The sequence below is a fragment of the Pseudomonas sp. JZ114 genome, assembly GCF_051027705.1.
GTDB classification, from domain to species: domain Bacteria; phylum Pseudomonadota; class Gammaproteobacteria; order Pseudomonadales; family Pseudomonadaceae; genus Chryseomonas; species Chryseomonas luteola.
Genome location: NZ_CP069256.1, coordinates 919,590 through 977,260 on the forward strand (window position 1 = coordinate 919,590; position 57,671 = coordinate 977,260).

The following is a 57,671-nucleotide window of genomic DNA, read 5'->3' on the forward strand; positions in this document are numbered from 1 at the left end:
AAGTAATTAATTACACCGCTATCAGCAACACCATTGCCTGTACTAGTAGCATCGGCAGGGTTAGGGTTTTTTACTAAAATGCCAGTGGTGACATTCCATTCTGCATATGGGTTCGTTGATCCGTCAGTATCTTTCGGACCTATACCTTTTTGGTTGGCTCGTAAAACGCCTCCATCGCGTCCCTCGCTGGAGTCGTTAAGGTAGCCAAATACGCTGTAGCGCAGCGTATCCGCATATTGCTGAAGTAGGCCTTCTGGTTTGTAGTTAGTTGACGAGTAGCGCTTACAGTTACTTTCCAGACCGCCAGCCGCAGGGCTTGGGTCGCATACTTTTACCTGAATTCTTAAACGATAAACGCTTTTAACTTGTGATCCTCTGTTCTCGTTGACGCGATACGAAGGTATGAGCCTGCCACTGTTAAACTGGGCGCTATTGTTTGGGTCATAGTCGACCCATTCACTCCTTGATGTTGAATCATCGCCAAGCTTGTCCGACCAATTTGAAAATACCATGTCGGTATCTAGACCACTTAGACGGATATACATGCTATTCCAGCCAGAGGATACTGGTGTGGCGCCCGAGAACTCGGCTGCTGGAATCATTCCTTGACCTGAGTTAGTCCTATCGCCTGTACTATTTTGGCCACTGTGACGCGCCTTTTGCAAAATAGTAAGGTTTTCTTGGTCAACAGCTCTTAATCCCCCCGTTAGCGCGCTGCGGAAGGGATCAATAGTCGGCGTTGCAGCCCAGTTTAAGAAGTTTCCGCTCCACTTACCATTACATTTATGGTTAGTGGCTAAGCCATTTGGATAGAACCAGCCATCATTGCTGGTCTTGTTATATAGATAGCACTTGTCAGAATCGAAGTAACCAGAGTACTCATTGGCTGAACTATAACTGCCTAGGTTTGCAACGGACAAAACAGTAGGCCATTCCACGGAAGGCACCAATGCTAAGCTTCCAGGAACGTTTCCACTGCCTAGTAACAGCGGTGTCTGGGAAACTTCTGCATGAACGCCTGTTGCTGTAAAGGAAGCAAAAGTTGCTAAAGCAAGACTTTTAAAGATTGAGTAATTATTTTTTAAGGGAGTCATTGTGGCGATAATTTCCTTATGCGTTAGCATCTTTAGCGCCTGATAAAAGTTGATTGGAGTAATACATTTGAGCTTGCCGTAGAGTCGTTAGTATCGACTGCGGCGCCGTAACCTTCTGCTTCTACTCTTACTAGAGCAACTTCAATTGCCTTGCCAGCTTCAAGGCTATCGCCAGGCTTTATAATAGTTACACCAGGGATGGGTGTGATTCGGAACCGTGGCTTGCTTACGCCAGTAAGGTTATCGACGTTTTGCCAGCTTCTTTCTGTAGAGGTATTCTGCCAAAAGCTGACTTCTTTACTTAAAGCAAATGCTTCGGCTTGGCGCATAGCCGTTTCTGCGCCTTGGAAAGCTAGATTTTGATCGCGCATGTTTCCCGCCATTCGCTCTTGTAATGACGTGACGCGCATGCTGCTTATACCAATAATGGTCATTAGCAGGAGTACGATAAGAGCGACGAGAAGAACAGCGCCTTTCTCTCTAGTAGGAAAAATTTCTGTTCTCATGGCAGACGATTCCGTATTCCTACGGTGGTAGAAAAAACCTGAGCTAAACGGCCATTGTTAATAGTGATGTCTTGCCCGTTAAATCTTATTACTTGATTTGGTGAAACAACATTACTGTCATTGCTAGTGGCTAGTAGGGTTATTTTTACAGAAACCACACTTGACCAATCGGTAATATTATTGGCGTCTAGATAATCTCCAGTAATATTTCCTTCGCTGTCACCTTGGGCATATTTTATTTGCATGTTTTGTATGCCCTCTACAATCTCTTCGGTAACTATGTCTGAAGGGTTGTCATAACGAACTCGCCATAAAGATGGAGTGTTGCTACTGCCGTTATCAATGTAGTAGATTGAGCTTTGATATTTAAGTAGATCTGCTTTTTGACTATAAGCGTATCGAAATTCGTTTGAAGAGCTTATAGATAGTGATGTTGCAGTTTTCTGGTTTTGAAAGATGTCACATCCAACTGGCTCAGCTATAACTAGAAGTGTGCCAAAAGCTAGTTTTGTAGCTGTGGTTGTCGTAATCGTATCATTAGTTGGCGCGGATGCTAATGTGACGCCTGCAGAGTTAGCGGCATGTTTAAGCAAAACCATATCTGTTCCAGGTAACCTTTTTGAGGCTGGAAACCAGCTAGGTAGTGCAGAGTCGGCTTCACTATTATCCCAGCCTTTAATGCCAGATATTAAAATATATCTTTCATCATTATTAAGTGGTGAGGGTAGATTATTTAAACTTCCAACGCACTCGCCTCGGTAAGACGCATTGCGAGTGTCAAAAGTCAAAAAATCCATTGCAAATCGGCCGGACTCTTGTACTTTAGAAAGGGCAAGGTTTGTAATATAGGTGTTTTTACTTGACAAGAATATTTGTAGAACGCCGCCAATTAGGAGAAGGCCTAATACCATTGCCACCATTAGTTCGACTAATGACAGACCACTTTGCTTGGTCTGAAAAAAAACTCTCATAGCTGGGTCCGGTAGGTGAATATAAAGTCTTGATTTGTGTCTTGGGCTGAAGAGCTTCTAATCCTGGCACGGTTGTCGTTCCATTTTATGGAGATGACAAAGATTTTGTTGCTGTATTCTATTTTTCCTGTCCCGTCAGGAAGCAGGCTTGCAAGTGAGTTCAGCCACTCTGCCTTATCTTTCTCAGCGCGTACTGCGTTGGCAGTATTGTTTGTTGTGGAGGAAGAGGGAAAAGAACTTATATTGTAACTTCCTGCTAAGGCCGCTGTGCGGTTAGCTCGCATGCGATCTGCCATATCCCCAGCTAAGAGTGTCGCTTGTGATCTGTAATAAGCGCCTTGGTTGCTCTTAATGCTAGTTGATTGCAAACCTGCAAGGCCTAAAAGCCCTACTGCAAGAATAAAAACAGTAACTAGGACTTCAATAAGTGTAGCGCCTCTTTGGCAAGTGTTTTTCATTGGGATTTACACGCTATGCCTGTGCTGCCTGTAGAGGTAACAGACACCGTTGGTTTTTCGTCATTTTTTTTGCAATTTGTCGGGCTAATAACTAGTTTGCCTCCGGCAGTAGCTGCTCCATTAGGCAAAAAAGTAAATCCAGCGGCAGGATCAGCCTCGACAGTTAATGATTGAGCATCCCAAACGCGAATCACATCGCCGCCTACTTGGCGAATCAACCAGCCATTAGACCAGTCTGTCCCGTTATCACAGGCAGTACCTGCTTCATTACGACGGCAGACAATCACATTCTTGCGCCGTTTTAGTGCTTCAGAACGAGCAATCTGAAGCGTGCCGTTGAGTTCATTAACGAGGGCGTTCGTGCGGGAGCTTTGAATTAAGTTGCTGAATGATGGCACTGCAATAGTAAGTACAATCGCAAGGACTGCTACAGTCACCATGAGCTCGATTAGCGTAAAGCCGCGTACGGAACGCATCCTTGATTCCTTGCAGAGAAATAATCGGCATGATGCCTTTGCAGATCAGGTTGCTCAAAAACACAGGTGACGTCTGGTCAATTGTTTTATCTGTGTGGTCGCCAAGCCATTTCCACTAGCATCGGCTACCAGTCGGAGCAGACTGTATCCGTACTCTACCTGCTTTATTAATCACCACCTGTTTTAGGGCTTCGCTGTTTCGACAGAGAGTAAAGGTGCCATTCTGATAATCAGTAGCGCCGTTAGGCTTGAAGGTCAGGAAGGGGCGTGCGCGAAAACCGGACCAGTGCCAACTGTAGCCAGTCGGTATATTTTCGCTTGATAGGATATTAAGTATTTCATCAGTCTGCTCGTGTTGGTTTGCAGTCTGGTAAACCAGCATCGCTCCTTGCCAGATGAAAGAGCTACTGCAACTACCCTGGCTTTCGTGACAGACAGTTGTGCTTCTATTTTGCGTTATAGCCTGAAAGCGGGCGCGGTAAAGCGTCTGAGCTAATCGGTTAGTAGCTTCGTACTGTGTTATTCGGTCTGTAAGCGTGCTAAAGGAAGGTATGGCGATGCCAATGGTAACGCTAAGAACAACGATAGTTGTAAGTAGTTCGATAAGGCTGAAGCCTTGTTGATAGACTTTCATTAACGGCGTCCATGTACGTGAAGTCAGTTTAGCCATCCTGGCATGATGGCTTTTTGCTCCTGTATGCATTACTTGTCAATTGAGCGGTTATTGAGGTGTGATGTGGTTTTTGACGTGGCGATCATTGGTGGGGGCGTTATTGGCCTGCTTTCGACTTTGCAGCTCGCCTTGGCAGGGCAGAAAGTCTTGCTTCTGGAAAGAGCAGAGCTTGGTCAGGAGGCCTCCTGGGCCGGCGGAGGTATCGTTTCTCCGCTTTATCCCTGGCGCTACAGCGCACCCGTCACCGCATTGGCGCACTGGTCTCAAGATTTCTACCCGGAACTTGGCGCTCAGCTTTTCGAAAGGACAGGTGTAGATCCTGAAGTCCATGTAACAGGGTTGTATTGGCTGGATCTTGATGATGAAGCTGAGGCGCTTGCCTGGGCCAAAGACAAACAACGGCCTCTGGCCTCGGTACCTATTCAAGAGGCCTATTCCCACGTTCCGGTATTAGGGGAGGGCTTCAAGAAGGCTATTTATATGGCGGATGTGGCTAATGTCAGAAACCCGCGGCTGGTTAAGTCCCTTCAAGCCGCTCTGGCGGCTATGCCCAACGTAACCATAAAGACTGGAAGCGAAGTGCAGGCATTTCTTCAGGAAGGGGACGCTGTCACCGGTGTTTATGTAGATGGCATTGCCGTCCAGTCTAGGCATGTTGTGGTTTCAGCGGGAGCATGGAGCGGCTCGTTATTGAAGAGCGTTGGCATCAGCTTGCCTGTCGAGCCGGTTAAGGGCCAGATGATGCTATTCAAATGCGCAGATGATTTTCTGCCCAGTATGGTGCTGGCTAAAGGGCGCTATGCCATCCCGCGGCGAGATGGGCATATTCTGCTAGGCAGTACATTGGAGCATGCAGGCTTTGACAAGAAGCCTACCCAGGCAGCGCACGAAAGTCTTTTGCGTTCAGCCATCGAGCTGTTGCCTGCACTGAAAGGTAGCCCAATGGTCGCTCATTGGGCTGGGCTACGACCAGGATCGCCTGAAGGCATTCCCTATATTGGCCCAGTATCCGCGCGGCCTGGCTTGTGGCTCAACTGCGGTCATTATCGTAACGGTTTGGTTTTGGCGCCTGCCTCCTGCCAGCTGTTGACTAATCTGATCACAGGGGAGGCGCCTATCATCGATCCGGCACCTTATCTGCCGGATTCACGGCTGGAGATCAGCTACGTGTAATCAATCGATGCCCAGCTTTTTCAGGCGATACCGCATCGAGCGGAAGGAAAGCCCGAGCCGTTCAGCGGCAGCTGTACGGTTCCAGCGCGTCTCCTCAAGCGCTTGCATGATCAGCTTTCGCTCAATCTCCTCCAGATAATCCTCAAGATTACTGATATTGGCCAGACTGGTTTCGCCAGTGCTGGACGACTGGGAGGTATCTGCAAGGCGCAGATCGCTTGGTTTGATCAGGTTGTCTTCACAAAGGGTATAGGCTCGCTCAAGCATGTTCTCCAGCTCGCGAACATTACCCGGAAAGCGATAGCTCTTGAGTTTGGCGAGAGCATCATCTGTCAGCTGGGCCAGATCCTGTTGTGATTCCTTGGCGAGACGCTTCAGGATAGTCGAGCACAGTTCCGCAATGTCTTCGCGTCGTTCACGTAGCGGAGGGACACGAAGTTCGATGACGTTGAGGCGATAAAACAAGTCTTGCCGGAAGCGATCAGCGGCTACTTCAGCGGCCAGATCTTTATGTGTGGCACTTAGTATCCGTACATCCAGTGCTACTTCCTGTTGCCCACCGACGGGGCGTACAGCCTTTTCCTGAATGGCACGAAGCAGTTTTACCTGCATGGCTAGCGGCAGATCGGCGACTTCATCCAGAAATAAAGTACCGCCCTGGGCGGCCTGGAATAGGCCCTGTTTGTCTTCAATGGCGCCCGTAAAGCTGCCTTTTTTGTGACCAAAAAACTCGCTTTCCATCAGCTCTGATGGAATAGCGCCACAGTTGACTGGAATAAAAGGGCGATCCGCACGAGGGCCTTGCTCGTGAATCAGTCGGGCGACCAGCTCTTTACCGCTGCCGGATTCACCGCTGATATAGACGGGCGCCTGGCTGCGAGCGAGTTTGCCGATCTGAGCACGTAGCGTACGCATGGGCGGTGAGTCACCCAGCAGCCTGTGATCTGCCACCTTGATGGGGGCAGGCGCTGAGCTGCTCAGGCGTAAGGCGGTGCTTACAAGCTCCCGGAGCCGAGGAAGATCAACAGGTTTGGTCAGGTAATCGAAGGCGCCGGCTTTCAATGCCTGGATGGCCGTATCCAGACTTCCAAAAGCGGTAATCATGGCTACAGGAACATTTGGATATTTCTGCTGGATGTATTGCACAAGGTCAAGACCGGAGCCATCTGGAAGACGCATGTCGGTCAGACACAAGTCAAAGGATTCTCGAGCCAGCAGATCCTTTGCGTCTTTCACGTTCTTTGCGCTAAAGGTGTCGAGCTTCATGCGACCCAATGTAATTTCTAATAGCTCTCGGATATCGGGTTCGTCATCAACGATCAGGACTTTCTGTCGATTCATGTTCAGCTCAACTTGCGCGGATGGGCAAAGGTAATGCGGAAGCAGCCGCCTTGTTCCTGCTGGCGGTAGTCGAGGCGGGCCTGGTTACTCTCGCATAATTCGCGGGAAATATAGAGGCCGAGCCCGGTTCCTTTGCTTTCGGTGGTAAAGAAGGGTTCGAAAAGGTTGGTGATCTGGTCTTCAGGTACACCTGGCCCATCATCAATGACATCCAATATGGGAAGGTCTGAGTCGGGGTCACGGAAGAGATCCAGCCACACTTGTCCCTTGCCGTGCAGCTTGCTGCTATGGCGTAGGCCATTTTGAACAAGGTTGGTTAGCACCTGAGTCAGCTGGCTAGGGTCCATGCGGGTCTGTATCGTACCTGATGTCGTTTGCACATAGACAAACTGTTGCTCACGTAGAGTGGTTCTGAATTCACCTGCAAAGCGGTGTACCCAGTATTTAAGGTCCAGCAGCTGGGGCTCTGCCTGGCGGCGTCTGGAAAGTTGCAGGACATTCTCGATGATGATGTTCATGCGCCGGGAGTGATCCTGAATGATCTGGGCCAGGCGAAGATCATGCTGATCGAGTGCTTCTGATTCCTGAAGAAGCTGTGCCGCGTGGCTTATGGCCCCCAGCGGGTTGCGAATTTCATGGGCAATGCCCGCCGTGAGGCGTCCCAATGATGCAAGCTTTAGCTGCTGGGCCTGCTGAGCAATACGGGAAATGTTTTCCAGAAAAATCAGAATATGCTGATTGCCGCTCCGTTGGATGGGGACGAAGCTGGGCTGGATCAGTGGGCCTTCGCTGAACGCTTGCATGGGTGCAGGACGAAGCGTCCGGTTCCGTTCCCATTGTTGTAGGCGGTCCATCAATTCGGGGCACTGATCATTCAAGTCCCCGGTATCGAGTTCTGGATGACCGAGCAGCTCTCGAGCGGCAGGGTTGGCCAGAATAGGTGCCATTCTTGAGTCCAGAACCAGAATGCCGGTGCGCATACGGTCCAGGATCAGCGCATTCAGATTTTCCAGATCGGCAACAACGTGCGCCCGCTCTTCTGCCAGAGTCTGGCTTTTGGACAGTCGGCTGACGAGACTTTGCACCAGAAATGCGGCGGCAAAGCACAGTGCGCCCAGGCCTCCCGCCTGAACATACTGATTGGCCTCTGAAGGAAGGCTAAGCGTTCTATAGGCGGTGGCATAAATGAGGGCAAGGGTAGCCAAGGCCGCCAGCAGAATTCCAATACGCCCAACGAGAAGAATGTTGGCGATCGATACGGTAATGATGATGAGGTTGCCAATACCACTCGGTGTACCGCCAGCGCTGTACATGAGATAGGTCAGCAGCCCGATATCCACTAGAGCCAGGGCAAAGATCTGTTTTTGCTTGCGCAGTGGTGGCAGAAAAATCGCCAGGATATTACCCGCTAGGTAAATCCAGCTGCCGACCACAAAGTTTTTACCCTCGGTTACCTTCAGAAGGTTGTCGTCCAGATTGGTGGAAACCAGAAGGATAAAAACCAGCCCGACAATGACCCGGTAGTAGTGATACAACCTCAGGATACGACTGTCCTGCAGGTTGTAATGAAAAAAATCAGCGCTCACTGCTCAGGCTTTTTTGTAAGTGATCTTGGCAGCAGAACCAGAACTCCCCGTGGGGTAGGGCTTTATCGCGAGGAATGTGTACCCCGCAGTGACCGCAGCGAACCATTGGCTGTGGTTTGGCCAGGCGTGTTTTCTGTGACTTCTGTGGTTTCGCCTGTAGCAGGCGGCGGCACAGCCATACAACAGCGATAATCAGAGCTAGCCAGAAAAGCAGGCGAAACAAACCCATAGTGTTCTCTAAATAGTGGTACGGCCGTTACAAAATTCGTTTCGGGTGTTACGGCACATTAGAAGACTGCAAAAGTAAACTCCATCACAGCGTGTGATGGCCGTTGAAGCGTTATACCTCATCATGGTCTTCATATGAATGAGGTGTCTTATTTTGCGGACCTTCAGGAGTAAATAAAAAGGAGGCTTAAAGCCTCCTTTTTTGTTCAGGTTCGCATCAGTCGAAAAGACCAAACGTCAGACGGCTGAACCATGAGCGACGCGGAGCATCAGGATTTTCGGCCTCTCCAGGCGCAGGTTGATTCTCTGGAAGCAGCTCCTGAGGAATTTCACGCTTCGCATCTTCGTATTGGCGCTGTACATCCTGAGCAGCTCGTGTCTCGCCTGGCGGAAGCGGCTCGCTGGGGCGATCAACCAAACCGAGGGTTGCGCGTGCCAGCCATGAGCGATCATCTTCGCTACGCTGCTTGGGTTTGAACTCACCGTTATCCAGGCTTGGGTTGTCCGGATAGTTCATTTTCAGCGTTTCCAGGCTGGTAGCTGCCAGGTCGTTGAGGCCCAGATGCTGATAGGCCTCAGTCATGACTGCCAAGCCATCCCCTACCGATGGGGTGCCCTGAAAGTTTTCGACAACATAACGACCACGGTTGGCCGCAGCGACATAAGCCTTGCGGCGCAGGTAGTAATCGGCCACATGGACTTCATACGCTGCCAGCAGGTTGCGCAGATAGGTCATGCGCGCCTTGGCGTCAGGTGCGTACCGGCTGTTTGGAAAACGGCTGGTGAACTGAGCAAAGTCATTGAATGAGTCACGGGCAGCACCCGGGTCACGCTTGGTCATATCCAATGGCAGGAAGCGCGCCAGAAGACTGCGGTCCTGTTCAAAGGATGCTACACCTTTCATGTAGTAGGCGTAGTCGACATTTGGATGCTGGGGGTGCAGACGAATGAAGCGGTCTGCCGATGTACGGGCAGCTTCAGGCTCTCCGTTCTTGTAGTTGGCATAGATAAGCTCAAGCTGAGACTGATCTGCATAACGGCCAAACGGATAGCGGGACTCAAGAGCCTTGAGTTTGCTGACAGCCTGGTTGTAGTTGTTGTTGTTCAAATCTTCCTGAGCTTGCTTATAGAGCTCGGTTTCGCTCAGGTTTTCTGCCACTTCAGGTGCTTTGGAGGAACAGGCAGCGGTGAGGGCGAGGCTGGCGATCAGCAGCAGGTGCTTCAATTGCATGGCGGCTTTGCGTTCCCTGAAACGGTCGGCTGACGGAGCCGGAACCGTCCTGTTATGATGAACAACCCGGCATGAACATCATGCCAGGGCAAAAAGTTTTCGTATTTAACCACAGCGTGTGGCTGAAACCAAAAGCTACACGCCTTTGTTGGCTGCTATGTCCGATATTATCCAACTCAACGCCGAAGTGCCTACAGAACTCGGCGGTCAGCGTCTCGACCAGGTAGCGGCTCAGCTGTTCTCTGAATATTCCCGTTCTCGCCTGTCGTCCTGGATCAAGGAAGGCAGCCTAACTGTTGATGGCGCGGTTCTGCGTCCACGTGATCTGGTGCATGGCGGCGCCGTACTGTCCTTGCGCGCGGAGCGAGAAGCGCAGGGTGATTGGGTGGCGCAGGATATCGAGCTCAATATCGTCTATGAGGACGACCATTTGCTCGTGCTGGACAAGCCTGCCGGGCTAGTCGTCCATCCTGCGGCAGGCCATGCCGATGGTACGCTCCTCAATGCGTTGCTCCATCATGCACCGTCGCTGGCAAACGTGCCCCGTGCCGGTATTGTCCATCGTCTGGACAAGGATACGACCGGCCTGATGGTTGTCGCCAAGACCCTGGAAGCACAAACCAATCTGGTGGCCCAGCTTCAGGCACGCTCCGTCAGTCGTATTTATGAGGCGGTTGTAGCGGGCGTGGTGGTTTCCGGCGGTACGGTAGATGCGCCTATAGGTCGTCACTCCCAACGGCGCCAGCAAATGGCTGTGGTTACCGGTGGAAAGCCGGCGGTCAGCCATTATCGTGTCCTGGATCGATTCCGGGCCTATACGCATGTGCGCGTCAAGCTGGAGACTGGCAGAACCCACCAGATACGGGTCCATATGACCCACATTGGCTTTCCGCTGGTAGGGGACCCGGTATACAGCGGGCGTTTCCGAATTCCGCCTGCTACCAACCCAACACTGGTCAAGACGCTTCGAGAGTTTCCTAGGCAAGCGCTGCACGCCCGCTTCCTGGAACTCGATCACCCGGTGACGGGGGAGCGTATGAGCTGGGAGTCTCCTCTGCCTGAGGATATCGTCTGGCTGCTTAGCCTTTTGCGTCAGGATCGTGAGGCGTTTACCGGATGAATGACTGGCTGATTCCCGACTGGCCTGCGCCTGCCAATGTGAGAGGCTGCGTTACGACTCGGTCAGGGGGCGTCAGTCATGGCCCTTATCAGAGCCTTAATCTGGGCGATCATGTGCAGGATGATCCGGCCGCCGTGGCGGAAAACCGGCAACGGTTGGTCGACTCGCTAGGGTGTCGACCCGCCTGGCTAAAGCAGGTGCATGGGATTTCTGTCGTTGAGGCTGATCCGGCCCAAGTGCTTGAGGCTGATGCCTCCTGGACGTCGACGCCTGGCATTGCTGCAACGATCATGACGGCAGACTGCCTGCCTGTCTTTTTTTGTAATCGGCAAGGGACGCGTGTCGCGGCTGCTCATGCTGGATGGCGAGGGCTGGTAAGTGGTGTGCTCGAAGCAACGGCTGCGTCGCTTGAGTCGAGCACACGAGATATCCTGGTGTGGTTTGGGCCTGCAATCGGTCCTGACGCCTTTGAAGTTGGGGCTGAAGTACGCGAGGCGTTTGTGTCAGAGCATTCCCGGGCAAAAACAGCCTTCAAACCCAGCGTCAATGACGGACGCTTCATGGCGGATATTTACCAGCTGGCGCGGTTGCGGCTGGCATCCATCGGCATTGATGCCATCTACGGTGGCGGATGGTGCACGTATACCGACACTGCGCGATTTTATTCCTTTAGGCGCTCCTCGCAGACAGGGCGCCTGGCCAGCCTGATCTGGCTGACCCAACCTCTGGATGAGGCGTAATCCGACTGATCCAGGTCAAATGGCCAGCGCTTGAATCGAGCAGAATTGTCCTTATGTAAGAGGCATCTCGGCGGGTAATCGTTGTGACGCTTTTTATGGTGCGTCCCTGACCCGCGCTCATATAAAGGACATAGTCATGCGAATTGACCGTTTAACCAGTAAATTGCAACTTGCGTTGGCCGACGCCCAATCCCTCGCGGTAGGGCATGACCATCCGGCCATCGAGCCCGTGCATCTTTTTTCTGCCTTGCTGGATCAGCAGGGCGGCTCGATTCTACCGCTGCTTCGTCAGGTCGGCTTTGATATTCAGATGCTCCGCCAGGCCCTGACCAAGGAGCTGGACAGTCTGCCAAAGATTCAGAACCCTACCGGGGATGTCAGCCTGTCTCAGGATCTGGCTCGTCTGTTGAATCAGGCCGATCGGCTGGCTCAGCAGAAGGGAGATCAATTCATTTCAAGCGAGCTGGTGCTGCTGTCTGCTATGGACGAGAACACCAAGCTTGGCAAGATACTGCTGGCGCAGGGGGTTTCCCGTAAGGCTCTGGAAAATGCCGTCAACAACCTGCGCGGCGGTGATGCTGTCAACGATCCTAATGCTGAGGAGTCCCGTCAGGCGTTGGATAAGTTTACGGTTGATCTTACCAAACGCGCGGAGGAGGGCAAGCTTGACCCTGTGATCGGTCGTGACGATGAGATTCGCCGCACTATCCAGGTTCTGCAGCGCCGTACCAAGAATAATCCGGTGCTGATCGGTGAGCCGGGGGTAGGTAAAACAGCCATTGTTGAGGGGTTGGCTCAGCGGATCGTCAACGGTGAAGTGCCCGATGGCCTGAAGGATAAGCGTCTGTTGGCCCTGGACATGGGATCTCTGATTGCCGGTGCCAAATTCCGGGGAGAGTTCGAGGAGCGCCTCAAGGGGGTGTTGAATGAGCTTTCCAAGCAGGAAGGGCGTGTCATCCTTTTTATCGATGAGCTCCATACCATGGTGGGTGCCGGTAAGGCGGAAGGCGCCATGGACGCAGGTAACATGCTCAAGCCTGCATTGGCTCGTGGCGAGCTGCATTGTGTAGGCGCTACCACGCTTGACGAGTATCGCCAGTACATTGAAAAGGACGCCGCCTTGGAGCGTCGCTTCCAAAAGGTCCTGGTCGATGAGCCGAGCGAGGAGGATACCATTGCGATCCTGCGCGGCTTGAAAGAGCGGTATGAAGTGCACCACAAGGTCGCGATTACTGATGGGGCCATCATTGCGGCCGCCAAGCTGTCGCATCGCTACATTACGGATCGGCAACTGCCCGACAAGGCAATTGACCTGATCGACGAGGCCGCAAGCCGTATTCGGATGGAAATCGACTCCAAGCCCGAAGCGCTTGATCGTCTGGAGCGTCGTTTGATCCAGCTGAAGGTTGAGCAGGAAGCGCTCAAGAAAGAAAGTGACGAAGGTGCCCTGAAGCGCCTTGGCAAGCTGCGTGAAGACATCGCCCGGCTCGAGCAGGAATATGCCGATCTGGAAGAAGTCTGGAAGGCTGAGAAAGCGGAGGTTCAAGGTTCTGCACAACTGCAGCAGAAGATTGAACAAGCCAAGCAGGAGCTTGAGTTGGCGCGCCGCAAGGGGGACCTCAACCGTATGGCAGAATTGCAATACGGCATCATTCCTGACCTCGAGCGTAGCCTGCAGATGGTGGACCAGCATGAAAAGCCGGCCAACCAGCTGCTGCGCAACAAGGTGACCGAGGACGAAATTGCTGAAGTGGTCTCCAAGTGGACGGGCATTCCGGTCAGCAAAATGCTCGAAGGCGAGCGTGACAAGCTGCTGCGCATGGAAGATGCGCTTCATCAGCGTGTCATTGGGCAGAATGAGGCGGTGACGGCGGTAGCGAACGCCGTTAGACGCTCGCGTGCAGGATTGGCTGATCCGAACCGGCCGAGCGGGTCGTTCCTGTTCCTGGGCCCAACCGGGGTAGGTAAGACCGAGCTTTGCAAAGCGTTGGCTGAGTTCTTATTCGATACAGAAGACGCCATGATTCGTATCGACATGTCTGAGTTCATGGAGAAACATTCCGTTGCCCGTCTGATTGGTGCGCCTCCGGGATATGTCGGCTATGAGGAAGGTGGCTATCTCACCGAGGCGGTGCGGCGTAAGCCATACTCCGTGGTTCTGCTGGACGAAGTGGAAAAGGCGCATCCGGATGTCTTCAATATCCTGCTGCAAGTGCTGGACGATGGCCGCCTGACTGATAGCCAAGGGCGTACTGTCGACTTCCGTAATGCGGTTGTCGTCATGACTTCGAACCTGGGGTCAGCGCAAATACAGGAGTTGGTTGGCGACCAAGAGGCTCAGCGTGCTGCTGTCATGGATGCGGTGTCGGCCCACTTCCGGCCGGAGTTCATCAACCGTATCGACGAGGTGGTTGTGTTCGAACCGCTCGGACGTGATCAGATCGCTGGTATCGCTGATATTCAACTGAGCCGCCTGCGTCAGCGTCTGGCTGAGCGTGAGCTGGATCTGGCGCTTTCGGCAGAGGCAATGAACAAGCTGGTTGCAGTAGGTTACGACCCTGTCTATGGGGCGCGTCCCTTGAAGCGTGCCATACAGCGCTGGATCGAGAACCCTCTTGCCCAACAGATTCTGTCTGGGCAATTTGTTCCAGGCAGCAAGATAGAGGCGAGGGTAGAGGGCGAAGACATCGTATTTGCTTAGTCTGCTAAAGGGCGCCTTAAGGCGCCCTTTGCGTTTCCAGACGAGGCGTATCTTAAGTGCATGAATTTTTTGCAATAAAATTTGCTAAAGGGTGTTGACACAGGAATCAATACCCGTAAAATGGCGCACCTCAGCTGATGCAGCGCAGCTTAACGCTGAAGAGCAAAGGTTGAGATTGGAAGCTTAGAAGTTCCGCGATAGCTCAGTCGGTAGAGCAAATGACTGTTAATCATTGGGTCCCTGGTTCGAGTCCAGGTCGCGGAGCCAACTTCCTTGTCGGGGTATAGCGCAGCCCGGTAGCGCGCCTGCTTTGGGAGCAGGATGTCGGGAGTTCGAATCCCCCTACCCCGACCATTAAGTGGGTCGTTAGCTCAGTCGGTAGAGCAGTTGGCTTTTAACCAATTGGTCGTAGGTTCGAATCCTACACGACCCACCACTTTCTTATCTAAGCGTTAACCTCCTAAGCATTTCTGCTAAGCAGCGAGTTCTTCGCTGTGTCTCGTTTTAAAGTCTTCTTCTTTTCAGTACATGTTTGTTTGGCGCAGCGCTATTTGCTTTGTGCAAATTCGTCATGTCCAGGGTTTTGTGCCCTGTCTGCACCTTGCAAACAGGGCATCTACCATTTAATGCAGCTTTAGCCTTGGCTTGAGTGTATGGCCCAGGTGATCGCTAATGATCAGCAGCAAGGTTCTGAAGTTTCCATAGAGCGCCCGCTGGTGCAGCCGATAGAGTGACACATAAAACATGCGCGCCAGCCAGCCTTCCAGCATGACGTTCCCGGTCAGATTACCCATCAGGTTGCCCACGGCTGAATAACGCGAAAGCGAGATCAGTGAGCCATAATCCTTGTAATGGTATTCAGGCAGCGCTTCGCCTTTCAGGCGAGCCGTTATGGATTTCACCAGTAGAGAGGCCTGTTGGTGCGCGGCCTGCGCCCGGGGCGGGACATTACGATTGTCCTCTCCAGACATCGGACACGCCGCGCAATCGCCAAAGGCAAAGATGTCATCATCCTGCGTGGTTTGAAGCGTAGGGCGTACCACCAGCTGATTGATTCGATTGCTTTCCAGCCCGTCCATATTAGCCAGAAACTCCGGTGCACGAATGCCAGCTGCCCATACCTTAAGCTTGGCAGGGATGAATTCGCCGCTCTTGGTGGTTAGACCATCTTCGGTGATAGAGCTTACGGCTGCGCCTGTCATAAGGCGGACACCTAGTTTCTGCAGCTGCTGAGCGACCGGCTCTCCGATGCGTTCGGGCAGTGCTGGTAGTACACGTGGGCCTGCCTCGATGATCGTGATACGGAGGTCTTCCGGGCGAATACGATTCAAGCCGTAGGAGACCAACTGCTGAGCGGTATTGCGAAGTTCTGCCGCCAGCTCCACGCCCGTGGCGCCAGCGCCAACAATTGCGATATCAATGGGCGCTGCCGTTTCACTGCTTGCCTGAGCATGCAGATATTGATTGAGCAGCTGCTGATGAAAGCGCTCGGCCTGGGCGCGGGTATCCAGAAACAGGCAGTGCTCTGCAGCGCCAGGCGTGCCGAAGTCGTTTGTTTTACTGCCGATGGAAATAACGAGCGTGTCATAGGGCATGGTTCGCTCAGCAAGAACTTCCTTGCCTTGCTCGTCGGTGATAGGTGCAAGACGAATGCGCTTATTTGCTCGGTCCAGGCCAGTCAGGCGACCTAGCTGAAACTCAAAGTGATTCCATTTGGCCTGAGCGACATAGTTGAGTTCGTCGGCTGAAGAGTTTAAGGAGCCTGCGGCGATTTCATGCATGAGCGGCTTCCAGATATGGGTCAGGTTGGCATCGACCAACGTGACATGTGCCTGGTTGCGCTTACCGAACTTTCTGCCCAGGCGGGTAGCCAGCTCCAAGCCCCCAGCGCCGCCGCCGACGATTACGATTCGATGTGTCATGGTGTTTCATACTCATAGTGTTGGAATTCTTTGGCGCGGGCAGCCAAGGCGCCTGCGGTGATACGAGCCGCTGATGAGTCGGCTCGTATGAAGTAATTCGTTGGGTTAGTCATCGATGGCGCTTACGGTATCGCCGACTCTGATGATTCCGCCGCTCAAGATGCGGGCAGTGATTCCACCGTGGCCACGCATCGCTTGAAACGTGCCCGGTCCTAGGCGCTCTTCCAGGCGAGCGCATGGCTGGCACCAGCCGGTTGTTTCGAAAATGGCCTGACCGATCTGAAAGCGGCAATTTTTAAGGCTGAAAAGGTTAATACCTGTGACTGCTATATTGCGGCGCAGGTCCTGAGGTTCAAGCGATCGTCCGATGAGCGCGCTGACAACTGCCAGATGCTCCCATTGGATAAGCGTGACCTGACGTGCATTGCGTGGGCTGGGGCGGGTATGGTCGCCCGTCAAGCCAGCCTCGCGGCGAGCCTCAACAGCATTAACAATGATCATCTCTGCTCGAGCGGCGGGGCGGACACCCATCCACTGTACGGTTCCCGTTTGAGGCACAGCTGTCAAAAGCTCTTTTAGCGGTATCATCAGGTGGGCCTATTACGATAGTAGGGTAGCGGCGTACAACGCCCTTGCTCTAGAGGAGGCTTGCGGATCTGCGGCAGATGTTCTGCTTACATTGAAAAATGACAGGCGTGAATATTTTTACAGTGATGACAGCGAAATGCCAGTCACCCTGGCGCTGCTCGCTGATACAGTTTTCACTCTTTGAACCAGTAACTGGAGGCTCCATGCGCGTCTTGCGCTCTGTGCTATTGCTGATTGCTTTACTGCCCGGATTGACCTGGGCACTGGCGCCAGGAGAGCGCCTTGCACCCTGGACGCTGTTGGATCAGAACGACCAGCCTTATACGCTGGACGATAATCTGCAGGTTCTGCTGGTTGCACGCAGCATGACGGGTGCAAATCTCGTGAAGGCGGCTTTGAAGGATCAGCCCAAGGGCTATCTAGAGGCTAACAAGGTAGCCTTCCTGGCTGATATCAGTCAGATGCCCAAGGTGATATCGACGTTGTTCGCCATTCCTGCCATGCGTGACTATAACTACCGCGTGCTATTGGATCATGAAGGGCGGGTGGCGCCCCGTTACCCTGGTGACAAGGAAAAGGTTCTTTGGCTCATGCTGGATCATGGCCGTTTCGTAGGGCAGCGGGAGTTTGATTCTGCCGAAGGGTTGAAAGATGCGTTAAAGGCCAAGGCCAAATAAGGGAGGCGCTAGCCGAAACGTTATTGAGCGCTTCGGCTTAAGGCCGGATGTGGCGAAAATGGTCAGTATGGGACGCCATGGAGCAGTGGTTCAATGGTCCCGGCGTGGCATGTCTTCTGAAAACAAATCGTCTTCCAGATCGTTGCCGGGAATGGCGTGCTCCTCTGCTGCCCAGGCGCCCAGGTCTATTAGTTTGCAGCGGTCTGAACAGAAGGGGCGGTTGGGGCTGGCTTCGCTCCACTCTACGGGGGCGCCGCACGTAGGGCAATCTACAGTCAAAGGTGGCTTAGGCATGCTTGCCTCCTTGTAGGGTGAGATAAAAGTGATGCAGGCGTTCGACATGCTCATGTAGCTGCGCAAGCGTCCCGTCATTAATGAGGACATCATCCGCGTGTTTCAAGCGCTCGTCTCGCTTCATTTGCGCCTGAAGGATGGCCTTGATCTGTGTCTCGTCAGCCTGATCGCGCCGCATGGCGCGTTCGAGCTGCAAAGCTTCCGGCACATCTACGACGAGTACCCGTTGGGTCAGCTGCGTCTGGCCGGATTCGATAAGCAAAGGGGAAACCAGAACGGCATAGGGCGATGTGGCTTCGTTTAATGCTCGAATGATTTCCTGGCGGATCAAAGGGTGTAACAACGACTCAAGCCAGTGCCTTTCTTCGGGGATGGCGAATATACGAGCACGCAGCCCTGGGCGATTCAGGCGGCCATCATCGAGCAGGATATCGCTGCCAAAATGCAGAGCAATCTGTTCAAGAGCGGGCTGACCAGGCTCTACCACCCAGCGGGCCGCGTGATCAGCATCTACTGTGTGAATGCCCAGCGAGCCGAAATGTTCGGCAGCGGCGCTTTTACCGCTGCCAATCCCGCCCGTAAGGCCGAGAATCCAAGGGTTGCTCATCAAAAACCGGCAAAGTGAAGGTACATGCCTGTTATTTGATCACCCCAAAGCAAAGCAATCCACCCCGCAATGGCCAGATAAGGCCCAAACGGTATCGGGGTGCTGTTTTCGGCATTCTTGAGGCGAAGCAGAATGATGCCGAGGATTGCGCCCACTAAAGAAGACAGCAATATCGTAAGCGGTAGGATTTGCCAGCCACCCCAGGCGCCCAGCATGGCCAACAGCTTGAAGTCGCCAAAGCCCATGCCTTCCTTGCCTGTGATCAGCCTGAAAAGCTGGAAGACCACCCACAAGCTCATATAGCCCGCTGCTGCGCCCCAGACTGCATCGGAAAGGCTAGAGAAGAGCTCAAATTGATTAACCAGCAGGCCAACCCATAGCAACGGAAGAACGATGACGTCAGGAAGAATCTGATGATCGGCATCAATCAGGCTGGCGGCGAGCAGGCTCCAGGTTAGTAACAGGGCGCTGGCTGCCTGCCAGGTAAAGCCAAAATGCCAGACAACAAACAGGGAAAGCAGGCCGCATGTTAATTCAACCAGCGGATAGCGAGCGCTGATAGGGGCCTTGCAGCTAGAGCACTTACCACGCAGCATGACATAGCTGATAACAGGGATGTTTTCCCATGGCCGAATGCGATGTTGACAGTGAGGACAATGGGAGTGGGGCTTGGCAAGGTTATAGGTTTCCGCCTCGCCTTCGCTGGGTAACTCCAGCATTTGGCGGGACTGGGCTATCCAGTCCCGCTCAAGCATTTTGGGAAGCCGGTGTACGACCACATTGAGAAAGCTGCCAACCAATAAGCCTAGTACCAGCGTACAACCCAAGTATGCGGCGGGGTAGGTTGCCAAAAGCTCGATAGCCTCCATTAAACAACCGAGCCCAGCTGGAAGATAGGAAGGTACATGGCGATGATCAAACCGCCCACCAGTACGCCCAGAACCGCCATGATCATAGGCTCCATCAGAGCGGTAAGGCTGTCGACCATGTTGTCCACTTCTTCTTCATAGAAAGCGGCCACTTTATCCAGCATTTCGTCCAGTGCACCCGACTCCTCACCGATGGCCGTCATTTGCACTGCCATAGAAGTAAACACGGCAGTGGTTCGCATGGAGAAGTTCAGCTGCATACCGGTCGAGACGTCTTGCTTGATCTTGTCGACGGCATTGCGGAAGACAACGTTACCCGTAGCCCCTGAAACTGAGTCCAGTGCATCTACCAGCGGTACGCCCGCAGCAAAGGTAGTGGACAGCGTACGCGCATAGCGTGCAATCGCAGACTTATAAAGAATGGCGCCCACGACAGGTATTTTGAGTACAAAACGGTCAACGGCATCGCGGAATTTTTCAGACCGTTTGTGCGCCATTTGAAAGCCGAAACCTAAAGCGAAAAGGGCCAGCAGAACGATGAACCACCATTCCTGCAAGGTTTCTGAAAGGCCAATTACCATTAATGTAAATGCGGGCAGCTCTGCGCCAAAGCCCTCGAAGACGGATTGGAACTGAGGTACAACCTTAATCAGTAGAATGGCTGAAACCACAATCGCTACCACTACAACCGCGGCAGGGTAGGTCATAGCCTTTTTGATTTTTTTCTTGAGCTGCTCGGTTTTTTCTTTGTAAGTCGCTACGCGATCCAGCAGCGTTTCCAGCGCACCAGACTGCTCACCCGCATCAACCAGGTTGCAGTAGAGGTCATCGAAGTATTGGGGCTTTTTACGCAACGAGCTAGACAGGCTGTTACCCGCCGCCACGTCCTGCTTGATGTCGTCGACCAGCTTGCGCATGTTCGGATTATCAAAGCCTTCGCTGATAATGTCGAACGATTGCAGCAAAGGAACACCTGCCCCCAGCATGGTAGCCAGCTGGCGAGTGAATAGGGCGATGTCCATCGGCTTGATCTTTTTGCCGCGGCTGAAGATCGAGACTGATTTTTTGCGTACGCGCGTGGGGTTGATCCCCTGTTTGCGTAGTTGGGCCTTGACCAGGGCAGGGTTCAGCCCGGTCATCTCGCCCTTGATCTTGACGCCTTTACGGTCCGTTCCCTCCCAGGTAAAAGCGCTCATTTTTAATGCTTTGTCGGCCATGCAATCCGCTCTTCAGGTGCTGGAGTGCGTCTTGTCAATGTGCAGCCATGCTGTTTGACGACGTCCACTCTTGTTCATGTGACTGACCAGCCCTTCATGGGCATCGAGTGGACACGCAAAGTTCGCGCCAATCAGTCCTTGGTGACGCGGTTTACTTCTTCCAGGCTGGTTACACCTTGCATGGCCTTGAGCAAACCAGATGTTCGTAAGTCATTAAAGCCCTCTTCACGCGACTTACGGGCAATCTCGATCGAGTTGCCTTCTTCCATGATCAGGTTCTGCATGGCAGATGTGATCTTTACCACTTCATAAATACCTACGCGGCCACGGTAGCCGTTATTGCACTCCTCGCAACCAACAGGTGAGTACAGCGTAAACTTGCCGATCTGGCTTTCAGGGAAGCCTTCACTTAACAGGGTTTCTTTTGGCACATCATGCGGCTTTTTGCATTTAGGGCACAGCTTGCGTGCCAGCCGTTGAGCAATGATTAGGTTAACCGATGTGGCAATGTTAAAGGCAGGTACGCCCATGTTCCGAAGGCGCGTCAGTGTTTCTGCCGCGCTGTTGGTATGCAGCGTCGACATAACCATGTGGCCCGTTTGTGCAGCCTTGATTGCAATCTCTGCCGTTTCAAGGTCGCGGATCTCGCCCACCATGATCACGTCAGGATCTTGACGGAGAAACGCTCTGAGTGCCTGAGCAAAGTCCATTCCTTGACGCGGGTTGACGTTAACCTGGTTGATACCCTCCAGGTTGATCTCTACCGGGTCTTCTGCCGTCGAGATATTGATATCGACTGTATTGAGGATATTCAAGCCTGTGTACAGCGATACCGTTTTGCCGGAGCCCGTAGGGCCAGTCACCAGAATCATGCCCTGTGGTTGGCTAAGCGCCTCCATATACAGCTCTTTCTGGCGCTCTTCATAACCCAACGCATCAATACCCATCTGCGCGCTGGAGGGATCGAGAATTCGCATCACGATCTTCTCACCCCAAAGGGTAGGCAGGGTATTCACACGGAAATCGATGGACTTGCTTTTGGAAACCTTGAGCTTCACGCGCCCATCCTGAGGCTTGCGGCGTTCGGAGATGTCCATGCTCGCCATAACCTTCAGGCGGGCTGAAATACGTGGGGCCAGCTGAATAGGCGGGCGCGCCATCTCGTGCATGACGCCATCGGTACGAAAACGCACTCGATACATTTTCTCGTAAGGCTCAAAGTGCAGGTCAGACGAGCCGCGCTTGATGGCGTCGAGCAGCATTTTGTTGACGAAGCGGACAACTGGGGCGTCGTCCGCGTCTACTTCAGACTTTTTTTCTTCTTCTGTATTGATCTCGATGTCGAGGTCGATATCACCAAGATCCAGCCCGCCGGTGCCGTTATCCAGGTACTGATCAATGGCGTTATGAAGTTTGTCATCCTCAACCAGTATAGGTTCGGCAGTCAGCCCTGTGCTGAACTGTATGTCATTGATCGCTTGCTGGTTGGTCGGGTCGGATATACCAATAAAGAGCTTATTGCCGCGCTTGGCTAGCGGCAGGAAGTGATGCTGCTGCATCAGCTTCTCACTCACGACCTCCTTGGGCAGGGACTCCTTATCAACCGCGCTCAGGTCTAAAAACGCCAAACCAAATTGTTCAGCAGACAGCTCCGCAATCGCGCGGCTCTTAACGAGGCGATTCTGAACCAGGTGCGTCACCAATGGGACTTTACTGACCTTGCTCTGCGCAACCGCACTTTGAGCCGTTTTTTCATCTAGCAGCTCCGCCAAAACAAGCTGACGGGCAAGACCAGAGAGGGGCGCTAAATCATTCATAAGACGGGCCGATAAGAATAAGCGATGCCTGCCTTATAGCAGTCGAAAGCAGTCGTATCAAATACGCTCTTTTGCATGACAATTATTGTCAGTACTTGCCATGCAGGCGAAGCGGCAGGGAATCTATTTCACATAAATACTGTGATCTAGGCGGTTGGCACGCTGAATGCTTAGGGAGAATCAGGCATGTTGAGCCTACTTCTTCTAATGGAGACAAGCATGAAAGCTCAAAAAGGTTTTACTCTAATTGAATTAATGATCGTAGTTGCGATCATTGGTATTTTGGCTGCAATAGCTATTCCTCAGTATCAGAATTATGTAGGGCGCGCAAACGTTGCTTCTGCCGTTTCTACTTTGTCAAGTAATAAAACAGGATTGGAAGATTACGTACTTAATTATGGGGAGTTCCCTGATGGATCGACTGCTCCACAAGCAGCAACTGATACTACTCCTGCGGTTCGTGGAGAAAGACCGTCTGATCTTGGAATAGTTACTCCTACTTTCGGTACTTTGAGTTTGGCAGATAAAAATAAGGGAGCAGGGTATATTCAAATTAAGTTTACTCAGGGTAATCCAGGAGTAAACGGAAAGATTGTTCGTATGAGTCGGGACGAAAATGGTACTTGGACCTGCGGCTCTAATGTTGATGAAAAATTTATCGATAAAAGCTGCAAATATGACAGTGCCGTGCAGTAATGTATTAATTTTGCCGGTGTAGCTCAGTTGGTAGAGCAGCGCATTCGTAATGCGAAGGTCGTAGGTTCGACTCCTATCTCCGGCACCATACTTAAGCCCAGCTAAATTAGCTGGGCTTTTTGTTTTAGGCGAACATACTAGTTTAGCGTTAAGGCGAGTTACTTAACTGTTGTAGACTAAAATTTAGATATGGATATTTGTTATTACCTAAAACTTCGGTGAGCTTCGCTTGTTTCTTTTTAAGGGGCTTTGTGGGTCGGGTGCTGGCTTGGGGAGTAATAAAAGGCAGCGCTCTTGCTCAAAAAGCAATAGCTTGGCGTAACTATCCTTGCTGATGTTCGCAGAAAATTGGCCAAAAGGTTTTCTAGCAATATCCTGGCCAGACTCGCGCGTGGAAAGCGCAGCGCTACCGGCAAGCTTCTTCTTAATGCGTTTCTGTGAAGTCTCCAGACCAATCAGCGTTTGGCTGGCGATTGGTCGAAATCTTGATGGTTAGCTCACGCTTCTCAGGGTACGATTAGCGGGTAAAGGCAACTTTATGGATGAACGCTGTTCAGATTCCCTCACTAGAGATGGGAGTCGCCGTAGCTCAACCATAAACATGATCAAGGTCATACCTATGCGGTGATCTCGGTTAGCTGGTACAGCTACTCTGTAATGATGATCAACGCAACGTTCACTTATCAACGCTATGGGATCAACGTTGTTCAAGGCTCGTAACGTGGTATGCAGGCAGGCTGGTCATAACGGTACGCTGCAGGAGGCGGGCAATGCAGAACGACGCTAATGTGGTTCATTTCAAAACGCTCAGTGATGCGGCGTTGCGGATTCCTGCTGCCCTCGTTCCGGTACGCGACAAAGCTGCCCAGCGGCTCAATGCAGCGCTCCAGCAATTGTTTGATAACGCAGACGATGCGTTGTTCGAGATGGCTGACCGCGCCACCAGCAACAACGAGCAGAATCTGTTCTTCGAAGCGATGCGTGACTTGCGCCTGAAGCGCAAGACGATCGAGCGTAATTTTTTGCAGCGCTACTTTGAGCGTTTCGCGGGCCTGAATCAGGCAGATACGGCAAAAAATACTGCACAGCTCGACGCCATTTCGTTCGAGGATCTGAGTCTGGTCCAGAATGACCAGCTCGAAGAGTCTGTCGCACTCGATACAATGGTGACCAAAGCTGTCACCCGTAATGCGCTGGCCCTGGGCCATCTAAGTATTCGTTTCAACACCCAGTTAAGCCGAACGCTGGACGAAAACTCTAACCCGTTGGCGCCTCGCCCCTTGTGCGAAGCGTTTCTGGATGCGTGCCGTGGTTTGGGTGTCGAGATCAAGGTCAAGCTGATCATTCTCAAGCTGTTCGAGCGTTTTGTGCTGAACGGTTTGGACCGTGTGTATGCCGAGGCGAATCAGCAGCTGATCGATGCGGGGATTCTCCCTCATCTCAAGCTGGCGCCGCCGCGCAATACGGGGCGCAGTGCATCGGGTTATACCGGCCGCACGGCATCCACCACGCCGGACAGCGAACAGGATCAGGAAGTATTCAGCGCGCTGCAGGGGCTGCTGGCGCAGGTACGTCGCAGTGGCGGCGGCTCAATGGGCCTATCTGGCGGTGAGCCAGCAGGCACGGCTGAGCTTCATCCTATTACCAGTTACGACCTGATGCGGCTGTTGTCCCACTTGCAGCAGCATGTGCCTTCGCATGTCGAGAACAGCTATGACCTGCGCGGGATGCTGGATGATGCGCTGGGGCGTATCAGTGCGCGTAGCGGTCGAAAGCGGGTAGTGGGGCAGGTTGATGATGATGTTATCAATCTAGTATCCATGCTGTTTGAGTTCATCCTTGATGACCTGACACTGCCTGATTCCTTGAAAGCGCTGATTGCCCGTCTGCAGATTCCCATGCTCAAGGTGGCGGTGCTGGATAAGGCCTTTTTCAGCCGACCCAATCATCCGGCCCGTAAGCTCTTGAATGAGATTGCGGCAGCTTCGCTCGGTTGGGAAGAGCAGAATGAACTGCAGCGCGATGGGCTTTATCTGAAGATCGAGCAGATCGTTCAGCGGCTGCTCAGTGATTTTGTGGATGACCCGGATATCTTCAGCGAGCTGCTGAATGACTTCCTGGCCTATATGAGTGATGAGCGTCGCCGGAGTGAGTTGCTTGAGCAGCGCACACGGGATGCGGAAGAGGGGCGTGCGCGGGCTGAGCAAGCTCGCCAGCAGGTAGAGGCCGCGCTGAATGAGCGGTTGGTTGGGCGTACTCTGCCGGAAGTAGTGGTTCGGGTCATTCGCGAGGCGTGGAGTCAGGTACTCCTGTTGACGTGTCTCAAGCAGGGCTATGGCTCTGCTGAATGGCTCGCCGCGCTGCAGACGATGGATGATTTAATCTGGAGTGTTGAGCCGCATGAAGATGCCGGCTCGCGGCAGAAGTTGCTGGGTATGGTGCCGGGGCTGCTCAAGGCCTTGCGTGAAGGGCTTGCCAGCGCGGCCTTCGATCCATTCTCTACCAGTGAGTTTTTCACCCAGCTTGAAGCCCTGCATGTACAGACATTCCAGCAGGCTAAGCGCGTCGAGCACGGTGCGGCGGCGGTAGCCCATGAGCCACTAGCAGCGATGGTTGAGGTGGCTGATGAGATCGTGCTTCAGCCGGTTCAGGCCAAGCCTGCCGAGACAGAGTTCAAGCCGGATGAGGAATCGCTCAGAACGATCGATGCTATCCATGTGGGTAGCTGGATTGAGCTGACCGAGGCCGATGATCACAAGGTCCGCTGCAAGCTGGCGGCGGTTATTAAGTCTGCTGGACGTTATATTTTTGTAAATCGCGCAGGCATGAAGGTGATGGAAAAGTCACGTGAAAGCCTGGCTGTCGACTTGAGTCATGGAAAGCTGCGTATTCTGGACGATGCCCTGTTGTTTGATCGAGCGCTGGAATCCGTCATCGGAAATCTTCGCACGCTCAAACGCACCTGATCCCTTTCCGCTTATCTAAACACCGATCATGGGGCCGCTCGGATCGGTGTTCTTGGTCCTTCTGCCGCTCTGGTTTACATTAAGCGCTCACAGGAGTTCTTATGTCCCCAGATTTTCAGGCGGGATGGTGGGCTCACGCCCAGCGTTGCCCATCACCCAACTACAATGAGCGTCCCGTGGGAGAGCAGGTCTCGCTGCTGGTTATCCACAACATCAGTTTGCCGCCCGGCCAGTTTGGGACGGGAAAGGTCCAGCCTTTCTTTCAAAACACGCTGGACTGCAGTGAACATCCCTTTTTTCAGGAAATAGCCTCGTTAAGGGTGTCAGCCCATTTTCTGATTGAACGTACAGGCGCTGTGACGCAGTTTGTGTCCTGTGACGATCGTGCCTGGCACGCTGGCGTATCCTGTTTTGCGGGCAGGGAAGGTTGTAATGATTTTTCGATAGGGATTGAGCTGGAAGGTACTGATACCGAGCCTTATACGCAGGCGCAATACCATGTGCTTGAGCAACTGACGTGCGATGTGCTTCGGCATTACCCAGCCATAACACCTGACCGTATTTGCGGGCATAGTGATATTGCACCAGACCGCAAGACCGATCCTGGGCCTGCCTTCGATTGGGACCGGTATCGGGCATCTTTGACAGGGGAGGGTAAATGACCTTTCTGAGCTTATTGCTTGTATTGGGCGTTGTATGGACAACCCGCTGGCGGTTGCGGCTGCAGCGTGATGGCTGGTGGCGCGCGCTGTTGGCTGAGGTAGCGCTGCATGTAGGGCGTCATAGCTCTATCGCGCTGATCGTTGTGGTAGGTGTGCCCCTGCTGATATTGGCTCTGGTGTTGGCAGTATTAAAGCCGGTTGCCTATGGCTGGCTGTTGTTGCCCGTACATGTGCTCGTGCTGTTATATAGCCTGGGCCGGCATGACCCCAGGCAGGCATTGGCAGGTTTCAGGGATTCCTGGCGGCGGGGTGATCTGGAGGCCGCGGCCCTACGTGCAGAGCAGGACTTGGGCCTTCAAGCGGAAACGCCGGATGGGCTCTTGGCGCGTGTGCAAGAGCAGCTGCTATGGCGAGGCCACGAGGGCTTCTTTGCCGTGATTTTCTGGTACGTTGTGCTGGGACCGCTCATGGCGTTGGCTTATCGGCTGGTTGCGCTGACGGCTGCCCATGCGCGTAGCCCTGCCTTGCGCGCCCATGCAGAACAGCTGTGCCATGCCTTTGATTGGCTGCCGGCACGCTTACTCACTGCCAGCTTTGCGCTAGTCGGTGATTTTCTTTGCGCCAGCCGCGCAACGTTATCCGAGTGGTTGAACTGGGATATTCCCACTCCCAAGCTGCTGGCTGATGCCGGTCGCGCTGCGGCTGATTTGCCTGTGGCTTTGGATGCCGAGGCGGGTGTTCACAGTCTTGATACGTTGTGGCAGTTACTCGTCAGGGCTGCTGTGCTCTGGTACGTCTTGTTAGCGCTCTGGACCGTAGTAGGGCGCTAGTCTTCTAAAGCGCGTCAGGGTCCCACCCAAAGACGGCACATGCATTGGTTGTACTGGCCTGGGCAAGTGCTTCGGAGGTCACGCCGAACAGCTCGGCCAGTGCCGCGCAGATGGCAGGCAAGTGGGTAGGGCTGTTACGGATGCCTGGGTACATGGCAGGGGCCATGTCAGGGGCGTCGGTTTCCAAAACGATGCCGTCCAGCGGCAGCCGCGGCACGACCTTTCTCAGTCGATTGGCTTGCGGCCATGTCGGCGCGCCGCCCAAGCCCAGCTTGAATCCTAGTTTCAGGTACTCCCGTGCTTCTTCGTAACTGCCTGCAAAAGCGTGAACAACGCCCGCTCTGGGCGGCTTGTAGCGTTTTAGCGTGGCGATGACATCGGCATGGGCTTTTCTGACGTGCAGCAGGCTCGGCAGTTCGTATTCGATGGCCAATTCGAGATGTGATTCGAAAAGCGTCTGCTGGCGTGCCTTGTCGGGCTGCTCGATATAGTAATCCAGTCCGAATTCACCCAGTGCGCAAAGCTTGGGATGACCAGCCCATTGATCCAGCCATGCCCTGAGCGTGTCGATGTCGCTCTCCTTGTGCACGTCCAAATAGCAGGGATGCAGGGCCAGGGCCGCGTAGAGCGGCTCATGGGCCAGCGCGGTAGACCATAACTGCGACCATAGGGATTCTTCGACACCAATCAGCATCTGACGCCGTACGCCTAGCGATGCGCACTGGTGCAGGAGTGCCTCCCGATCATCGTCGAACCCGGGAAAGTCTAGGTGGTTATGGGTATCGATCAACATGGTAGGGGCCAGCTAGTCCTTGTGACGAGTCTTGAGCTGCCGTGGGATGGCATGAACACCGGGCTCGTAATGGTGGGATTCGATGGCATCCAGCATGAGGTTCAGGGCCTGCTCTGCAATGAGTTCGTGCTGCTGATAGAGTCCGTTGACCTTGATGGGAACGAAGTCGAGCAGCTGGGCGTCACCAAAGGTGGCGAGACGCAGATGGGAAGGCCAGCCTTCGGCCTGCTGTTGGAAAACATCGAAAACGCCTTCCAGCAGCACGTATGCCGTCGTAATGATCGCATCAGGCATATGGCCCAGTTCGCTCATCAGGTCCAGCATCAGGTCGCGTCCACAGGTACGGCTGAACTGCTCGCCATAGCGAATCAGCTTCTTGCCGTTGAAGTCCTGCAAGGCCGATTCGAAACCTGCGGCGCGCTCACGGCTGATGACAAGGTCCGGGCGGGCCGCGATCAGGGCGATTTCTCGAGGCGGCGTATCCAGCAGGGTCTTCGTCAGAAGGGCGCTGGCGGTCCGGTCGTCACTGACGACAGAGCAGAACTGGCTGGGATCGAGCTGACGGTCCACGGCTACCACAGGCAATCCCTCTGCCTGCAGGCGGCGATAGGGCGTATCGTCATCGGCCAGACAGCTGGCGGTGATAAGGCCATCGCAGCGGCGTGCGCGAAACAGCGAGAGCAATTGCCGTTCGGTATCGGGCTCATCGTCGGTACAGGCAATGAGCAGTTGATAGCCCCGCAGCCGGGCTCTGATTTCCAGCTGCTTGGCCAGCCGTGCATAGCTGGGGTTTTCCAGGTCAGGCAGGATGAACCCTAGCGTCAGGGTCTGGCCGCGACGCAAGCCAGCGGCGCGCTGGTCTGGCTGGTAGCCGTATTGTTCGACCACTTGCTGTACGCGCGTGACGGTGGCTGGGCTGATGCGCCGCTGGTCGGCTTTTCCGTTAATGACGTAGCTGGCCGTGGTCACGGAGACGCCTGCCAGTCGAGCTATATCACTGAGCTTCAAAACGATTCCTCTTGTGGCCGTGCGGTCTGGAACGCCTTTCTTGCTTATATGACCGCAATACCTTGCCTTTCATTGACGATAATCCATTTTCGAAAACAGACGGTCCGGTATCTAACGCAATGGGCTGGCCTTTATTGTGTGTAGTGCTTCAAGGATCAACGATTATCGAGTAACGTGCCACTCTGTTTTGGTGAAACGTTTCAGCACAATAGTGTCTTATCGCTGTTATGTCTGTATCGCCCGATGTCGATGATTCAACATGCGATTAGGCTAAAACAATCATTACAAGAAAGGCACGGTGCTCTTCGGTCGCTCGTAGTGCCATGGAGGATTTGAATGTTCGAACTCGATGCGCAGCATATTCGCATGGGACAACAGGCCGCTGACAAGGATAGCGCGCTTGCCCTACTGGGTGAGGCCCTTGTTGCGGATGGGCTTGTGGCTCCCGGCTATATCGATGGTTTGCGTGCTCGCGAAGCCCAGGGTTCTACCTACCTTGGACAGGGTATTGCCATTCCCCATGGTACTCCTCAGACCCGTGACCATGTGTTTACAACGGGCGTACGAATCATGCAATTCCCCGATGGTGTAAGTTGGGGGGAAGGGCAGACCGCTTATCTGGCCATTGCAATTGCCGCCAAATCTGATGAACACCTTCGAATTCTCCAGTTATTGACGCGTGCACTGGGTGAAAAGTCGCTGGACGAGGCGATTCGCCGTGCCGAAAGCGCCGAGGCGATTGTTCAATTGCTGCATGGCGCCCCGCAAGAGCTTGAGCTGGATGACCAGCTGGTGCGTCTGCACGTGGAGGCTGATGATCTTGAAGACTTAGCGTGGGAAGGGGCACGTCTTCTGAAGAAGACACAATGCGTTGAGGCGGGATTTGCCGGTGCGCTACAAACGGGCGTCCCTCTGCCACTAGGAGAAGGGCTTTGGTGGCTGCACAGCGACCATGCCGTAAGCCGCCCCGGTCTTGCGTTTGTAACGCCTGCAACGCCGTTGACGCTGGAGGGGCAGCCAGTCAAGGGCTTGTTCTGTCTGGCCAGCCTTGGTGAGGCTCACCGTGATTTGCTGGAGCGCCTGTGTGACTTGCTGATCGCTGGCCGTGCCCAGGAGCTTAGCCAGGCAACCTCCAGCCGGGCGGTGCTCGAAGCGCTGGGCGGTGAGGTAGCACCGGACTGGCCCAGTGCGAGTGTGGTGCTGGCTAATGCCCATGGCTTGCATGCGCGTCCGGCCAAGGAGCTGGCGCGTGTGGCGAAGGCTTCAACCGGTGAGGTTCGGGTCAGGGTGGATGGCGGAACGGCCGTTTCGGCCAAGAGCTTGTCTCGCCTGCTGGCATTGGGTGCGCGCCGTGGTCAGGTGCTGGAGTTTCTGGCTGAGCCGGGAACCGATGCCGAAGCGCTGCTGGGGGATCTTGTCGCGGCGGTCGAGGCCGGGTTGGGTGAAGAGGTTGAGCCCATTAGCGCCAATACTCAACCGACGCACGCGGCCGTGCCGGTTGAAACCAATATTCTGGCGCGAGCAGAGGACACGGCGCCGCTAGCCTCAGGCGATACCTTCAAGGCCATTGCTGCGGCACCGGGGCTAGCCGTTGGGCCAGCCTATGTCGTGGCTCAGCAGCATTTCGACTTTCCTGCCGAGGGTGAGGGGGCTGCCGCTGAAACCGAGCGCCTCGAAGCGGCACTGGCGGCAGTCAGAACGGAAATCGATGCCCTGATCAGCCGTAGCGAGGCGGGCGCTATTCGCGACATCTTCCTGACCCATCTGGAGATGCTTGATGATCCGGATCTGCGTGAAGGCGTACAGACGCGCCTCAAGCGCAATGCCAGCGCCGCAGCGGCCTGGAATGCACAGATCGAGGAGGCGGCCGCTCAGCAGGAGTCATTGAAGGATGCGCTCCTGGCCGAACGTGCGGCTGATCTGCGTGATGTAGGCCGCCGTGTTCTGGGGCATCTGTGTGGGGTTGGCTCCGCCAGTGAACCAAGCGAGCCCTATGTGCTGGTCATGGATGAGGTCGGGCCTGGTGATGTGGCGCGTCTGGACCGTGACAGGGTCGCCGGTATCCTGACGGCACGTGGGGGGGCCAGCTCTCACAGCGCCATTGTTTCCCGCGCCTTGGGTATTCCTGCGATTGTAGGCGCTGGCCCGCGCGTACTGAACCTTGCACCTCAGACCATTCTTCTGCTGGATGGCGATCATGGCTTTGTCGAGGTCGGGCCGGATGCCGCACGCATCGAGCAGGTTCGTGTAGAGCGCGAGGTGCGGGAGCATCGTCGACAGGAGGCCGAAGCCAAGCGGTTTGAGCCTGCGGTCACCCGCGACGGGCACCGCATTGAGGTGGCTGCGAACCTGGGCAACACGGCGGATGCCCCGGCGGTAGTCGAACAGGGCGCAGAGGCAGTTGGCCTGCTGCGTACCGAGCTGGTATTCATGAGCCATGATTCGGCACCTGATGAGCAGGCGCAGGAAAAGGATTACCGACGCGTACTGGATGCGCTGGATGGACGACCGCTGGTGGTACGTACGCTGGATGTGGGAGGCGACAAGCCGTTGCCTTATATGCCGATTCCAGCCGAAGAGAACCCGTTCCTGGGTATTCGCGGTATACGCCTGACCCTACGTTGCCCGGAGGTGCTGGAAACCCAGCTGCGCGCCTTGCTTCGTGCGGCCGAGGGGCGTCCGCTTAGAATCATGTTTCCGATGGTGGGACGGGTTGAGGAGTGGCGTCAGGCGCGAGACATCCTCAATCGCCTGCGGCAGGAGATTCCGGCGGTCAATCTGCAGGTAGGCATCATGATCGAAGTACCTTCGGCAGCCCTGTTGGCACCGGTGCTGGCGCAGGAAGTAGATTTCTTCAGCGTCGGAACGAATGACCTGACCCAATACGCCTTGGCGATCGACCGTGGTCATCCCTTGCTGTCCGGCGAGGCTGATGGTTTGCATCCCAGCGTGCTGCGCCTGATCGATATGACGGTCCAGGCCGCCCATGCACATGGCAAGTGGGTAGGCGTATGCGGAGAGTTGGCCGCCGATCCGCTGGCGGTTCCGCTTTTGATGGGGCTGGGTGTGGATGAACTCAGCGTTTCAGCGCGCAGCATTCCGCTGGTCAAGGCGCGGGTGCGTGAACTGGATTTCGTGGCTGCACAAGCCTGTGCCCAGCGAGCACTGGCGCTGGCGACAGCAGATGAAGTGCGCGCCAGTGTGGAGGCCATGCAATGAGCCGTGTTTTGACCGTTACCTTGAATCCCGCGCTGGATCTGACGGTGCGACTGCCCGAACTGCATCCGGGAGAAGTAAACCGTAGTGAAGCGGTTGTCATGCACGCGGCAGGCAAGGGACTGAATGTGGCTCAGGTCCTGGCAGACCTGGGGCATTCGCTGACCGTAACCGGCTTTCTGGGCGCTGATAACGCCAAGCCGTTCGAAGCCTTGTTTGCCGAGCGTGGCTTCAAGGATGCCTTTGTGCGGGTAGAGGGCGAGACCCGCAGTAACATCAAGCTGGCCGAAACCTCAGGCCGCATTACGGACATCAACGGGCCGGGACCGCACGTTACCGAGACTGCCCAGGCTCAGTTGCTGCGCACCCTGGACGACGTAGCACCGGGACACGATCTGGCCGTTGTGGCCGGCAGTCTGCCACGCGGCATCGGTGCCGACTGGCTTGCCGAGCTGGTTCAACGGCTGAAAGCCCTAGGCTTGCGGGTGGCACTGGATACCAGTGGCGCCGCGCTGCGTGCCGGGCTCAAGGCTGGGCCGTGGCTGGTCAAGCCTAATACCGAGGAGCTGTCCGACGCCTGTTCGGCACCTGCCGATACTGCCGAGCAGCAGGCTACGCTGGCCGCTCAGCTGGCCGCTCAGGGTGTTGAGCACATAGTGATCTCTCAGGGCAGCGAGGGTGTTCGGTGGTTTGCGCCAGGTCGCGTACTGCAGGCCGTTCCGCCCAGGGTGCAGGTGGCCAGCACCGTAGGGGCCGGCGACTCGCTTCTGGCCGGTATGGCGCACGGTTTGCTCACCGGACTTGAGCCGCAGGACGCGCTACGCAACGCCACAGCCATTGCTGCCATGGCCGTCACTCAAATCGGCTTTGGCATTGATGATCCTGCCCGTTTGGCAGAGTTGGCGAACGGCGTCAGTGTTCACGTCATGACAGAACAATAAGCAGGGATAACTCATGAATATCGCAATCGTTACGACCTGCCCGACGGGCATGGTTACCAGTGTGCTCAGTGCACGATTGCTGGATGCTGCCGCACAGCGCCGTGGCTGGCAGACCAGTGTTGAAATCCACGACGGCCCCGAAGCTACGCTGCTGACGGATGATCAGATCGCTCGGTCTGAATTGATTGTCGTTGTGCATACCGGTGCGGTAGACCTTCGCCGCTTCGCGGGCAAGCGCGTTTACCGTGCAACACCGGCGGAAGCCCTGCGGGACGTCGATGCCTTTTTGCAGCGTGCCGAGCGTGAGGCCAAGGTGTACGAAGCCAGCGCCGAGCCTGAAGCTGTCAGCGCAGCCGCTGCACCTACCAAGCAGCCCCGTCTGGTGGCGATCACGGCCTGCCCAACCGGCGTTGCACATACGTTTATGGCAGCTGAGGCATTGATTCAGACCGCCAAGAAGCTGGGCTATAAGCTGGATCTGGAAACCCAGGGGTCAGTAGGCGCACGCAACCCTCTCAGTGCCGAGGCGATCGCGGAGGCCGATGCGGTTCTGCTGGCAACTGACATTGAGGTCAATACGGATCGCTTCGCGGGCAAGAAGGTGTTTCGCTGCGGCACTGGTGTCGCCCTCAAGCAGCCTGAAGCTACGCTCAAGCGTGCATTGGCTGAGGGTGAAATTCTGGGGGGCGCGGCGGCGGCTTCGTCTTCCGGACAAGCAAAGGCCGGTGCGAAAAAAGAAAAGACCGGAGTCTACAAGCACCTGCTGACGGGCGTGTCCTACATGCTGCCTATGGTAGTCGCCGGAGGCCTGTTGATTGCCCTGTCGTTTGTCTTTGGGATCGAGGCGTTCAAGGAGCAGGGCACGCTGGCGGCTGCATTGATGCAGATCGGTGGCGAAGCGGCGTTCAAGCTCATGGTGCCGGTGCTGGCCGGTTACATTGCATACTCCATTGCCGACCGGCCGGGCCTTGCGCCGGGAATGATTGGCGGGTTGCTGGCCAGTAATCTGGGCGCGGGCTTTATCGGCGGTATCGTGGCAGGCTTTCTGGCCGGTTATGTGGCGAAGGCGATTGCTCGCTGGGTGAAGCTGCCGGCCAGTGTAGAAGCCCTCAAGCCTATTCTGATCATTCCGCTGTTGGCGAGCCTGATTACCGGCCTTGTGATGATCTATGTTGTGGGAACGCCGGTTGCCCAGGCATTGACCGCGCTGACGGGCTTTCTGGAAAACATGGGGACGTCTAATGCCGTTCTGCTGGGTGTCATTCTGGGTGCCATGATGTGTGTGGATCTGGGTGGGCCGATCAACAAGGCGGCGTATGCCTTTACCGTAGGGTTATTGGCATCCAAGACCTATGGTCCGATGGCGGCTACGATGGCGGCCGGTATGGTGCCTGCGATCGGTATGGGGCTTGCTACCGTTCTGGCGCGCCGCAAGTTTGCCCAGAGCGAGCGTGAAGCGGGCAAGGCGGCCTTTGTCCTGGGGTTGTGCTTCATTTCCGAAGGGGCAATTCCCTTTGCAGCGAAAGACCCGCTGCGTGTGATCCCCGCGAGCATCGCGGGCGGCGCATTGACCGGTGCGCTCGTCATGCTGTTCAACTGCAAGCTGATGGCACCCCACGGCGGTCTTTTCGTACTCCTGATTCCCAACGCCATCAATCACGCCTGGCTATACCTGGCCGCCATTGCGGCGGGCAGTATCTTGACCGGTGTGGTGTACGCTGTGATCAAGCGGGGGGAAGTACAGGAAGAGCTGGTACCTGCGGCATGATTAAAAAGGGCTCTCAGGAGCCCTTTTTAATGCGTTGGCGACTTGTCTGATACTGCCGGATCAGGCCAACTGAACGACATATTTGCGTGTCCGCACGGCAGCTTTCAGATCCTTTAACGCGTTGGGCAGCTGTTTGAAGGGAACAACCTCAAGAGTAGGTATGGCCAATCGATTGTTCTTGATCTGATCCATCAGATCGGCTCCTGCGATGGTCAGCTCCATCCAGTCCAGGACGGTGCCATGCTGGTGGATTGAGGCGAGGGCTTCCTCATGGTAAGAGATCGCCGTTGTGAAGGCAGGCAAGGGCGGCTGCTCGATCCGGTCCTGGATGCAGACCAGATGGCCATTAAGGCCCAGAAGACCGGCCAGCGAGGCGGCATGCTGGCCGGAAATTGTGTCAAAGGCAGCATAGAATTTACGGCCTTGCAGCTTTTCGAGTAACAGATCCCGCCAGTTTTCCTGGTGGTAATCCACAACCTCGGTCACGCCACGTGACAGCAGCTTTTCACGGTGCTGCTCCCCTGCGGTTACCCAGACGCGCCAGCCTTTTTGCAGCGCCAGTTGTGCCACCAACGATCCGACCGAGCCCCCGGCGCCGGTCACGAGTACATCCTTGTTGGTTGCATCCGGTACCTTCATGACCGACTGCCAGGCGGTCAGGGTAGGGCAGGGGAAGGCGGCGGCAGCAGTGTCACTAAGGCCGTCCGGCACCGGCATCACCATGTGGGCGGCGATCTTGATATGCGTGGCATAGCTGCCGGCGTGGTAGAGGTTCTGGTGATAGGCGACCCGCGTTCCGATACGCAGGTGCACGTCGCGACCGGCTGCGATTACGACGCCCATGCCGTCCACGCCTGGAATATGGCCCGGCTTCCAGACCTTTTCGGCCTGCGCAATGAATTTCCAGTCGACTGGGTTGATGCCGATGACCTTGTTGGCGATCAGGATTTCATTAGGCGCTAGCTCCTCGCTAATGGCATGGGTTTCCAGTACCAGATCCGTAGGCTCGTTACCGTGGCGCCAGGTCCAGGCGTGTACATCCAGCATGAGAGTCTCCTTTCAAGGGGGTATATTTTCTCCTTTATGGGGGTTAGTGATGGCTCGTAAAACCCTTACAGGAAAGGAATATGAGTAAAGAGCAGCGGAAGGAGCAGGAAAAAGCAGTGGCGCAGGGAGCATGATCAGGTTTGTATGGCTTCTCTGGATTGCCTACTAGACAAACAATAGGTATCCACTCACACGACAATTGCAAACAAACGACTGGCGAAGTTAAGCCGCTCGGGCAGCGGTATGCCGACCATAAGGAGGGCGAGCGCAGGCAACAGCGGAAGCACGTAAACAGTAAGAAGGACAGCCGAGGTTAGGAATTGCTCAAACCAACCGGTATTCGTAAGGTCATAACACCATTTGATATTTCAATACTTTGTTACAATTGCTGAGCCAACCTATTTTATTTGCTTATGAGCGACTCGAGCGATCCTGCTGCCCCTGACCACAGGGAAACATCTACACACCGCGCTGCGGCATCTCAAGCACCCCAACAGCGCCATCAACGGTTTCGCTCCATTCGGCAACGCCTGGCGTTCTGGGTCGGCGCGCTGCTGGTGGGTTTACTGGCGCTGGCTTTTGCGTGGCTGGCTGATCATGCCTTTCAGCTCTTTCAGCGTCTGTTGAATCACAGCCACTTATGGCCGTGGTTGGTGACACCCGCAGGATTTGCCCTTCTAGTCTGGCTGACTCAGGGGTGGCTGCGTAATGCCAGGGGAAGCGGCATTCCACAAGTGATTGCAGCGCTGGAAAAGCCCTCTGGTCAGTTCAGGGCAGCGGTGTTGGCCTGGCCGATCGCGCTCGCAAAGATGATACTGACATTGCTTGCCCTGCTAGTGGGGGCCTCGGTTGGCCGCGAGGGGCCGACCGTACATTTGGGCGCCTCGGTACTGTATGGCTTTGGTCGGCGGCTGGGCCTGTATGAGCGAAAGACGGTTTCGGGACTGATTCTCGCTGGCGGTGCCGCGGGTATTGCTGCGGCGTTCAACACGCCGCTGGCGGGCGTAGTATTTGCCATTGAAGAGTTGAGTCATACCTTTGAACAGCGCTTCAGCGGTCTGGTACTGACGGCTGTGGTGATTGGCGGTATGGTCACGCTGGGCCTGGTCGGACCGTATACCTATTTTGGCGTTATCAGTGCCAGTTTGCCCTGGGGCGATGCCTGGGTAGCGGTGGTCATATGCGGGCTGGCAGGCGGCCTGTTGGGCGGCGGCTATGCGCGGCTGGTCATTCCAACATCCCACGGCTGGCTTGGAAGGCTGGGCGCTATCCGCTCACGCTTCCCGGTTCGGTTTGCTGCCGTTTGTGGATTACTGGTTGCCTGTCTAGGGACACTGTCCGGACAACATGTCTTTGGTACCGGCTACGAGGAAACACGTGCCATTCTGGAGGGACAGCCCATAACCGATCAGGGCTTTCTCATCTGGAAGTTTCTGGCCAACGTGGTTTCGTATCTGGCGGGCATTCCCGGCGGGCTCTTTTCGCCTTCGCTCACAGTAGGCGCCAGCTTTGCGCCCTGGCTGGTCGATTGGCTCCCTGATGTCACTCTGCAGACCGGTGCGCTTCTGGGCATGGCGGCCTACCTCGCGGGCGTTACCCGGACACCGCTCACCTCGACTGTCATTACCCTGGAGCTGGCCCACAGCCCCGACATGGCGATCCCCGTATTGGCAACGTGCCTGCTGGCGAATGGTGTGTCCGGCTGGCTTTCGCCCACCTCGCTTTATCATGCGTTGGCTCAACAGATCCTGCATGCGGTGGAGCCTGAAGCGTCGAAGCCTACCAAGTGTGATTGAGATCACGCCGTAACAGCTGTTCTTCAGACTGTCACAGGGTTGTCAGGCGTTTTCGCTAAACCCATTCGCTCCAATAATCGTGGGAGCGCATGATGAGCACGTTCGATAATGGAAGACGGCGCCTGATCCAGGGGCTGGGCGTTGGACTGCTGCTGCCGGGAGTAGCACCTGCCGTGATCGCTGGCGCCAAGCAACGTCCGCTGATGCTTGAGGGAGTTCAGTCAGGTGATGTTCAGGGCAATCGGGCCATCGTCTGGAGCCGCTGTGATCGTCCGGCGCGAATGGTCGTCGAGTGGGACACTAAGGAGAGCTTTCGCCATCTGCGCCGAATGGTTTCGCCTGTGGTGACAGCCGACACGGATTACACTGCGCGCATGGACTTGCGCGGACTTCCCGCTGATCAATCCATTTTCTATCGGGTTCGTTTCGAAGATATTTACAGCGGTGCGCAGAGCGAGCCTGTCTTTGGACATTTGCGTAGCGCACCGACGCATCGTACCGATATCCGCTTCGTCTGGAGCGGTGACACGGTCGGGCAGGGATTTGGTATCAACCCTGATATCGGTGGCATGCGCATCTATGAGGCCATGCGTCGCCGACAGCCGGACTTCTTCCTGCACAGTGGCGATACCATCTATGCAGACGGCCCGCTAGAAGCCAAGACCACGACGGTGGAAGGCAAGGTCTGGCGCAACATCACTACAGAGGCCAAGAGCAAGGTTGCCGAGACGGTCGATGAATATCGTGGCAATTATCGCTACAACCTGATGGACGAAAATGTCCGTCGGTTCAATGCTGAAGTCCCGCAGATCTGGCAGTGGGATGACCACGAGACCACCAATAACTGGTCTTCTACCAAAGTGCTGGATGACCGTTACACCGTAAAGGACATCAACGTACTGGCCAAGCGGTCACGTCAGGCGTACCTGGAGTATGCCCCCATGCGGCTGCAACAGCGTGATGATGCCGGACGCATCTATCGCAAGATCAGCTACGGTCCTCGGCTGGATATTTTCGTGCTGGACATGCGGACCTACCGGGGCGGGAACAGCACCAACCTGCAACCCAATGAGGGACCAGACACTGCTTTCATGGGGCGCACGCAACTCGAGTGGCTCAAGCAGGGGCTCGCGGAGTCTACGGCTACCTGGAAGGTTATTGCGGCAGACATGCCCATTGGTCTGGAAGTCCCTGATGGGGTAGATGCAGCAGGAATGCCTCGTTGGGAAGCCATTGCCAATGGTGACGGCGGTGCACCCTTGGGTCGCGAACTGGAAATTGCAGAGCTCTTGCGTTACATCCGCCGGTGGAATATCAACAATACGGTCTGGCTGACTGCAGATGTGCACTACTGCGCGGCTCACCACTACCACCCCAACCGGGCAGCCTTCCAGGATTTCGAGCCCTTTTGGGAGTTCGTGGCAGGCCCCCTCAATGCCGGTGCATTCGGGCCCAACAAGCTGGACAACACTTTCGGGCCGGAGGCCGTGTTTGTGAAGGCGCCACCGGTAGCCAACAGCTCGCCGCTGTCGGGCTTCCAATTCTTTGGCGAGGTCAATATCGAAGGGCACAGCGGTGATCTGACTGTGACCCTGCGAGATCTGGATGGAAAGGCGGTATTCGAAAAGACGCTTCAGGCTGTTTAATCAGGCGGTAGAAACAAAGGGCTGAATGATCAGCCCTTTCTCTTATGCTTAGTGATGTTCCCGCGTCGCGCGGAATTTTATGTCAGGCCAGCGCTCTTCCATGAGACTCAGATTGACGCGAGTCGGAGCAAGATAGGTCAAGTGGCCACCGCCATCCACGGACAGGTTCTCCATGGCTTTGTTCTTGAATTCCTCAAGTTTCTTCTTGTCACCGCACTCGATCCAGCGGGCAGACCAGACATTGATCGGCTCGTAGACGCATTCCACCTTGTATTCTTCCTTCAGGCGGCTGGCAACGACGTCGAACTGCAGCACACCAACAGCGCCGAGAATGATGTCGTTGTTACGCTCAGGGAAGAACACCTGGGTCGCGCCTTCCTCTGCCAGCTCCTGCAGGCCCTGGCGGAGCTGCTTGGACTTGAGTGGGTCCTTCAGGCGTACACGGCGGAACAGTTCAGGCGCAAAGTGCGGAATACCGGTAAAGCCGAGGCTCTCACCTTCGGTAAAGGTATCGCCGATCTGGATGGTGCCGTGGTTGTGCAAGCCGATGATGTCGCCTGCAAAGGCTTCTTCCAGTTGTTCACGCTCGGAAGAGAAGAACGTCAGGGCGTCAGCAATCTTGATGTCCTTGCCGATCCGCACATGGCGCAGTTTCATGCCTTTTTCATACTTGCCGGAGCAGATCCGCATAAAGGCAATCCGGTCACGGTGCTTGGGATCCATGTTTGCCTGGATCTTGAATACGAAACCGCTGAATTTCTCTTCGACCGGCTGTACGTCACGCTCGTTGGTCGCACGCGAGAGCGGCTGTGGCGCCCAGTCCACGACCGCGTCCAGGACGTGATCGACACCGAAGTTGCCCAGGGCTGTACCAAAGAAGACCGGTGTCATCTGGCCCTTTAAAAATTCATCCGTATTGAACTCATGGCACGCGCCCTGAACCAGTTCGAGCTGCTCGACGAAATCATCGTACAGGTCACCCAGGTGAGTACGGGCTTCGTCCGAGTCCAGTTTTTCAATGACGCGGGTTGCGATACGCTCATGGCCGTGGCCAGGGGTATAGACAAAGATCTTGTCTTCGGAGAGGTGATACACCCCTTTGAAGTCACGGTAGGAGCCAATCGGCCAGGTAATCGGGGCCGCCTTGATTTTCAGGACAGCTTCGATCTCGTCGAGCAGCTCGATCGGATCGCGAATATCACGGTCCAGCTTGTTCACAAAGCTGACGATGGGCGTATCGCGCAGACGGCAGACCTCCATCAGGGCAATCGTACGAGGCTCAACGCCTTTACCGCCATCGAGCACCATCAGGGCAGAGTCAACCGCCGTCAGGGTGCGGTAGGTGTCTTCCGAGAAGTCTTCGTGACCGGGCGTGTCGAGCAGATTGATCATGTGCTCGCGATAGGGGAACTGCATGACCGACGTGGTAATGGAGATACCACGCTGCTTTTCCATCTCCATCCAGTCGGAGGTGGCATGGCGGTCGGATTTACGTGATTTAACGGTCCCGGCCACGGCAATGGCTTGCCCCATCAGGAGGAGCTTCTCGGTGATGGTGGTCTTACCGGCGTCCGGGTGGGAAATGATGGCGAAAGTGCGCCGCTTGGCGACTTCGGCGGCCTGCTTGGTCATGGAGGCTGATGTCCGGTGGATACTTAAACCGGCGATTATAGCAAGCCAAAAGGCCTGTAGGTTCAGGCCTTTTGGCTTTTCAGACGAGTCTTGTTCAGCAGGGTGGCCCTGATGCACTGGGCCACTCTGCCAGCGGCTTATTTAGGCCCTATTTCCGAGCAGCCCGAGTGTTTCACATACTTCTTGAGAATGGCCCACTGCGGACGCTCCTTGTTATCCCGGGGTTCGATGGAAAGGGAATAGTCGCCCCAGCCCGGACCTGCTGCCCAGTATGTAGCTGGGATACATTCCTTCTGAAGATGCGAGAGCATGTTATCCATGACCTTCATCCAGCGGGGATCATCCCCTGGTGCACCAAACTCACCAATGTGGCCTTTCTTGTTATTGGCCTTGAGCCAGTCAATAAAAGGTTGAACACGTTTAACGCCAATCATGGGATCAAGCTGACTGGTGTCCTTGGATTCGTAACGACCACCGGCATCAGCGTCGAAATACACATGAGCCGAGAAAATCAGATTGTCCGCCGGATCCTTGAGGTTTAGCAGGCCTTTGTTTACATCAGGCCAGCGCGCGCTGCTTGACCAGAAGTTGCCCTCGATCACGATCGGACGGCTCTTATCGACGGAGCGGATGCCATCGATGCCGTACTGGGCCGCGGTGTCCCAGTGGTCTTCCACATCATGCGGCTCGTTCATGATGTCATAGCCCAGCAGGGCAGGGTGCTTGCTCCAGGTTTTGGCGATCCGCTCCATGACGTCCTGGTAAGCCTCGTAGGGTACGCTCTCCGAACCAATGATCTGGTCGCGGTAACGCCCGTAGTTGTGCAGGTCCAGAATGACCTGCATCTTGTAGCGCTTGGCCGAGTCCAGCGTCTGGCTGATCAGGTCAGCGTACTGAGTGTCCAGCTCACCGTTGAGCTTGGGTTGCAGGCGCTCCCAGGTGATCGGGAAACGTACGACGCGAATCCCGCGATAGCCCCAGCGCCTGAAGTAGGAGTCGTCAGGAAAGAAGTAGTTGGTACCGTTCACACCCGGAAGCACCTGCGCCGCAAAGCCGGCACCCGAGAAATTCAGGCCGATCATCTCGGCTGGGTAATCGGCCGCCGAGGCGGTATGGCTCATGAGCAGGGGAGCGAATGCTAGAAAGGCATATCGCTTGAGGTTGCGTTTGATTCGCCCGGTTCTATTCATCGAAATAAGTGCCATAAGCGTAATGGGCAGGCCAGAACTGTACCTGCAGGGTTAACATGGATAGCCTGATAGCAAAACCCGTCAAACGTGCTCTTTGAGCAGGTCGATTGACAAGGGGGGCCGGCGGGGTTTGACGTAAAAATGTGATTGCCTATGGCTTTATTGAAAATACGTACAGCGATAGGAGCGGGAAGTAAACTCGATAAGCGTTAAAAAGCCATTAAGCTGAAAGCCTGAGCCGGACTCAGGACACAGGCTTTCAAGCCTGGCGCTTAGCAGGCATCCAGACGGAAGCAGACTCCTGTCCAGCGCTCAGCCTCCTCACGTGCATCCTGCTCGTTATCGAACTCGGCAATGACTCCGCCATGGGCGTAGATCACCGCCCAGGTTTCCTTCAAGGCAACCTGTAACGAGTTGATGAATGATGGAGGCTCTACCGAGCCGTCGACTTCGATGCCAAACATTTTGATTTCCCTATGAAATGAAGCAAAACATATTGTTGGAGTTTGGCCATATCCTTCCGTGATGTAAGGCACTGCATGGCGACACACGAAGACCTGTGCGTCTTAATAAAGTTTACGCCTTGCCATATTTCTTTCATCTTTTTGGTGAGCGGCAGTATCCAAATCTGGTTAGCACTCTCTCGCAAAAATCAATCTTTGTTGAAAATGCCTATCTGGCTTGAACGGGTTCTCTCAATTGCAGAGGAATCCTGACGGATTTTGGAACATCGGTTCGCCTGGCCGGTCGGTTTTACGAGGAGGGTTCGTACCGGATCGAGGTAAATCAGACAGTCGTATGGGATTTTTGATTGATCTTGCGGGCGTGTAGTCCTAAAGTTCGCGCCCGAACGTCCATGCTGGAAACGATCCATCCGGCTCAAGTACTGACGACGAGACAGCAAGGTCAACGCTCTGGACATGTTGACCTTTTTGCTTTCGGCGACGTGCCTTGGGAAGTAGGCGAACCAAAGTGGGGAAACGGATTAGGCGTTCAGCAATACCCCTACGAATCCATTTGTTCTGCCATTGGGAGTCCGACGCATGTCCATCCAGGTCGAAGATTATTACTCGCGCGAGACCTTCCAGCGAATGAAGTCCTTCGCTGACCAGCATGAAACGCCTTTTGTCGTAATCGATAAAGCCACCATTTCCAGAGCCTACGATGATCTGGTGAACAATTTCCCGTTTGCCAAAATTTATTACGCCGTTAAGGCAAACCCAGCTATCGAGATTACTGAGCTCCTACGCGACAAGGGCTCGAATTTCGACATCGCGTCCATCTATGAGCTGGACAAGGTACTGAGCACGGGCGTCAGTCCTGATCGCATCAGCTACGGCAATACGATCAAGAAAGCTAAGGACATTCGCTATTTCTACGAGAAGGGTGTGCGGATGTTCGCCACCGACTCCGAGGCTGACCTGCGTAATATTGCCAAAGCTGCGCCGGGATCGAAGATCTATGTGCGGATTCTGACCGAAGGCTCTAATACTGCTGACTGGCCGCTTTCACGCAAGTTTGGCTGCCAGACCGATCTGGCACTGGACCTCTTGATCCTGGCCCGCCAGCTAGGCCTTGTGCCTTACGGCGTCTCCTTCCATGTCGGCTCGCAACAGCGTGATATCGACGTTTGGGATGCGGCCATCGCCAAGGTCAAGGTGATATTCGAGCGCCTGCGTGAAGAAGACGGCATCGTTCTGAAGATGATCAATATGGGTGGCGGGTTCCCGGCAAACTATATTGCCAAGACCAACAACCTCGAAACCTATGCTGAAGAGATCATCCGTTTCCTGAAAGAAGACTTTGGCGACGAACTTCCGGAAATCATTCTGGAGCCCGGTCGTTCGTTGATTGCCAACGCCGGTATTCTGGTGAGCGAAGTGGTACTGGTGTCGCGCAAATCGCGCACCGCCGTTGAGCGCTGGGTATACACCGACGTAGGCAAATTTTCCGGTCTGATCGAAACCATGGACGAGTCCATCAAGTTTCCGATCTGGGTCGAGAAGAAAGGTGAGATGGAAGAGGTCGTGATTGCCGGCCCTACCTGTGACAGTGCCGACATCATGTATGAACACTACAAGTATGGTTTGCCACTGAACCTTGCCAGCGGTGACCGTCTGTATTGGTTGTCTACCGGGGCGTACACCACCAGCTACAGTGCTGTGGAGTTCAATGGCTTCCCTCCACTCAAGGCCTATTACCTCTAAATAGCGCTCATAAAAACCCGCTTCGGCGGGTTTTTTATCATTCAGACGGCAAGGGGCGAATCGTAGCGCTTGCTCTGGGCTCTGGTAAGGGCCGCTTGATCCGTCTCGTCGCCCAATTCGGCGGCGCGCTCGAAATAGCTCAGCCCGATCAGGCGCAGCGCTTCATGGTCGGAGTCCAACAGTCCTTGCCGGCTGGCCCTGAAAAAATTGAGGTTGCCGGCCTTCAAGGCTTCCTTCAACCAGTGCTGGGCTTCCTCAAGGCGACCCGTTGTTGCCAGCACCGCTGCATAGCTATATTGACCGCGAAAATCGCCTGCCTCTGCCGACCGCTTGTACCAGTCATGTGCAACCTTTGTATCCCGTGTAACGACAAGACCCTCTTCGTAGAAGCGTCCAACGAGATTCATGGACTTGGCATGGCCCAGCTCAGCGGCGCGTCGGTAGAATAAAAAGGCGCTGTGCTCGTTACGGGAGACACCGCGTCCTGTCGCCAGCAGATTGGCATAGTTGTACATGCCCCAGTCCAGGCCCTGTTCAGCGGCCTGACGATAGGCCTCGGCTGCTGCGTGGGCATCCTGCTCGCAGCCCCAGCCATGTTCGCGGCAACGTCCTACCATGTTGAGCGCCATCGTGTGGCCTTGATCGGCAGCGATAGTGAACCAGATCAATGCGAGGCTGGCGTCCTGTGCAATGCCGCGGCCCTCCAGCAGGATCTGGCCTAGCATGGCCTGGGCATCTGGCGAGCCGGCCTTGGCAGCCGTCAGGATGACACGGGCCGCCTCCCTGGGATTATCCGATGCCAGTGCCTGTTCCAGCGCCTGGTTTTCGAGAACTTCCTGTCGCCTCAAGACGTAGGCCATGGTTATACGTCTACCCAGCGGCGTAGCAGGTTGTGATAGGTCCCGGTCAACTGAACCAGTGAAGGATGATCAGGGACGTCGCGGGTCAGGTTTTGAATGGCTGTGTCCATTTCGAACAGCAGGGCCCGCTGGCTATCTTCGCGAACAAGACTCTGAGTCCAGAAAAACGAGGCATATCGAGTGCCTCGAGTCACCGGCTCCACCTTGTGCAGGCTGGTGGCCGGATAGAGCACGGCGTCGCCTGCCTTTAGCTTTACGCGCTGTGTGCCATAGGTGTCCTGAATCACCAGTTCTCCACCGTCATAGCTGTCGGGATCACTGAAAAACACTGTGGTCGAGATATCGGTTCTGACACGCTCGACGCTGTTTTTCACGTTGCGTACGGCGTTGTCTATATGGAAGTCGAATGAGCCGCCGGCGGTGTAGCAGTTGATCAAGGGCGGGAAGATCTTGTGAGGCAGTGCCGCAGACATGAACAGGGGATGCTGCCAGAGCCGATGGACAATCGCTTCGCCGATTTCACGCCTTAACGGATGGTCTTCGGGAAGTTGAAGATTATGCTTGGCCTTGGAGGATTGATGTCCGGCAGTGATTTTTCCATCACTCCACTGGGTCTGTTCAAGCGCCTCTCGGATACGAGCCGTTTCTTCAGCAGTAAAGACCTGGGGTATGGCTAGCAGCATGACGCGCTCCGACGAGCATAAAAAAAGCTATTAATGATAGTCATTCTCAGAATTTTTGCAAAAAGTACAGCGTAGAACTGCAAGCTGTCTTTGATAATTCAGAATACTTTAAATTACTATTGATACTAATTCGTATTTGCGTATATTTTCCGCGGCTTCGTTCGTGGGGAATAATTAGAAATGACACGTCAAACCGAGTTGGGTGTTACGCCTAGGCTGTTAGTTTCAGCGGTAGGGGTAGCCATAACGGCTTTTTCCGGTACTACGCTTGCTCAACAAGCGCCTACTAAGCAAAGTGCTAACCAAGGCTCGAGCGTATTGGATCTGAACAGCACCACCGTCCTGGGGGATGAAGAGGGCAGTTATAACGCTCAGGAATCAGCATCGTCCAAGTACACGGCTCCGCTGCGTGACACACCCAAGTCAGTGACGGTAATACCGGCTCAGGTAATCCAAGACACCGGTGCGCTTTCATTAACTGACGCGCTACGGACTGTTCCAGGCATCACGTTTGGAGCAGGAGAGGGAGGAAACCCCCAAGGCGATCGCCCCTTCATCCGCGGTTTCAGTGCTGAAAGTGACACTTTTGTTGACGGTTTGAGAGATATCGCTTCGCAGACACGTGAAGTATTCAATCTCGAAAGCGTTGAAGTCAGCAAGGGGCCAGGCTCGGCTTATACAGGCGCAGGTTCGACTGGGGGTAGCCTCAACCTGATTTCCAAAACGCCCAAGATGCATGATTTCGTCAATGGCGGCTTTACCTATGGCTCTGATCAGACTCGCCGTACAACCCTGGATGTCAACCATGTATTGACCGACTCGGCTGCCTTCCGCCTGAATCTGATGAAGCACGATGCCAATGTGGCTGGTCGTGATGGTCCAGATGTCAGCCGCTGGGGTGTAGCACCTTCGATTAGTTTCGGTCTGGGTACACCCACACGTGCCACGTTTTCCTACTACCACTTGGAAACAGATGACACGCCGGACTATGGTATTCCGCTGACCAATGTGAACCGCAGCAAGGCCAACCCGAGCGGGCCGGCTCATGTAGATAAGGACAACTGGTACGGGTCTAGCCGTGATTACCGTGAAAGCACGACCGACAGCGGTACGCTTCGAATCGAGCACGATTTGAATGACAGCCTCACGCTGTCTAACAGTTTTCGCATGGTGCGGACCACACTGGACTACGTGGCTACCAACCCGGACGACAGCAAAGGCAACGTTGCAAACGGTTACGTCTATCGCTCACCTAAGAGCCGCAATTCAACATCAGAAGGCTGGGTCAACCAGACCGACTTGAAGGCGCTGTTTAATACGGGGACGATTGAACATACTCTGGTAACGGGCTTGGAATTTAGTTACGAAGATGTGCATAGTCGCCCCTATACCTTTACATCGACGGCGTCCGGTACAACATGCAATGCGTCCTTGCTGGCCAGTGGTGATTGCACCAGCCTGTATAACCCCACCTACAAGGATGGATGGGCAGGCACGATTACCGAGGGTGCGTCTTATACGGATACCGACACCAAGACCAGTGCCGCCTATGTATTCGATACACTGAAGCTTAACGATCAGTGGTCTGTAAACCTTGGTCTGCGCTACGACGATTACCAGGTCAAGAGCAGCGGCTTCGGCAATAATGGTGTTCGTGGTGCAGCCAACACCAATTTCTCCAATGAAAACAATTCGCACTTCTGGAACTATCAGGTTGGTGTCGTTTATAAGCCCGCATCCAACGGCAGTATCTATGTAGCGTGGTCGACATCGAGTAACCCATCGGGCGAGACGGGAGGAGAAGGTTTGTCCGATCTGGCGGCTGCCAATAACGGACTGGATCCAGAGCGTAATCGCAATTATGAAGTGGGGACGAAGTGGGACTTCTTCAACGAAGCGCTTTCGCTTAATGCGGCCTTGTTCCGTACAGACAAGACCAATGCTCGCGTTGCCAGCGCAGACGCCAACATATCGCAAGTACTGGACGGCGAGCAGCGTGTCCAGGGCGTGGAGCTGGGCTTCAGTGGCAAGCTGACGCCTCACTGGAAAGTATTCGGCGGTTACACCTACTTGGATAGCGAGATCCGCAAGTCGACCACCACTTCCGATGAAGGCAATAAGATGCCTCAGACACCGGAAAATAACTTTACTCTGTGGACAACTTATGATGTCACTCAGGATTTCACAGTGGGGGGTGGCGCTACGTATGTGGATCGTCAGTTCGGTAATACGGCCAACTCGACCTACATTCCCTCCTACACGCGCTATGACGCGATGGCGGCTTACCGCGTGACGAAGAATCTGGATCTGCAGTTGAATGTGCAGAACCTGACGGACAAACGTTATTTCGACCAAGTGTACTCAACCCATATGGCGCACGTAGCGCCCGGACGTACAGCGCTCCTGAGTGCCAACTTCCATTTCTGATGGAAAAGTGCATGGCCCGGCTCCTGTGAGCCGGGCTTTTTGTATGGATATCTCTTACTTGTCAGGCGCATATGGCACACGCGCTCTGGTTTTGAATGGCTCGTGGATCGAGTGATTTAAATGAAAAAGCTTCTCTTCCAGCTGCATTGGTTTATGGGCATCACGGCAGGACTGGTGCTGGTCATCATAGGCGTGACCGGCGCTGCGTATTCGTTCGAGCCGGAGATATCGAACCTGATCAATCGTTCTGCAGCGGTAGAGCAGCGAATGGCTGGAAATGCGCTGGCACCTTATGAGCTTATCAAGCGCGTCGAGGCGTACGAGGGTAAAAAGGTAACCGGGCTATGGGCCGATCTGGTGCTCAACAGTAATGTCCGCGTATTTCTCGAGCCCCCGCCGGGAGAGCGGCGCGGGCCTATGCGCTTTGTCGATGCCTATACCGGTGAGGTATTGAGTGAACCGATTGGCGCCGAATTCTTTGGGCTCATGCTGCGATTGCATCGTTTTCTTGCTGTGGGAGAAACCGGCAAGGCGATTGTGGGTGCCTGTACCCTGATGCTCGTATTCTTCTGTTTGTCTGGTCTCTATCTTCGCTGGCCTAAACAGGTTGCCAGCTGGCGCGCCTGGTTGACCTTGGATTGGGCCCGTAAAGGGCGCAGCTTCAATTGGGACCTGCATGCTGTCGCAGGCACCTGGTGCCTTATGCTCTATCTGCTGGCGGCGCTCACGGGGCTCTTCTGGTCCTACGAGTGGTACCGCAACGGCCTGATCCGGTTGTTGGATGATGCGCCTGCCGAGCAGCGAGGCGAGCGCAAAGGCGGCAGGCCGGAACGTCCTCAGCCAAACGGGGTGCCACCCATCATCAATCATGAGGCCCTTTGGGCAAGCGTGCAGCAAGCGGCCGGTCCGACGCTGGAAGGTTATACCTTACGCCTGCCCTCGGCAGCCGGTCAGCCGGCAATAGTCTTTTATCGCCTTCAGAATGCCGATCATCTACGAGCACTCAACAAGCTGGACCTGGACCCGCAAACCGGCGCGGTCCGCAGCCATGAGCGCTACGCTGACAAGAGCATCGGCGGGCAGCTGCTGGGCAGCATCTATGCGCTGCACACGGGAGAATACTTCGGGTTGCCGGGGCGGCTGCTAATGTTTCTAGCCAGCCTCGCCATGCCCTTGTTCTTTATCACGGGCTGGTTGCTCTATCTGGATCGCCGCCGAAAGAAAAAGGGGATTCGCCAGGCTCGTCGCGAAGTCATACCTACGGCAACAGAGGATGAGCCCTGGTTGATCGGCTTTGCCAGTCAGAGCGGTTTGGCGGAGCAACTGGCCTGGCAAACCGCCGGCCAGCTACAGGCTGCAGGCCAGCCAGCAACGGTAAAGCCGCTGGCTCAGCTCAATTCTGATGCCTTGACGGCGGCTCGCAAGGCATTATTTATCGTCAGCACCTTTGGTGATGGCGAGGCTCCAGATAATGCCCGCAAATTCGAGCGCGCCGTATTACGGCAGGCGGTGTCCCTGAAGCAGCTCTCCTACGGTGTGCTGGCGCTAGGGGATCGGCAATATCCGGATTTCTGTGCGTTCGGACGACGTCTGCAGCGTTGGCTGAGCGGGCAGGGCGCTCATAGCCTGTTCGATACGGTTGAGGTAAACCGGGACGATGAGGTTGCCTTGGGTCTATGGCAGTCTCGCCTGGGCGAGTTGGGTGCCGTGGCGCATATCCAACCAGCTACTGCTCCGTTCCAGGATTATCACCTGTCGGCCCGTCAGTGCTTGAACCCCAGAGGGCAGGGATGGCCCGTCTTCAGGGTCGATCTCCAAATGCCGGCAAATTGCTCGTGGGCAGCCGGCGACCTTATCGAAATACTGCCGCGTTATCCTGTGTCATTCGTACAGGAATGGCTAAGTCCATTGGGACTTTCTCCAGATTCCCTTGTATGGCTGGACGGGATCGAGTTGCCGTTGGATCAGGCATTGGCAACACGTTTTCTGCCTGAGGACGTGCACCAGATGGTAGGCATGCACGCACAGGGATTGGTTGAGGCGCTGCTGCCTTTGGCGGTCAGGCAGTATTCAATTGCATCCCTGCCCGTTGAGGGGACTATGTCACTGATCATTCGCCAGGAGCGCAAACGAAGTGGGCAGTTGGGTATCGCGTCTGGCTGGCTGACCACCCATGCTCCAGAGGGTGGGCACCTGATGGCACGCCTAAGACCTAATCCCGCGTTCCATATGCCTCATGACGATCGGCCTGCGCTCTTTATTGGCAACGGCACGGGGATAGCCGGCTTACGGGCACTGCTCAAGGCGCGCATTGACGCAGGACACAGCCGGAACTGGCTGCTCTTCGGTGAGCGGAATCGTGGGCATGATTTCTTCTACCAGGAAGAATTGGAGCGCTGGCTGGCGCATCGGCAGCTTGCCCGGCTTGATCTGGCTTTTTCCCGTGATCAGGAAGACAAGGTATATGTTCAGGATCGCTTGCTGGAATCCACAGAAGACGTCCGAGCCTGGGTCGAGCAAGGCGCGGTCATTTACGTCTGTGGCAGCTTGCAGGGCATGGCGCGAGGTGTACATGCCGCCCTGGTTGAGATCCTGGGCGAATCGGGCCTGGAGCGGTTGCAGGAGGAGGGGCGCTACAAGCGGGACGTTTATTGACGGATAGCCTCTGGCCATTCCCATTTGCAGGAGGGAGATGGCCAGTTGCGCTTTGCCTGTAAATCGATAAGCTCTCCGGCCACTCGGGAAAGCACATGCATAGCGGCGGTGATGCCCCTTGAGAAGCAGCTTTCCACTCTGTCTGCCATGGTTCGGATCCTGGCATTCGCTTAGAAGGGATGTGTATGTCGGAAGTACGTCACGGTTCTACCCAACATTGCACTGCTGACGAGGCAGGGACTTACCGTCTTGTTATCTGGCGACTCATTCCGTTTCTCTGTTTCTGTTACCTGGCTGCCTACCTGGACCGTATCAACATCGGATTCGCAAAGTTGCAAATGCTTGATCAGTTGCATCTTTCCGAGACGGCTTACGGGTTGGGGGCAGGGCTCTTCTTCGTCGGCTATATCCTGTTCGAGGTGCCCAGTAACCTGGTGCTGGAGCGTGTCGGCGCCCGTATCTGGATTGCCCGAATCATGATCACCTGGGGGTTATTGTCGGGCGCCACGATGTTTGTGACCGAGGCGTGGCAGTTCTACCTCCTGCGTTTTCTTCTAGGGGCCGCCGAAGCGGGCTTTTTGCCTGGTGTTCTGTTTTACCTGACCCAGTGGTTCCCTACTTATCGCCGAAGCCGCGTCATTGCACTGTTCATGATTGGTCTGCCGCTGTCGAGCCTGATTGGCGGGCCGATTTCGGGTTGGATCATGAGCCATTTCCATCAGGTCAACGGCTTGCAGGGCTGGCAATGGCTCTTTCTGCTGGAAGCCGTGCCTACAGTGGTTCTGGGTATTTTGACTTTCTGGGTGCTGCCCAACACCATCAGCGAAGCCGCCTGGCTGAGCGCAGAACAGAAACAGGTGCTGTTGCAGAAGCTTGAGGAAGATGAATCCGATCGACCCAATACGCCCTATCGTTTTCGCGACGGATTCTGGGACATCAAGGTCTGGATGCTGGGCGGAATCGATTTTTCAATTCTGCTTTGTGCCTATGCCATGGGGTTCTGGCTGCCAACCTTCATCAAGGGCGCTGGGGTAACCGATACCGTGCATATCGGATGGCTTACCGCCATTCCTAGCCTCATGGGGCTGATCGGCATGCTGGCCATTGGCGCAAGCTCGGACCGTTTTCGGGAGCGCCGCTGGCATATCATCGTGCCGTTCATCGTAGGGGCTGCGGCGCTGTCCATGAGCACCTTCTTCTCCCAGGACGTCATGATGCTGGTGCTGCTGTTCGGAATCGCCTCGGCTGCGATCATTGGCGCCGTCCCGGTCTTTTTCAGCCTGCCGGCCACCTTTCTCAAGGGGACGGCGGCTGCGACCGGCTTTGCCCTGGCCTGTTCGCTAGCCAACATTGCGGGTCTGGTCAGCAACTCGCTGATGGGGTTTGTGCTGGATCTGACGCATAGCAGCGCCGTAGCGCTCTGGTGCTTTGCTGGTTCGCTGCTGCTCAGCTGCCTGCTTGTACTGGCGCTGCCGGCCAAGGTGGTAAACCGCTGAGGTCAACCTGCTGCTAGGCTGAAAGAAGTCCTGATTACGGAGGCGCCCATGTTCAGTCACATCCAGCTTGGCATTCACGATCTGTCACGCATGACGGCCTTTTACAACGCTGTTTTGAGCGAGCTTGGCATGATTCGTATGCCCAACGAGCAAGACGGTGGTCCCGAGGGTGCTGGCTGGCAGTATCCCGGGCAGCGATGGCCGCAGTTCTTTATCCAGTTTCCCTTTGATGGAAAACCCGCTTCGGTGGGTAACGGAACGCAGGTAAGTTTTGCGGCTCCCTCACAGACCAAAGTGGATGCCGCATGGCGTCAGGCGCTGTTGCATGGCGGCTCCGATGAAGGCGCTCCGGGGCTAAGGCCACAGTACGCGCCAGATTACTATGGCGCGTACTGCCGCGACCCTGAGGGCAACAAGTTATGCTTTGTTCATGCCGAAGGGCTGCCGTTAGCGCACCACCAGTAAGGCGCCGCCGGCCGTACGCAGCATATTGCCGGTATTGCTACCCATGAAGAAGTGTCGTAATCGGGAATGTCCGTAGGCGCCCATGACCGTCAGGCCAATTTCCTGCTGTTTGCGGTACTTCTCAAGCGCAAGCTCTACATCGCCTTCGACGATGGCGGTCACAGCGCTCAGACCCACAGAGCGCAGGATAGTGGCTGCATCTTCAAGAGGCTGACGATTTTCGGCGTTATCCTTTCCGACGGTCACGATATGGCACTCCAAACCCCGAAATAGCGGGCTTTCGGCCATAAGCTCGAGTGCCTTTCGCGCACTGTTACTGTTATCGAAGCCCAGCATAACGCGCTGAGGGATCTCAAACGCTACCGGTGTCACAAGAATCGGACGGGTCAGGGTGCGGATTGCGCTTTCTAAATGGCTACCGATCAGCCGCGCCGGTGGGGTTTCCTCGCCCAGTCGACCCATGACGAAAAGAGCGCTTTGCGCCTGCATATCCCGCAGCGTATCGAGAAAGTCTCCGTGCCGCTGCAGCGTATCGGTTTCCTGAGCGCCCAGCTTGGTAACATGCTCCTGAGCCGCTTCCAGTAGAAGCTGCCCTTGCTTGAGACCTAGCCCCCTGCGTTTCTCATCCAGTCTGGCCAACTCGTCCAACAGGTGCTCCCGGCTGCCCAGCCCGATAGTGCCACTCAGGTCAGAATCGGCAGGATAATGTTTGCGGTCAAGCACATGCAGCAGATGTATGGGGGTGCCCAGCTTCAGGCTGGCCCAGGCAGCATAATCGCAAACACCTCGTGTTGCAGGGGAGCCATCGATACAGGCGATGATCCTGTTCATTACTGTTCCTCGATCAGTAGCATTCAAAACGCGATATCTAGTGGCCTATCACTTTGTTGGCCGCGTCCGGTTTGTCATGGATGCCAAAGCGGTCGACCAGCGTAGCGCTGGCCTGGTTCAGGCCAATGACCTCCACGTGCGCACCTTCCCGACGGAACTTGAGAACGACGTTATCCAGTGCCGAAACCGCTGTGATGTCCCAGAAGTGGGCATGGGTCAGGTCGATCACTACATGGGAAACCGCTTCCTTCAGGTCGAATGCTGCGTTGAAACGAGTAGTCGATGCGAAGAAAACCTGCCCTTTTACGTCGTAGATCCGTTTTTGCCCATTTTCCAGTCGACTCTCTACCGTCAGGTAGAACGCCACCTTGTTGGCAAAAAACAGCGAAGCCAGCAGTACACCGGTGAGCACACCAAAGGCGAGGTTATGCGTGAAAACCACCACAGCCACGGTGACTAGCATCACTATATTGGTGGATAGGGGGTATTTTTTCAGGTTACGGATGGAGTCCCAGCTAAAGGTGCCGATAGAGACCATGATCATGACGGCAACCAGTGCAGCCATGGGAATGCGCGAGACCCAATCCCCAATGAAAACCACCAGAATCAGCAGGAATACTCCGGCTACGAGAGTGGATAGACGGGAGCGGCCGCCAGACTTCACGTTAATAACTGACTGGCCGATCATCGCGCAGCCTGCCATTCCGCCCAGAAGGCCCGAAACAATATTGGCCAGCCCTTGGCCCTTGCATTCACGGTTCTTATCGCTGGACGTATCGGTCAGGTCATCCACGATAGTGGCAGTCATCATGGACTCCAGCAGGCCTACCACGGCAATGGCAGCCGAGTAGGGGAGGATGATCAGCAGGGTATCCAGGTTGAGCGGCACGTCAGGCAGGAGAAATACCGGCAGGCTGTCAGGCAGTTCACCCATGTCACCTACGGTGCGTACATCAAGACCCAGATACATCGAGAGGGCCGTCAGCAGCAGGATGCAGACCAGTGGCGAGGGAATGAACTTGCCTAGTGTGGGTACGTAGGGAAACAGATAAATGATGCCCAAGCCAGCCGCCGTCAGGGCATAGACATGCCAGGTGACATGGGTCAGTTCAGGCAGTTGCGCCATGAAAATCAGGATAGCCAGTGCATTAACGAAGCCGGTCACTACGGAGCGCGAGACAAAGCGCATCAGCGAGCCCAGCCTCAGAAAGCCGATGATGATCTGGATAACGCCAGTCAGCAGCGTAGCGGCAAGCAGGTATTGGAGGCCATGATCGCGCACGAGGGTGGTCATGAGCAGGGCAGTCGCGCCTGTCGCTGCCGAGATCATGCCGGGACGACCCCCTGCGAAGGCGATGGTCACCGCGATACAGAAGGACGCATACAGGCCGACTTTCGGATCGACGCCAGCAATGATGGAAAAGGCGATGGCCTCTGGGATGAGCGCAAGAGCAACGACCAGGCCGGCAAGAATGTCGCCGCGCAGATTGTAGAACCAGTGATTCTTGAGGGTATGCAGCATTGCAGGTACCAAAGCAAAAGCCAAAACCCGCACGCCGAGCAGACGGCATGCGAAGCCCATGGGTTATGACACGTTGAAAAAAGACAAGTGCTGGGCCTGAAAGGCGCGCAGCAAATACCGCACTGACGGGTGCTTCCTGCGTCAGCGGTACAGGCGAGGAGGGGAAAGCGCTATGGCGGCGTAGGCAGCCAGCAAAGAGGGTTAAGCAGTGTCATTAGACCTGTCTTCAGCCTTCGAAATAAACGAGGGAGCGACCTTAACACAAAATGTAAAAAGGTGCAGACAGCATTAAAGACTTGCTGTATTAGGCCGATAACAAAATCAGAAGTTTCGGAGCGCGCCTCTGACAGAAGTGCTCTGCGAAAGTTCCCAAAAGAGCAAAATAATCGGATAACTGGCTAGTTGCCACCGCTTCGATTGGTTATATTTTGCTCAGGGGTGCGGCGAAGAATCGCACTTCACTTCTGATGAGGAGTCAAGACGTGGATATGAACCGTCGGCAATTCTTCAAGGTCGCGGGTATCGGCCTTGCAGGATCTAGCCTGGCGGCACTAGGCATGGCACCGACGCCAGCTTTTGCCGAACAGGTGCGCCATTTCAAACTGGCGCGCACCATCGAAACGCGTAACACCTGCCCTTATTGCTCTGTGGGTTGTGGCTTGGTTATGTACAGCCATGGCGATAAGGCCAAGAACGTTGCGCAAAACATCATTCACATCGAAGGCGATGCGGATCATCCGGTGAACCGCGGTACGCTGTGCCCGAAAGGTGCCGGTCTGTTGGACTTCATCCACAGCCCGAATCGACTGAAGTATCCCGAGGTCCGCGAAGCAGGCTCCAACGAGTGGAAGCGCATCTCCTGGGAAGAGGCGATGGATCGCATCGTCAAACTGGTCAAGGAAGAGCGTGACGCCAATTTCATCACCAAGAATGCTCAGGGCCAGACGGTTAACCGTTGGACGTCCGTTGGCTTCCTGGCTGCGTCCGCTGCTTCCAACGAAGCCGGTTATCTGACTCAGAAAGTCGTTCGTAACCTTGGTCTAGTCGGTTTCGATAACCAAGCTCGCGTTTGACACGGCCCGACGGTGGCAAGTCTTGCCCCGACATATGGCCGTGGCGCCATGACGAATACCTGGACGGATATTCGTAATGCCAACCTGATTCTGGTGATGGGCGGAAACGCCGCTGAAGCGCATCCGTGCGGCTTCAAGTGGGTGACCGAAGCGAAGGCCCATAACAAGGCACGCCTGATCGTGGTCGATCCGCGTTATACCCGTACGGCTTCCGTATCGGATTATTACGCGCCGATTCGTACCGGCTCGGACATTGCGTTCCTGGGCGGCCTGATCAATTACCTGATCACAAACGATAAGATTCAGCACGAATACGTTCGTAACTACACTGACGTCTCCTTCATCGTGAACGAAGGTTTCACGTTCGAGGACGGTCTGTTCAGCGGTTACAACGCCGAGAAGCGCACCTATAGCGACAAGTCCACCTGGAGCTATGAGAAGGGCGCGGATGGTTTTGCCAAGGTCGATCCGACCCTGGAACACCCGCGTTGCGTCTTCCAGCTGATGAAGAAGCACTACAGCCGTTACACACCGGAAGTTGCCAGCAATATCTGCGGTATGCCGCAGGATCGCATGCTGAAGATCTGGGCGGAAATCGCCGAGACCTCGCAGCCTGGCAAGACCATGACCATTCTGTACGCCCTGGGTTGGACGCAGCATTCTGTGGGCGCCCAGATCATCCGTACAGCGGCAATGGTTCAGCTGCTGCTGGGTAACGTGGGTCTGCCGGGTGGCGGTGTGAACGCACTGCGCGGTCACTCCAACATCCAGGGTCTGACCGACCTGGGTCTGCTGTCGAACCTTCTGCCGGGCTACATGACGCTGGGCAATGATGGTGAGCAGGACTTTAACGCTTACATCACCAAGCGTGCGCTCAAACCGCTTCGTCCTGGCCAGATGTCCTATTGGCAGAATTACGGCAAATTCCATGTCAGCCTGATGAAGGCCTGGTATGGCGATGCGGCGACCGCT

The 57,671-nt window shown here is 55.1% G+C and carries 47 protein-coding genes and 4 tRNA genes (2 of these 51 cut by a window edge); 24 read left to right on the forward strand and 27 right to left on the reverse strand.

Translation table 11 applies throughout. The features are described from left to right. The 6 genes from JQR90_RS04295 to JQR90_RS04320 all read right to left on the reverse strand — a co-directional run. On the reverse strand, positions 1 to 1,124 hold the 5' portion of the coding sequence (locus tag JQR90_RS04295; RefSeq protein WP_434140525.1) for a pilus assembly protein. It extends 2,836 nt beyond the left edge of the window; only the first 1,124 of its 3,960 coding nucleotides appear in the window; its start codon is at positions 1,122 to 1,124; the stop codon falls past the left edge of the window. A gap of 2 nt (positions 1,125 to 1,126) precedes the next feature. Continuing rightward, positions 1,127 to 1,600 carry a pilus assembly PilX family protein gene (locus JQR90_RS04300; RefSeq protein WP_010797188.1) on the reverse strand — a complete coding sequence of 158 codons (474 nt, stop codon included), beginning with the start codon at positions 1,598 to 1,600 and terminating at the stop codon, positions 1,127 to 1,129. Further along, complete coding sequence (locus JQR90_RS04305; protein WP_010797189.1) at positions 1,597 to 2,571, reverse strand: PilW family protein; 975 nt, start codon at positions 2,569 to 2,571, stop codon at positions 1,597 to 1,599. The genes JQR90_RS04300 and JQR90_RS04305 overlap by 4 nt, the downstream gene beginning before the upstream one ends. Next, on the reverse strand, positions 2,568 to 3,029 hold the full coding sequence (gene pilV / locus JQR90_RS04310) for a type IV pilus modification protein PilV (RefSeq protein ID WP_010797190.1): 462 nt from the start codon (positions 3,027 to 3,029) through the stop codon (positions 2,568 to 2,570). The genes JQR90_RS04305 and pilV overlap by 4 nt, the downstream gene beginning before the upstream one ends. Continuing rightward, positions 3,026 to 3,505, reverse strand: coding sequence for a GspH/FimT family pseudopilin (locus tag JQR90_RS04315; RefSeq protein WP_010797191.1), 480 nt, complete (start codon positions 3,503 to 3,505; stop codon positions 3,026 to 3,028). Before JQR90_RS04315 ends, pilV begins: the two co-directional genes overlap by 4 nt. Positions 3,506 to 3,620: 115 nt before the next feature. After that, positions 3,621 to 4,208, reverse strand: a complete 588-nt coding sequence (locus tag JQR90_RS04320) for a GspH/FimT family pseudopilin (RefSeq protein ID WP_083603038.1) — start codon at positions 4,206 to 4,208, stop codon at positions 3,621 to 3,623. A 33-nt stretch (positions 4,209 to 4,241) separates the two neighbouring features. Between JQR90_RS04320 and thiO the strand changes: the two genes are divergently transcribed. Beyond that, positions 4,242 to 5,351, forward strand: coding sequence for a glycine oxidase ThiO (gene thiO / locus JQR90_RS04325; RefSeq protein ID WP_010797193.1), 1,110 nt, complete (start codon positions 4,242 to 4,244; stop codon positions 5,349 to 5,351). On the opposite strand, the gene JQR90_RS04330 is transcribed toward thiO, so the two are convergent. From JQR90_RS04330 to JQR90_RS04345, 4 genes are all read right to left on the reverse strand, one after another. Beyond that, positions 5,352 to 6,692 carry a sigma-54-dependent transcriptional regulator gene (locus JQR90_RS04330; RefSeq protein ID WP_010797194.1) on the reverse strand — a complete coding sequence of 447 codons (1,341 nt, stop codon included), beginning with the start codon at positions 6,690 to 6,692 and terminating at the stop codon, positions 5,352 to 5,354. 2 nt (positions 6,693 to 6,694) lie between these two features. Further along, entirely contained in the window at positions 6,695 to 8,278 is a 1,584-nt protein-coding gene (locus tag JQR90_RS04335; RefSeq protein WP_010797195.1) for a sensor histidine kinase, read from the reverse strand. After that, entirely contained in the window at positions 8,268 to 8,507 is a 240-nt protein-coding gene (locus JQR90_RS04340; protein ID WP_010797196.1) for a PP0621 family protein, read from the reverse strand. The genes JQR90_RS04335 and JQR90_RS04340 overlap by 11 nt, the downstream gene beginning before the upstream one ends. A gap of 216 nt (positions 8,508 to 8,723) precedes the next feature. Beyond that, on the reverse strand, positions 8,724 to 9,737 hold the full coding sequence (locus JQR90_RS04345) for an outer membrane protein assembly factor BamD (RefSeq protein WP_010797197.1): 1,014 nt from the start codon (positions 9,735 to 9,737) through the stop codon (positions 8,724 to 8,726). 157 nt (positions 9,738 to 9,894) lie between these two features. Here JQR90_RS04345 and rluD point away from each other — a divergent pair, with 157 nt between their 5' ends. The 6 genes from rluD (at position 9,895) to JQR90_RS04375 (ending at position 14,734) form a co-directional block, all read left to right on the forward strand. Continuing rightward, entirely contained in the window at positions 9,895 to 10,857 is a 963-nt protein-coding gene (gene rluD, locus JQR90_RS04350; protein WP_010797198.1) for a 23S rRNA pseudouridine(1911/1915/1917) synthase RluD, read from the forward strand. Then, on the forward strand, positions 10,854 to 11,597 hold the full coding sequence (gene pgeF, locus JQR90_RS04355) for a peptidoglycan editing factor PgeF (RefSeq protein ID WP_010797199.1): 744 nt from the start codon (positions 10,854 to 10,856) through the stop codon (positions 11,595 to 11,597). Before rluD ends, pgeF begins: the two co-directional genes overlap by 4 nt. A 136-nt stretch (positions 11,598 to 11,733) precedes the next feature. Next, positions 11,734 to 14,298, forward strand: a complete 2,565-nt coding sequence (clpB, locus tag JQR90_RS04360) for an ATP-dependent chaperone ClpB (protein ID WP_073449541.1) — start codon at positions 11,734 to 11,736, stop codon at positions 14,296 to 14,298. Between the two features lie 191 nt (positions 14,299 to 14,489). After that, positions 14,490 to 14,565: transfer RNA gene (locus tag JQR90_RS04365), tRNA-Asn, on the forward strand. Positions 14,566 to 14,575: 10 nt separating this feature from the next. Continuing rightward, positions 14,576 to 14,652 (forward strand) — tRNA-Pro (locus tag JQR90_RS04370). Positions 14,653 to 14,658: 6 nt separating this feature from the next. After that, positions 14,659 to 14,734, forward strand: a tRNA-Lys gene (locus tag JQR90_RS04375). Between the two features lie 187 nt (positions 14,735 to 14,921). On the opposite strand, the gene JQR90_RS04380 is transcribed toward JQR90_RS04375, so the two are convergent. Both JQR90_RS04380 and JQR90_RS04385 read right to left on the reverse strand, forming a co-directional pair. Further along, the gene (locus tag JQR90_RS04380; protein WP_197872023.1) at positions 14,922 to 16,220 is read right to left on the reverse strand and encodes an NAD(P)/FAD-dependent oxidoreductase; all 1,299 of its coding nucleotides are present in this window, start codon (positions 16,218 to 16,220) and stop codon (positions 14,922 to 14,924) included. Positions 16,221 to 16,325: 105 nt separating this feature from the next. After that, on the reverse strand, positions 16,326 to 16,808 hold the full coding sequence (locus JQR90_RS04385) for an MOSC domain-containing protein (protein ID WP_434140532.1): 483 nt from the start codon (positions 16,806 to 16,808) through the stop codon (positions 16,326 to 16,328). Between the two features lie 203 nt (positions 16,809 to 17,011). On the opposite strand from JQR90_RS04385, the gene JQR90_RS04390 reads away from it, so the two are divergent. Continuing rightward, entirely contained in the window at positions 17,012 to 17,485 is a 474-nt protein-coding gene (locus JQR90_RS04390; protein ID WP_010797203.1) for a hypothetical protein, read from the forward strand. A gap of 90 nt (positions 17,486 to 17,575) precedes the next feature. On the opposite strand, the gene yacG is transcribed toward JQR90_RS04390, so the two are convergent. From yacG to pilB, 5 genes are all read right to left on the reverse strand, one after another. Next, complete coding sequence (gene yacG / locus JQR90_RS04395; protein WP_010797204.1) at positions 17,576 to 17,779, reverse strand: DNA gyrase inhibitor YacG; 204 nt, start codon at positions 17,777 to 17,779, stop codon at positions 17,576 to 17,578. Next, positions 17,772 to 18,386 carry a dephospho-CoA kinase gene (coaE, locus tag JQR90_RS04400; protein ID WP_010797205.1) on the reverse strand — a complete coding sequence of 205 codons (615 nt, stop codon included), beginning with the start codon at positions 18,384 to 18,386 and terminating at the stop codon, positions 17,772 to 17,774. Before coaE ends, yacG begins: the two co-directional genes overlap by 8 nt. After that, positions 18,386 to 19,255 (reverse strand): prepilin peptidase, encoded by an 870-nt coding sequence (locus JQR90_RS04405; protein WP_010797206.1) that lies wholly within the window; start codon positions 19,253 to 19,255, stop codon positions 18,386 to 18,388. Before JQR90_RS04405 ends, coaE begins: the two co-directional genes overlap by 1 nt. Beyond that, positions 19,255 to 20,472, reverse strand: coding sequence for a type II secretion system F family protein (locus JQR90_RS04410; RefSeq protein ID WP_010797207.1), 1,218 nt, complete (start codon positions 20,470 to 20,472; stop codon positions 19,255 to 19,257). The genes JQR90_RS04405 and JQR90_RS04410 overlap by 1 nt, the downstream gene beginning before the upstream one ends. Before the next feature lie 131 nt (positions 20,473 to 20,603). Next, complete coding sequence (pilB, locus tag JQR90_RS04415) at positions 20,604 to 22,289, reverse strand: type IV-A pilus assembly ATPase PilB (protein WP_010797208.1); 1,686 nt, start codon at positions 22,287 to 22,289, stop codon at positions 20,604 to 20,606. A gap of 219 nt (positions 22,290 to 22,508) precedes the next feature. On the opposite strand from pilB, the gene JQR90_RS04420 reads away from it, so the two are divergent. From JQR90_RS04420 to ampE, 5 genes are all read left to right on the forward strand, one after another. Continuing rightward, on the forward strand, positions 22,509 to 22,985 hold the full coding sequence (locus JQR90_RS04420) for a pilin (RefSeq protein ID WP_010797209.1): 477 nt from the start codon (positions 22,509 to 22,511) through the stop codon (positions 22,983 to 22,985). A 12-nt stretch (positions 22,986 to 22,997) separates the two neighbouring features. After that, positions 22,998 to 23,073: transfer RNA gene (locus tag JQR90_RS04425), tRNA-Thr, on the forward strand. 682 nt (positions 23,074 to 23,755) lie between these two features. Further along, complete coding sequence (locus JQR90_RS04430) at positions 23,756 to 25,951, forward strand: DUF1631 domain-containing protein (protein WP_010797210.1); 2,196 nt, start codon at positions 23,756 to 23,758, stop codon at positions 25,949 to 25,951. 101 nt (positions 25,952 to 26,052) lie between these two features. Continuing rightward, positions 26,053 to 26,613 carry a 1,6-anhydro-N-acetylmuramyl-L-alanine amidase AmpD gene (gene ampD / locus JQR90_RS04435; protein ID WP_010797211.1) on the forward strand — a complete coding sequence of 187 codons (561 nt, stop codon included), beginning with the start codon at positions 26,053 to 26,055 and terminating at the stop codon, positions 26,611 to 26,613. Continuing rightward, positions 26,610 to 27,443, forward strand: coding sequence for a regulatory signaling modulator protein AmpE (ampE, locus tag JQR90_RS04440; protein ID WP_010797212.1), 834 nt, complete (start codon positions 26,610 to 26,612; stop codon positions 27,441 to 27,443). Before ampD ends, ampE begins: the two co-directional genes overlap by 4 nt. Before the next feature lie 4 nt (positions 27,444 to 27,447). Here ampE and JQR90_RS04445 read toward each other — a convergent pair whose 3' ends face one another. Then, positions 27,448 to 28,236 (reverse strand): TatD family hydrolase, encoded by a 789-nt coding sequence (locus JQR90_RS04445; RefSeq protein ID WP_010797213.1) that lies wholly within the window; start codon positions 28,234 to 28,236, stop codon positions 27,448 to 27,450. 12 nt (positions 28,237 to 28,248) lie between these two features. Then, positions 28,249 to 29,244 (reverse strand): catabolite repressor/activator, encoded by a 996-nt coding sequence (gene cra / locus JQR90_RS04450; protein ID WP_010797214.1) that lies wholly within the window; start codon positions 29,242 to 29,244, stop codon positions 28,249 to 28,251. A gap of 336 nt (positions 29,245 to 29,580) precedes the next feature. On the opposite strand from cra, the gene ptsP reads away from it, so the two are divergent. The 3 genes from ptsP to JQR90_RS04465 are packed head-to-tail and all read left to right on the forward strand — an operon-like array spanning position 29,581 to position 35,169. Beyond that, positions 29,581 to 32,463 (forward strand): phosphoenolpyruvate--protein phosphotransferase, encoded by a 2,883-nt coding sequence (ptsP, locus tag JQR90_RS04455; protein ID WP_010797215.1) that lies wholly within the window; start codon positions 29,581 to 29,583, stop codon positions 32,461 to 32,463. Beyond that, the gene (gene pfkB, locus JQR90_RS04460) at positions 32,460 to 33,401 is read left to right on the forward strand and encodes a 1-phosphofructokinase (protein ID WP_010797216.1); all 942 of its coding nucleotides are present in this window, start codon (positions 32,460 to 32,462) and stop codon (positions 33,399 to 33,401) included. The genes ptsP and pfkB overlap by 4 nt, the downstream gene beginning before the upstream one ends. 13 nt (positions 33,402 to 33,414) lie before the next feature. After that, complete coding sequence (locus JQR90_RS04465) at positions 33,415 to 35,169, forward strand: PTS fructose-like transporter subunit IIB (RefSeq protein WP_010797217.1); 1,755 nt, start codon at positions 33,415 to 33,417, stop codon at positions 35,167 to 35,169. Between the two features lie 60 nt (positions 35,170 to 35,229). Here JQR90_RS04465 and JQR90_RS04470 read toward each other — a convergent pair whose 3' ends face one another. After that, on the reverse strand, positions 35,230 to 36,216 hold the full coding sequence (locus JQR90_RS04470; RefSeq protein WP_286790394.1) for a zinc-binding dehydrogenase: 987 nt from the start codon (positions 36,214 to 36,216) through the stop codon (positions 35,230 to 35,232). Between the two features lie 413 nt (positions 36,217 to 36,629). Here JQR90_RS04470 and JQR90_RS04475 point away from each other — a divergent pair, with 413 nt between their 5' ends. Both JQR90_RS04475 and JQR90_RS04480 read left to right on the forward strand, forming a co-directional pair. Next, positions 36,630 to 38,012, forward strand: a complete 1,383-nt coding sequence (locus tag JQR90_RS04475; RefSeq protein ID WP_010797219.1) for a chloride channel protein — start codon at positions 36,630 to 36,632, stop codon at positions 38,010 to 38,012. A 92-nt stretch (positions 38,013 to 38,104) separates the two neighbouring features. Then, entirely contained in the window at positions 38,105 to 39,658 is a 1,554-nt protein-coding gene (locus JQR90_RS04480; RefSeq protein WP_010797220.1) for an alkaline phosphatase D family protein, read from the forward strand. 48 nt (positions 39,659 to 39,706) lie between these two features. Here the strand turns inward: JQR90_RS04480 and JQR90_RS04485 are convergent, their stop codons facing one another. The 3 genes from JQR90_RS04485 to JQR90_RS04495 all read right to left on the reverse strand — a co-directional run bounded on the left by JQR90_RS04485 (position 39,707) and on the right by JQR90_RS04495 (position 42,944). Next, entirely contained in the window at positions 39,707 to 41,290 is a 1,584-nt protein-coding gene (locus JQR90_RS04485; RefSeq protein ID WP_010797221.1) for a peptide chain release factor 3, read from the reverse strand. 137 nt (positions 41,291 to 41,427) lie between these two features. After that, positions 41,428 to 42,480, reverse strand: coding sequence for a glycoside hydrolase family 5 protein (locus JQR90_RS04490; RefSeq protein ID WP_010797222.1), 1,053 nt, complete (start codon positions 42,478 to 42,480; stop codon positions 41,428 to 41,430). A gap of 272 nt (positions 42,481 to 42,752) precedes the next feature. Further along, the gene (locus JQR90_RS04495; protein ID WP_010797223.1) at positions 42,753 to 42,944 is read right to left on the reverse strand and encodes a hypothetical protein; all 192 of its coding nucleotides are present in this window, start codon (positions 42,942 to 42,944) and stop codon (positions 42,753 to 42,755) included. A gap of 579 nt (positions 42,945 to 43,523) precedes the next feature. On the opposite strand from JQR90_RS04495, the gene JQR90_RS04500 reads away from it, so the two are divergent. After that, positions 43,524 to 44,687, forward strand: a complete 1,164-nt coding sequence (locus JQR90_RS04500) for a type III PLP-dependent enzyme (RefSeq protein WP_010797224.1) — start codon at positions 43,524 to 43,526, stop codon at positions 44,685 to 44,687. Between the two features lie 41 nt (positions 44,688 to 44,728). Here the strand turns inward: JQR90_RS04500 and JQR90_RS04505 are convergent, their stop codons facing one another. Both JQR90_RS04505 and JQR90_RS04510 read right to left on the reverse strand, forming a co-directional pair. Next, positions 44,729 to 45,547 (reverse strand): tetratricopeptide repeat protein, encoded by an 819-nt coding sequence (locus JQR90_RS04505; RefSeq protein ID WP_010797225.1) that lies wholly within the window; start codon positions 45,545 to 45,547, stop codon positions 44,729 to 44,731. Positions 45,548 to 45,549: 2 nt separating this feature from the next. Next, a complete protein-coding gene (locus JQR90_RS04510; protein WP_010797226.1) occupies positions 45,550 to 46,230 on the reverse strand; it encodes a Fe2+-dependent dioxygenase in 681 nt (226 codons plus the stop codon). A 180-nt stretch (positions 46,231 to 46,410) separates the two neighbouring features. Between JQR90_RS04510 and JQR90_RS04515 the strand changes: the two genes are divergently transcribed. The 4 genes from JQR90_RS04515 to JQR90_RS04530 all read left to right on the forward strand — a co-directional run bounded on the left by JQR90_RS04515 (position 46,411) and on the right by JQR90_RS04530 (position 53,273). Further along, on the forward strand, positions 46,411 to 48,657 hold the full coding sequence (locus JQR90_RS04515) for a TonB-dependent receptor (protein ID WP_010797227.1): 2,247 nt from the start codon (positions 46,411 to 46,413) through the stop codon (positions 48,655 to 48,657). 120 nt (positions 48,658 to 48,777) lie between these two features. After that, a complete protein-coding gene (locus tag JQR90_RS04520; protein ID WP_010797228.1) occupies positions 48,778 to 51,312 on the forward strand; it encodes a sulfite reductase flavoprotein subunit alpha in 2,535 nt (844 codons plus the stop codon). Positions 51,313 to 51,497: 185 nt separating this feature from the next. After that, a complete protein-coding gene (locus JQR90_RS04525) occupies positions 51,498 to 52,808 on the forward strand; it encodes an MFS transporter (RefSeq protein ID WP_010797230.1) in 1,311 nt (436 codons plus the stop codon). 48 nt (positions 52,809 to 52,856) lie between these two features. After that, positions 52,857 to 53,273: a VOC family protein gene (locus JQR90_RS04530; RefSeq protein WP_312508472.1), complete on the forward strand. Its 417-nt coding sequence runs from the start codon at positions 52,857 to 52,859 to the stop codon at positions 53,271 to 53,273. Here JQR90_RS04530 and JQR90_RS04535 read toward each other — a convergent pair. Both JQR90_RS04535 and JQR90_RS04540 read right to left on the reverse strand, forming a co-directional pair. After that, positions 53,256 to 54,104 carry a universal stress protein gene (locus JQR90_RS04535; protein ID WP_074822734.1) on the reverse strand — a complete coding sequence of 283 codons (849 nt, stop codon included), beginning with the start codon at positions 54,102 to 54,104 and terminating at the stop codon, positions 53,256 to 53,258. The genes JQR90_RS04530 and JQR90_RS04535 overlap by 18 nt on opposite strands. 37 nt (positions 54,105 to 54,141) lie before the next feature. Continuing rightward, entirely contained in the window at positions 54,142 to 55,626 is a 1,485-nt protein-coding gene (locus JQR90_RS04540; RefSeq protein ID WP_434140544.1) for a SulP family inorganic anion transporter, read from the reverse strand. 482 nt (positions 55,627 to 56,108) lie between these two features. Between JQR90_RS04540 and fdnG the strand changes: the two genes are divergently transcribed. Beyond that, positions 56,109 to 57,671: the 5' portion of a formate dehydrogenase-N subunit alpha gene (gene fdnG / locus JQR90_RS04545; RefSeq protein WP_434140546.1), read on the forward strand. It continues 1,512 nt past the right edge of the window; only the first 1,563 of its 3,075 coding nucleotides appear in the window; its start codon is at positions 56,109 to 56,111; its stop codon lies off the right edge, out of view.

Bases quoted from the DNA above. Each gene is read 5' to 3' on its own strand.
- JQR90_RS04345 (WP_010797197.1), bottom strand. From the start codon at position 9,737: ATGCAATTGAAGCACCTGCTGCTGATCGCCAGCCTCGCCCTCACCGCT.
- JQR90_RS04390 (WP_010797203.1), top strand. From the start codon at position 17,012: ATGCGCGTCTTGCGCTCTGTGCTATTGCTGATTGCTTTACTGCCCGGA.
- JQR90_RS04515 (WP_010797227.1), top strand. From the start codon at position 46,411: ATGACACGTCAAACCGAGTTGGGTGTTACGCCTAGGCTGTTAGTTTCA.
- JQR90_RS04340 (WP_010797196.1), bottom strand. From the start codon at position 8,507: ATGGGTTTGTTTCGCCTGCTTTTCTGGCTAGCTCTGATTATCGCTGTT.
- pgeF (WP_010797199.1), top strand. From the start codon at position 10,854: ATGAATGACTGGCTGATTCCCGACTGGCCTGCGCCTGCCAATGTGAGA.
- pilB (WP_010797208.1), bottom strand. From the start codon at position 22,289: ATGAATGATTTAGCGCCCCTCTCTGGTCTTGCCCGTCAGCTTGTTTTG.
- pilV (WP_010797190.1), bottom strand. From the start codon at position 3,029: ATGAAAAACACTTGCCAAAGAGGCGCTACACTTATTGAAGTCCTAGTT.
- JQR90_RS04470 (WP_286790394.1), bottom strand. From the start codon at position 36,216: ATGCTGGATGTACACGCCTGGACCTGGCGCCACGGTAACGAGCCTACG.
- JQR90_RS04315 (WP_010797191.1), bottom strand. From the start codon at position 3,505: ATGCGTTCCGTACGCGGCTTTACGCTAATCGAGCTCATGGTGACTGTA.
- JQR90_RS04385 (WP_434140532.1), bottom strand. From the start codon at position 16,808: ATGATACCGCTAAAAGAGCTTTTGACAGCTGTGCCTCAAACGGGAACC.
- JQR90_RS04500 (WP_010797224.1), top strand. From the start codon at position 43,524: ATGTCCATCCAGGTCGAAGATTATTACTCGCGCGAGACCTTCCAGCGA.
- JQR90_RS04525 (WP_010797230.1), top strand. From the start codon at position 51,498: ATGTCGGAAGTACGTCACGGTTCTACCCAACATTGCACTGCTGACGAG.
- rluD (WP_010797198.1), top strand. From the start codon at position 9,895: ATGTCCGATATTATCCAACTCAACGCCGAAGTGCCTACAGAACTCGGC.
- JQR90_RS04410 (WP_010797207.1), bottom strand. From the start codon at position 20,472: ATGGCCGACAAAGCATTAAAAATGAGCGCTTTTACCTGGGAGGGAACG.
- JQR90_RS04495 (WP_010797223.1), bottom strand. From the start codon at position 42,944: ATGTTTGGCATCGAAGTCGACGGCTCGGTAGAGCCTCCATCATTCATC.
- JQR90_RS04475 (WP_010797219.1), top strand. From the start codon at position 36,630: ATGAGCGACTCGAGCGATCCTGCTGCCCCTGACCACAGGGAAACATCT.
- JQR90_RS04320 (WP_083603038.1), bottom strand. From the start codon at position 4,208: ATGCATACAGGAGCAAAAAGCCATCATGCCAGGATGGCTAAACTGACT.
- JQR90_RS04505 (WP_010797225.1), bottom strand. From the start codon at position 45,547: ATGGCCTACGTCTTGAGGCGACAGGAAGTTCTCGAAAACCAGGCGCTG.
- JQR90_RS04380 (WP_197872023.1), bottom strand. From the start codon at position 16,220: ATGACACATCGAATCGTAATCGTCGGCGGCGGCGCTGGGGGCTTGGAG.
- JQR90_RS04520 (WP_010797228.1), top strand. From the start codon at position 48,778: ATGAAAAAGCTTCTCTTCCAGCTGCATTGGTTTATGGGCATCACGGCA.
- ampD (WP_010797211.1), top strand. From the start codon at position 26,053: ATGTCCCCAGATTTTCAGGCGGGATGGTGGGCTCACGCCCAGCGTTGC.
- JQR90_RS04330 (WP_010797194.1), bottom strand. From the start codon at position 6,692: ATGAATCGACAGAAAGTCCTGATCGTTGATGACGAACCCGATATCCGA.
- JQR90_RS04300 (WP_010797188.1), bottom strand. From the start codon at position 1,600: ATGAGAACAGAAATTTTTCCTACTAGAGAGAAAGGCGCTGTTCTTCTC.
- JQR90_RS04305 (WP_010797189.1), bottom strand. From the start codon at position 2,571: ATGAGAGTTTTTTTTCAGACCAAGCAAAGTGGTCTGTCATTAGTCGAA.
- JQR90_RS04540 (WP_434140544.1), bottom strand. From the start codon at position 55,626: ATGCTGCATACCCTCAAGAATCACTGGTTCTACAATCTGCGCGGCGAC.
- JQR90_RS04485 (WP_010797221.1), bottom strand. From the start codon at position 41,290: ATGACCAAGCAGGCCGCCGAAGTCGCCAAGCGGCGCACTTTCGCCATC.
- JQR90_RS04405 (WP_010797206.1), bottom strand. From the start codon at position 19,255: ATGGAGGCTATCGAGCTTTTGGCAACCTACCCCGCCGCATACTTGGGT.
- JQR90_RS04510 (WP_010797226.1), bottom strand. From the start codon at position 46,230: ATGCTGCTAGCCATACCCCAGGTCTTTACTGCTGAAGAAACGGCTCGT.
- yacG (WP_010797204.1), bottom strand. From the start codon at position 17,779: ATGCCTAAGCCACCTTTGACTGTAGATTGCCCTACGTGCGGCGCCCCC.
- JQR90_RS04535 (WP_074822734.1), bottom strand. From the start codon at position 54,104: ATGAACAGGATCATCGCCTGTATCGATGGCTCCCCTGCAACACGAGGT.
- pfkB (WP_010797216.1), top strand. From the start codon at position 32,460: ATGAGCCGTGTTTTGACCGTTACCTTGAATCCCGCGCTGGATCTGACG.
- JQR90_RS04530 (WP_312508472.1), top strand. From the start codon at position 52,857: ATGTTCAGTCACATCCAGCTTGGCATTCACGATCTGTCACGCATGACG.
- ampE (WP_010797212.1), top strand. From the start codon at position 26,610: ATGACCTTTCTGAGCTTATTGCTTGTATTGGGCGTTGTATGGACAACC.
- clpB (WP_073449541.1), top strand. From the start codon at position 11,734: ATGCGAATTGACCGTTTAACCAGTAAATTGCAACTTGCGTTGGCCGAC.
- JQR90_RS04480 (WP_010797220.1), top strand. From the start codon at position 38,105: ATGAGCACGTTCGATAATGGAAGACGGCGCCTGATCCAGGGGCTGGGC.
- JQR90_RS04465 (WP_010797217.1), top strand. From the start codon at position 33,415: ATGAATATCGCAATCGTTACGACCTGCCCGACGGGCATGGTTACCAGT.
- JQR90_RS04420 (WP_010797209.1), top strand. From the start codon at position 22,509: ATGAAAGCTCAAAAAGGTTTTACTCTAATTGAATTAATGATCGTAGTT.
- JQR90_RS04430 (WP_010797210.1), top strand. From the start codon at position 23,756: ATGCAGAACGACGCTAATGTGGTTCATTTCAAAACGCTCAGTGATGCG.
- ptsP (WP_010797215.1), top strand. From the start codon at position 29,581: ATGTTCGAACTCGATGCGCAGCATATTCGCATGGGACAACAGGCCGCT.
- JQR90_RS04445 (WP_010797213.1), bottom strand. From the start codon at position 28,236: ATGTTGATCGATACCCATAACCACCTAGACTTTCCCGGGTTCGACGAT.
- JQR90_RS04490 (WP_010797222.1), bottom strand. From the start codon at position 42,480: ATGAATAGAACCGGGCGAATCAAACGCAACCTCAAGCGATATGCCTTT.
- coaE (WP_010797205.1), bottom strand. From the start codon at position 18,386: ATGAGCAACCCTTGGATTCTCGGCCTTACGGGCGGGATTGGCAGCGGT.